54 protein-coding genes, 1 tRNA gene and 1 riboswitch (2 of these 56 running past the window's edge) are annotated in these 56,208 nt (G+C 57.7%); of the genes, 36 read left to right on the top strand and 19 right to left on the bottom strand.

Annotation, left to right across the window (positions count from 1 at the left end):
• A protein-coding gene (gene aceF, locus QWI16_RS10945; RefSeq protein ID WP_302713076.1) for a pyruvate dehydrogenase complex dihydrolipoyllysine-residue acetyltransferase crosses the window boundary here: on the top strand, positions 1-566 show its 3' end. Its footprint begins 1,351 nt before the window's first position; 566 of the gene's 1,917 nt are visible here — the last part of the coding sequence; the start codon falls outside the window, past its left edge; it ends in the stop codon at positions 564-566.
• 92 nt (positions 567-658) lie between these two features.
• Entirely contained in the window at positions 659-1,870 is a 1,212-nt protein-coding gene (locus tag QWI16_RS10940) for a sugar efflux transporter (RefSeq protein ID WP_302713075.1), read from the top strand.
• A gap of 74 nt (positions 1,871-1,944) precedes the next feature.
• On the opposite strand, the gene QWI16_RS10935 is transcribed toward QWI16_RS10940, so the two are convergent.
• From QWI16_RS10935 to QWI16_RS10925, 3 genes are read right to left on the bottom strand one after another with little or no spacing between them, the layout of a single operon-like run.
• The gene (locus QWI16_RS10935; protein ID WP_302713073.1) at positions 1,945-2,655 is read right to left on the bottom strand and encodes a hypothetical protein; all 711 of its coding nucleotides are present in this window, start codon (positions 2,653-2,655) and stop codon (positions 1,945-1,947) included.
• Between the two features lie 12 nt (positions 2,656-2,667).
• The gene (locus QWI16_RS10930; protein WP_302713071.1) at positions 2,668-3,090 is read right to left on the bottom strand and encodes a DNA polymerase III subunit chi; all 423 of its coding nucleotides are present in this window, start codon (positions 3,088-3,090) and stop codon (positions 2,668-2,670) included.
• Positions 3,087-4,565, bottom strand: coding sequence for a leucyl aminopeptidase (locus QWI16_RS10925; RefSeq protein WP_302713069.1), 1,479 nt, complete (start codon positions 4,563-4,565; stop codon positions 3,087-3,089). The genes QWI16_RS10930 and QWI16_RS10925 overlap by 4 nt, the downstream gene beginning before the upstream one ends.
• Positions 4,566-4,769: 204 nt before the next feature.
• On the opposite strand from QWI16_RS10925, the gene lptF reads away from it, so the two are divergent.
• Together lptF and lptG are read left to right on the top strand one after the other, a co-directional pair.
• Positions 4,770-5,852, top strand: coding sequence for an LPS export ABC transporter permease LptF (lptF, locus tag QWI16_RS10920; protein WP_302713067.1), 1,083 nt, complete (start codon positions 4,770-4,772; stop codon positions 5,850-5,852).
• Positions 5,849-6,907, top strand: coding sequence for an LPS export ABC transporter permease LptG (gene lptG / locus QWI16_RS10915; protein ID WP_302713065.1), 1,059 nt, complete (start codon positions 5,849-5,851; stop codon positions 6,905-6,907). The genes lptF and lptG overlap by 4 nt, the downstream gene beginning before the upstream one ends.
• 5 nt (positions 6,908-6,912) lie before the next feature.
• Here lptG and QWI16_RS10910 read toward each other — a convergent pair whose 3' ends face one another.
• The 6 genes from QWI16_RS10910 to QWI16_RS10885 all read right to left on the bottom strand — a co-directional run bounded on the left by QWI16_RS10910 (position 6,913) and on the right by QWI16_RS10885 (position 11,609).
• On the bottom strand, positions 6,913-7,386 hold the full coding sequence (locus QWI16_RS10910; protein WP_302713063.1) for an RDD family protein: 474 nt from the start codon (positions 7,384-7,386) through the stop codon (positions 6,913-6,915).
• 70 nt (positions 7,387-7,456) lie between these two features.
• Positions 7,457-8,350, bottom strand: coding sequence for an adenylate/guanylate cyclase domain-containing protein (locus QWI16_RS10905; RefSeq protein ID WP_302713062.1), 894 nt, complete (start codon positions 8,348-8,350; stop codon positions 7,457-7,459).
• A gap of 45 nt (positions 8,351-8,395) precedes the next feature.
• Positions 8,396-9,151: a PhzF family phenazine biosynthesis protein gene (locus QWI16_RS10900; protein WP_302713061.1), complete on the bottom strand. Its 756-nt coding sequence runs from the start codon at positions 9,149-9,151 to the stop codon at positions 8,396-8,398.
• The gene (gene egtD, locus QWI16_RS10895) at positions 9,141-10,109 is read right to left on the bottom strand and encodes an L-histidine N(alpha)-methyltransferase (RefSeq protein WP_302713059.1); all 969 of its coding nucleotides are present in this window, start codon (positions 10,107-10,109) and stop codon (positions 9,141-9,143) included. The genes QWI16_RS10900 and egtD overlap by 11 nt, the downstream gene beginning before the upstream one ends.
• Before the next feature lie 43 nt (positions 10,110-10,152).
• On the bottom strand, positions 10,153-11,412 hold the full coding sequence (egtB, locus tag QWI16_RS10890; RefSeq protein ID WP_302713058.1) for an ergothioneine biosynthesis protein EgtB: 1,260 nt from the start codon (positions 11,410-11,412) through the stop codon (positions 10,153-10,155).
• A gap of 110 nt (positions 11,413-11,522) precedes the next feature.
• Positions 11,523-11,609, bottom strand: a tRNA-Leu gene (locus QWI16_RS10885).
• A gap of 191 nt (positions 11,610-11,800) precedes the next feature.
• Here QWI16_RS10885 and queA point away from each other — a divergent pair.
• The 5 genes from queA to QWI16_RS10860 all read left to right on the top strand — a co-directional run bounded on the left by queA (position 11,801) and on the right by QWI16_RS10860 (position 19,347).
• Entirely contained in the window at positions 11,801-12,856 is a 1,056-nt protein-coding gene (gene queA / locus QWI16_RS10880) for a tRNA preQ1(34) S-adenosylmethionine ribosyltransferase-isomerase QueA (RefSeq protein ID WP_302713056.1), read from the top strand.
• Positions 12,857-12,888: 32 nt separating this feature from the next.
• The gene (gene tgt, locus QWI16_RS10875; protein ID WP_441294561.1) at positions 12,889-14,004 is read left to right on the top strand and encodes a tRNA guanosine(34) transglycosylase Tgt; all 1,116 of its coding nucleotides are present in this window, start codon (positions 12,889-12,891) and stop codon (positions 14,002-14,004) included.
• Between the two features lie 174 nt (positions 14,005-14,178).
• On the top strand, positions 14,179-16,035 hold the full coding sequence (secD, locus tag QWI16_RS10870; protein WP_302713052.1) for a protein translocase subunit SecD: 1,857 nt from the start codon (positions 14,179-14,181) through the stop codon (positions 16,033-16,035).
• Positions 16,036-16,046: 11 nt separating this feature from the next.
• On the top strand, positions 16,047-17,198 hold the full coding sequence (secF, locus tag QWI16_RS10865; protein ID WP_302713051.1) for a protein translocase subunit SecF: 1,152 nt from the start codon (positions 16,047-16,049) through the stop codon (positions 17,196-17,198).
• Positions 17,199-17,298: 100 nt separating this feature from the next.
• Positions 17,299-19,347 carry a PAS domain-containing protein gene (locus QWI16_RS10860; protein ID WP_302713049.1) on the top strand — a complete coding sequence of 683 codons (2,049 nt, stop codon included), beginning with the start codon at positions 17,299-17,301 and terminating at the stop codon, positions 19,345-19,347.
• A 48-nt stretch (positions 19,348-19,395) separates the two neighbouring features.
• On the opposite strand, the gene QWI16_RS10855 is transcribed toward QWI16_RS10860, so the two are convergent.
• Positions 19,396-20,199, bottom strand: coding sequence for an inositol monophosphatase family protein (locus QWI16_RS10855; RefSeq protein ID WP_302713047.1), 804 nt, complete (start codon positions 20,197-20,199; stop codon positions 19,396-19,398).
• 163 nt (positions 20,200-20,362) lie between these two features.
• On the opposite strand from QWI16_RS10855, the gene trmJ reads away from it, so the two are divergent.
• From trmJ to QWI16_RS10755, 20 genes are all read left to right on the top strand, one after another.
• On the top strand, positions 20,363-21,154 hold the full coding sequence (gene trmJ, locus QWI16_RS10850) for a tRNA (cytosine(32)/uridine(32)-2'-O)-methyltransferase TrmJ (RefSeq protein ID WP_302713046.1): 792 nt from the start codon (positions 20,363-20,365) through the stop codon (positions 21,152-21,154).
• A gap of 115 nt (positions 21,155-21,269) precedes the next feature.
• Complete coding sequence (gene iscR / locus QWI16_RS10845; protein WP_302713045.1) at positions 21,270-21,743, top strand: Fe-S cluster assembly transcriptional regulator IscR; 474 nt, start codon at positions 21,270-21,272, stop codon at positions 21,741-21,743.
• Between the two features lie 16 nt (positions 21,744-21,759).
• Entirely contained in the window at positions 21,760-22,902 is a 1,143-nt protein-coding gene (locus QWI16_RS10840; RefSeq protein WP_302713044.1) for an aminotransferase class V-fold PLP-dependent enzyme, read from the top strand.
• Positions 22,903-23,015: 113 nt separating this feature from the next.
• Complete coding sequence (gene sufB / locus QWI16_RS10835) at positions 23,016-24,452, top strand: Fe-S cluster assembly protein SufB (protein ID WP_302713043.1); 1,437 nt, start codon at positions 23,016-23,018, stop codon at positions 24,450-24,452.
• A gap of 47 nt (positions 24,453-24,499) precedes the next feature.
• Positions 24,500-25,249: a Fe-S cluster assembly ATPase SufC gene (gene sufC, locus QWI16_RS10830; protein ID WP_302713042.1), complete on the top strand. Its 750-nt coding sequence runs from the start codon at positions 24,500-24,502 to the stop codon at positions 25,247-25,249.
• On the top strand, positions 25,249-26,556 hold the full coding sequence (sufD, locus tag QWI16_RS10825) for a Fe-S cluster assembly protein SufD (RefSeq protein ID WP_302713041.1): 1,308 nt from the start codon (positions 25,249-25,251) through the stop codon (positions 26,554-26,556). The genes sufC and sufD overlap by 1 nt, the downstream gene beginning before the upstream one ends.
• Positions 26,519-27,772 carry an aminotransferase class V-fold PLP-dependent enzyme gene (locus tag QWI16_RS10820; protein ID WP_302713040.1) on the top strand — a complete coding sequence of 418 codons (1,254 nt, stop codon included), beginning with the start codon at positions 26,519-26,521 and terminating at the stop codon, positions 27,770-27,772. The genes sufD and QWI16_RS10820 overlap by 38 nt, the downstream gene beginning before the upstream one ends.
• Positions 27,773-27,798: 26 nt before the next feature.
• Positions 27,799-28,164 (top strand): HesB/IscA family protein, encoded by a 366-nt coding sequence (locus QWI16_RS10815; protein WP_302713039.1) that lies wholly within the window; start codon positions 27,799-27,801, stop codon positions 28,162-28,164.
• 8 nt (positions 28,165-28,172) lie between these two features.
• Entirely contained in the window at positions 28,173-28,712 is a 540-nt protein-coding gene (gene sufT / locus QWI16_RS10810) for a putative Fe-S cluster assembly protein SufT (RefSeq protein WP_302713038.1), read from the top strand.
• 9 nt (positions 28,713-28,721) lie between these two features.
• A complete protein-coding gene (locus tag QWI16_RS10805) occupies positions 28,722-29,141 on the top strand; it encodes a SufE family protein (RefSeq protein WP_302713037.1) in 420 nt (139 codons plus the stop codon).
• Between the two features lie 132 nt (positions 29,142-29,273).
• Complete coding sequence (ndk, locus tag QWI16_RS10800; protein ID WP_302713036.1) at positions 29,274-29,699, top strand: nucleoside-diphosphate kinase; 426 nt, start codon at positions 29,274-29,276, stop codon at positions 29,697-29,699.
• 17 nt (positions 29,700-29,716) lie between these two features.
• Complete coding sequence (gene rlmN / locus QWI16_RS10795; protein ID WP_302713034.1) at positions 29,717-30,880, top strand: dual-specificity RNA methyltransferase RlmN; 1,164 nt, start codon at positions 29,717-29,719, stop codon at positions 30,878-30,880.
• 17 nt (positions 30,881-30,897) lie between these two features.
• Positions 30,898-31,686 carry a type IV pilus biogenesis/stability protein PilW gene (gene pilW / locus QWI16_RS10790; protein WP_302713032.1) on the top strand — a complete coding sequence of 263 codons (789 nt, stop codon included), beginning with the start codon at positions 30,898-30,900 and terminating at the stop codon, positions 31,684-31,686.
• Positions 31,687-31,688: 2 nt separating this feature from the next.
• Positions 31,689-32,600, top strand: a complete 912-nt coding sequence (locus tag QWI16_RS10785; protein ID WP_302713030.1) for a RodZ domain-containing protein — start codon at positions 31,689-31,691, stop codon at positions 32,598-32,600.
• A gap of 6 nt (positions 32,601-32,606) precedes the next feature.
• Positions 32,607-33,719, top strand: coding sequence for a flavodoxin-dependent (E)-4-hydroxy-3-methylbut-2-enyl-diphosphate synthase (gene ispG, locus QWI16_RS10780; RefSeq protein ID WP_302713028.1), 1,113 nt, complete (start codon positions 32,607-32,609; stop codon positions 33,717-33,719).
• Positions 33,720-33,775: 56 nt separating this feature from the next.
• The gene (gene hisS, locus QWI16_RS10775; RefSeq protein ID WP_302713026.1) at positions 33,776-35,071 is read left to right on the top strand and encodes a histidine--tRNA ligase; all 1,296 of its coding nucleotides are present in this window, start codon (positions 33,776-33,778) and stop codon (positions 35,069-35,071) included.
• Positions 35,072-35,090: 19 nt separating this feature from the next.
• Complete coding sequence (locus QWI16_RS10770; RefSeq protein WP_302713024.1) at positions 35,091-35,777, top strand: YfgM family protein; 687 nt, start codon at positions 35,091-35,093, stop codon at positions 35,775-35,777.
• Entirely contained in the window at positions 35,774-36,916 is a 1,143-nt protein-coding gene (gene bamB / locus QWI16_RS10765; protein WP_302713022.1) for an outer membrane protein assembly factor BamB, read from the top strand. The genes QWI16_RS10770 and bamB overlap by 4 nt, the downstream gene beginning before the upstream one ends.
• A 51-nt stretch (positions 36,917-36,967) precedes the next feature.
• Positions 36,968-38,347, top strand: coding sequence for a ribosome biogenesis GTPase Der (gene der, locus QWI16_RS10760; protein ID WP_302713020.1), 1,380 nt, complete (start codon positions 36,968-36,970; stop codon positions 38,345-38,347).
• Positions 38,348-38,352: 5 nt separating this feature from the next.
• Entirely contained in the window at positions 38,353-39,252 is a 900-nt protein-coding gene (locus QWI16_RS10755; protein ID WP_302713018.1) for an AEC family transporter, read from the top strand.
• A gap of 21 nt (positions 39,253-39,273) precedes the next feature.
• Here QWI16_RS10755 and QWI16_RS10750 read toward each other — a convergent pair whose 3' ends face one another.
• From QWI16_RS10750 to xseA, 4 genes are all read right to left on the bottom strand, one after another.
• The gene (locus QWI16_RS10750; protein ID WP_302713016.1) at positions 39,274-40,065 is read right to left on the bottom strand and encodes a thiazole synthase; all 792 of its coding nucleotides are present in this window, start codon (positions 40,063-40,065) and stop codon (positions 39,274-39,276) included.
• A 2-nt stretch (positions 40,066-40,067) separates the two neighbouring features.
• Complete coding sequence (gene thiS, locus QWI16_RS10745) at positions 40,068-40,292, bottom strand: sulfur carrier protein ThiS (RefSeq protein WP_302713014.1); 225 nt, start codon at positions 40,290-40,292, stop codon at positions 40,068-40,070.
• A complete protein-coding gene (gene thiO, locus QWI16_RS10740; RefSeq protein ID WP_302713012.1) occupies positions 40,289-41,443 on the bottom strand; it encodes a glycine oxidase ThiO in 1,155 nt (384 codons plus the stop codon). The genes thiS and thiO overlap by 4 nt, the downstream gene beginning before the upstream one ends.
• A gap of 45 nt (positions 41,444-41,488) precedes the next feature.
• Positions 41,489-41,605: riboswitch (TPP riboswitch) on the bottom strand.
• 14 nt (positions 41,606-41,619) lie between these two features.
• A complete protein-coding gene (gene xseA, locus QWI16_RS10735) occupies positions 41,620-42,975 on the bottom strand; it encodes an exodeoxyribonuclease VII large subunit (protein ID WP_302713011.1) in 1,356 nt (451 codons plus the stop codon).
• A 191-nt stretch (positions 42,976-43,166) separates the two neighbouring features.
• Here xseA and guaB point away from each other — a divergent pair, with 191 nt between their 5' ends.
• The 3 genes from guaB to QWI16_RS10720 all read left to right on the top strand — a co-directional run bounded on the left by guaB (position 43,167) and on the right by QWI16_RS10720 (position 46,965).
• Positions 43,167-44,642, top strand: a complete 1,476-nt coding sequence (gene guaB / locus QWI16_RS10730; RefSeq protein ID WP_302713010.1) for an IMP dehydrogenase — start codon at positions 43,167-43,169, stop codon at positions 44,640-44,642.
• Positions 44,643-44,720: 78 nt separating this feature from the next.
• Positions 44,721-46,298 (top strand): glutamine-hydrolyzing GMP synthase, encoded by a 1,578-nt coding sequence (gene guaA, locus QWI16_RS10725; RefSeq protein ID WP_302713008.1) that lies wholly within the window; start codon positions 44,721-44,723, stop codon positions 46,296-46,298.
• Positions 46,299-46,341: 43 nt separating this feature from the next.
• Positions 46,342-46,965, top strand: a complete 624-nt coding sequence (locus QWI16_RS10720) for a YceI family protein (protein ID WP_302713006.1) — start codon at positions 46,342-46,344, stop codon at positions 46,963-46,965.
• Here QWI16_RS10720 and QWI16_RS10715 read toward each other — a convergent pair.
• From QWI16_RS10715 to QWI16_RS10700, 4 genes are all read right to left on the bottom strand, one after another.
• Positions 46,952-47,788, bottom strand: coding sequence for a CvfB family protein (locus tag QWI16_RS10715; RefSeq protein ID WP_302713004.1), 837 nt, complete (start codon positions 47,786-47,788; stop codon positions 46,952-46,954). The two genes, QWI16_RS10720 and QWI16_RS10715, sit on opposite strands and share 14 nt — an antisense overlap.
• 79 nt (positions 47,789-47,867) lie before the next feature.
• Positions 47,868-48,446 carry an outer membrane beta-barrel protein gene (locus QWI16_RS10710; protein WP_302713003.1) on the bottom strand — a complete coding sequence of 193 codons (579 nt, stop codon included), beginning with the start codon at positions 48,444-48,446 and terminating at the stop codon, positions 47,868-47,870.
• A gap of 170 nt (positions 48,447-48,616) precedes the next feature.
• Positions 48,617-49,087 carry an EVE domain-containing protein gene (locus QWI16_RS10705; RefSeq protein WP_302713002.1) on the bottom strand — a complete coding sequence of 157 codons (471 nt, stop codon included), beginning with the start codon at positions 49,085-49,087 and terminating at the stop codon, positions 48,617-48,619.
• Positions 49,084-51,093: a VacB/RNase II family 3'-5' exoribonuclease gene (locus tag QWI16_RS10700; protein ID WP_302713001.1), complete on the bottom strand. Its 2,010-nt coding sequence runs from the start codon at positions 51,091-51,093 to the stop codon at positions 49,084-49,086. The genes QWI16_RS10705 and QWI16_RS10700 overlap by 4 nt, the downstream gene beginning before the upstream one ends.
• A gap of 93 nt (positions 51,094-51,186) precedes the next feature.
• Between QWI16_RS10700 and QWI16_RS10695 the strand changes: the two genes are divergently transcribed.
• From QWI16_RS10695 to QWI16_RS10685, 3 genes are all read left to right on the top strand, one after another.
• Positions 51,187-52,902: a potassium/proton antiporter gene (locus QWI16_RS10695; protein ID WP_302713000.1), complete on the top strand. Its 1,716-nt coding sequence runs from the start codon at positions 51,187-51,189 to the stop codon at positions 52,900-52,902.
• Positions 52,903-53,038: 136 nt separating this feature from the next.
• Positions 53,039-54,685, top strand: a complete 1,647-nt coding sequence (locus QWI16_RS10690) for a methyl-accepting chemotaxis protein (protein WP_302712999.1) — start codon at positions 53,039-53,041, stop codon at positions 54,683-54,685.
• 66 nt (positions 54,686-54,751) lie between these two features.
• Positions 54,752-55,246, top strand: coding sequence for a shikimate kinase (locus QWI16_RS10685; protein WP_441294560.1), 495 nt, complete (start codon positions 54,752-54,754; stop codon positions 55,244-55,246).
• Between the two features lie 33 nt (positions 55,247-55,279).
• Here the strand turns inward: QWI16_RS10685 and QWI16_RS10680 are convergent, their stop codons facing one another.
• A complete protein-coding gene (locus QWI16_RS10680) occupies positions 55,280-55,615 on the bottom strand; it encodes a type 1 pili tip component (RefSeq protein WP_302712996.1) in 336 nt (111 codons plus the stop codon).
• 217 nt (positions 55,616-55,832) lie between these two features.
• Between QWI16_RS10680 and adk the strand changes: the two genes are divergently transcribed.
• Positions 55,833-56,208, top strand: the 5' portion of a protein-coding gene (gene adk, locus QWI16_RS10675) for an adenylate kinase (protein ID WP_302712995.1). Its footprint extends 281 nt past the window's final position; only the first 376 of its 657 coding nucleotides appear in the window; the start codon lies at positions 55,833-55,835; its stop codon lies off the right edge, out of view.

The raw sequence follows: 56,208 nt of genomic DNA, 5'->3' as shown, positions 1-56,208 counted from the left end.
GGAAATCACTTAAAGCCGATTCGGAAAAGCGCGGTACCAAACTGACGCCTCTGCCATTTTTACTGAAGGCCGCCGCTGCTGCCTTGGTGGCTGAACCAAGCTTTAACGTATCGGTGCACCACGACGGCGAGCACATTGTGCAGAAAAAATACGTGCACATTGGCGTTGCCGTGGATACACCCAACGGGCTCGTGGTTCCGGTGATTCGCAATGTCGACAAGAAAGGCCTTTGGGAATTGGCCGATGACTTCAATGAACTGGTGAAAAAGGCGCGTGATGGAAAGCTGACCGCTGCCGATATGCAGGGCGGCTGCTTCACTATCTCAAGCCTTGGCGCTATGGGCGGGAATGGCTTTACCCCCATCGTCAACGCCCCCGAAGTGGCCATTCTGGGCGTATCGCGAGCGCAAATGAAGCCCGTTTGGAACGGCAGCGAGTTTGTGCCACGTAATATGCTGCCCCTGGCTCTGTCTTATGATCACCGGGCCATCAATGGTGCCGATGCCGGTCGTTTCTTTACTTATCTGACGGCAGTGATCGCGGACGTCCGCCGTTTGCTGCTCTGACGGCCAAAGACGGCTAAAGGACCTCATCGGCATGGGCCGGTGAGGTTTTTTTTTGCCCAATCACTTAATCGGTTGCCAAGCGTGCTAAACCAATGCCAGATGATCTACGCGTGACCAATCCTCTGTTTCGGCCGGTGGCACTCGGCATTTACTTTATGTCGTTCGCCACCGGTGTGGTTGGCGCCTTGCTGCTGCCGACCATGAGCATCTTCTTTGCCGATGCGGTGGGTGTCAGCCCATTTTGGGTCGGTATTCCCTACGCGGGGATGGCGCTGGCGAGTATTGTTTACAATCAGGCGGTTGGTGGTTGGTCGGATTCGCTCGCCGATCGCAGACCCTTGGTCGTCGCCCTATGCCTGGTGGGGGTTTTAGCGTGTATGGTCTTTGCGTTTTCGCGCCGGTATTGGGTGACTTGCGCCAGCGCCGTGACGTTACTGAGTTTGGCAATGGTATCGTTTTCCCAGATGCTCGCCTACAGCCTCGAGTATGCGGAGCGGCGCCTTCCCCTTGAGCGTATCGCTCTGTTCAATGCGATTGTGCGGGCGCAGATTGCCTTTGCCTGGGTAGCGGGTCCACCTCTGGGGTTTTTATTGGTCAGCTATTTTGGCTTTACGACACTCTATCTGACGGCTTCGGCGCTCTTTGTCTTGGTCGCGGTGGTTAGCCCTCAGCTGCTGCCGGCTCTCGGAAAAATTCAATCAGCTGATCTGTCGTCCGGCCCTGGTTTTTGGCGCACGGCCACTTGGGTGCAGCAGCGCTCCTTGCTCATCTGTCTGCTGGCCCTGTCGGTGATGTGGGGCGTCAACAACGCCTACTTGATCAGTTTGCCATTGCACTTGACCCGTAATCTCGTCATAGACACCGCTTGGGTGGGCTGGATTATGGGCACGGCGGCAGGCCTTGAGGTGCCTGTGATGTTACTGGCCGGAGTACTGGCCGCGCGGCTCAACCCTCTGTACCTGGTGCGTGCCAGTGGCCTTGCCGGCCTGATGCTCTACGCCGGTATCTACTGGGCCGATGCCTTGTGGCAGTTGTTTGTCTTGCAGCTTGCCAACGCCGTGTTTATCGGCATTTTGGCCGGTTTGGGGGTTTCTGTGGTGCAGCAGATGCTGCCAGGGCGGGCGGGTAGTGCCTCGGCACTTTACACCAACACCACCCATGCCGGTACACTCCTGAGCAGTTTGCTGGTCAGTACCGTAGCTGAAGGTTATGGCTATCACAGTGTTTTTCTTGCCAATATCGCCTTGGTTGCAGTGGCAACGGTTCTGTTTTTCTTTGTGCGTCAGCGTCGGGCTCTGCACTAGCAGCAACTGTGTTCGGATCGGGAGAGCCATAATATGCCCATCGCGATTTAGAACACAGGTGCTGCTAGGCGAGCTCAGGGTTTATCCTTGAGTAGGGCGCGCAATTCTTGTTCGCTCATTACCGCCAGCTTGAGCCGTAGGTTGGTTTCCAGTTGACCCATGACCGTATCGATCAGCTCGTCCACCAATTGCTGTCGGCTGTAGTACGCCGGTATTGATTGCGCTGCAAATTCTCCGGCTCGGTTACCGCGTAAACGGTCGCGAATGTGTTGCGGCAGAAAAGGGTTTTCCGCAGTATTGGTGGTGCTACCGGCATCTGGCTCGCGCTGCTGGCTGCCGGTGTTGGTCTGGTTCGCGGGTTCGCCGCCGGGTGCAGGTGCCTGAAACAGCGGGCGCTGGCCGGGCAGAGGCGAATTTGCCTGAGGTTTGGGTGTCAGCGCCTCAAGCGGTGGCGCCGGTGGTTCGGGCGTGTGCGTCGGTAGACTGCCAAGGTCCAGCTCGTAGTTTTCCTCTTCGTGCCTGAGGGGCGGCTCTGAAGCGGGGGTTGTATCACCAGCCGTTGTCGACGAGCCGCCCGCGAGCGCATCGTAGGCGCTTTGTAGGGACTGCAAATCCTCTTCACTGAAGTGCTCGCGCAGGGCGCTGGCCGCGCTTTGCTGTGGATTGCTGTGATCAAGCTTATCAATGACTTGGTTGAGCAGGGGAATATCGTCGTCGAGCAACCCCTGTATGGACTCCAGCTCGTTCAGCAGTTCACTTTTGGTTTTTTCGCGTTCCCGGTCCATTGTCGATCAGGCCTAGAGTTTATGGTGGTGTACAGGATAGCCGCGCTCTTTGAAAAATGCCCAGTGCTTGCGAGTTTGCTCCAATATCTGAGGCTCCTGGACGACGACCTCTATCAGCCGCTGAAAGCGGCTGAAGTAATCCGGTAGTTGCGGCCCCAGGCTAATGAGCAGGTCGTGCTGCTCGCCACAGTCCTGTTCTACCGCTATGATCACCGGCTCTTGGTGGTCAGGTTCGTTGGCGCGGCGAAAGGGAATGTAGCTCTCTGGCTGCTCGTGCAGCAGGGCGTGCTCGAGCCCCGCTGCGCTTTCATCGCTGTCGCAGGCGATCAAAATCTGACGCCGCTGGCGCAGCGCCTTGGCCACCAGGCGACTGATAAAGCCGAGCCTGTGTTCGGGCTCGGCCGTCGGCAGAATGTAAAAGTCGACGCGCGTCATGAGTTGATCAAATAGTCCACCAGCAGGGAGACCGGGCGCCCCGTTGCGCCTTTCGCCGCACCGGACTTCCAGGCGGTGCCGGCAATGTCCAGGTGAGCCCACTTGACGTCTTTGGTGTAGCGTGCCAAAAAGCACGCCGCTGTAACGCTGCCCGCTTCGCGCCCACCAATGTTTGCCATGTCGGCAAAATTACTGTCGAGCTGCTTTTGATAATCGTCCCACAGCGGCATTTGCCAAGCCCGGTCACCGGTTGCCTCACCGGCACGCAGCAGGGCGTCGGCCAGTGACTGATCGTTGGCATAGAGACCGTGAGCGTGGCTGCCGAGGGCGATCACGCAGGCACCTGTGAGCGTGGCTATATCGACAATGGCCGCAGGCTTGTAGCGCTGCACATAAGTCAGGGCGTCGCAGAGTACCAGGCGGCCCTCAGCGTCGGTATTGAGGATTTCCACCGTTTGCCCGGACATGGTGGTCACTATGTCGCCCGGTTTGCTGGCGCGGCCCGAGGGCATGTTTTCCGCAGCGGCTACCACGGCGACCAGATTGATTTTTGGCTTGAGTGCCAGGAGGGTTTTCATGGTGCCGAAGACACTGGCAGCGCCGCACATGTCGAACTTCATTTCGTCCATTGACTGACCGGGTTTAAGACTGATACCGCCGGTGTCGAAGGTGATGCCCTTGCCCACCAGCGCCAGCGGCGCTTTTGTTTTGGCCGCGCCGCGGTACTCCATGATGATCATCTGCCCGGGCTCGTCGCTACCGGCGGAAACCGACAAAAAGGCGCCCATGCCCAGCTCTTTCATTTGCTTTTCACTCAGCACTTTGACCTGCAGGTGGCTATGGCCGCGCGCGAGCGAGCGCGCTTCGCTGGCGAGATAGCTGGGCGTGCACACATTGCCCGGCAGGTTGCTCAGCTCGCGCGCGTAATTGACCCCGTCGGCCACGGCTTGTCCCTCGCCGAGGCCACGTTTAAGGGCACTTAGCTGAGCGCTGCTGCCGAGCAGGGTAACTTTGCTCAGCGTCGGGTGCTTGGGCTTTTGGCTCTTGAATTGGTCGAATTGCCAGAGGGCGGTGACCAGTTGCTGGGCGATGTGGCGGGCGAGCCAGTCAGTCTTTTGCCCTTCCACCTGAAGATCATCCACCGCGATGGCAATGTGGCGCAGCGGCTTACACATCGCCGGCAGAGCGCTGACAGCAGCCGTAATGTCCTCCACCTTTGCGCCGGATTTGTCGGCTTTCCCCAGGCCCAGAAGAATCAGGCGCTCAGCTTGCTGGCCCAGACTGTGATGCAGTGTCAGCGTTGCGCCTCTCGCTCCGGTAAACTTCTCCCGGTTGATGAGTTTTGTCAGGGCACCATTGCCGGCCTTGTCGATCGCAGACGCGGCCGCGCTCAGGCGCTTGCCCTCATAGACGCCGACGACCAAAGCCTCGGACTTGAATGTGACTGCGTTGCTCGATTTGGCTTGAAATTGCATGACGACCCTCAATTGAATGTGTATGCCCGCAGGCGGAGTATTCCGATTTGTACCATTTACGCGATGGCGAGACAAACACCCCTGGGTGCGGGATAATGCTCGCCTGCGCGGAGTCCAATCAACCGCTAGAGTTTACCACGGTGCCGGATGGTGCCACATTGTTGAGTTCGGGTGGCCGCGAGGCCGTGCCCTGAGGTGTTTGCTTTGATCGTCTATCGTTATCTGTCCCGGGAGATTTTGCTGACCATGCTCGCGGTGAGCAGCACACTTCTGCTGATCATCATGAGCGGTCGCTTTGTCAAATACCTGGCCGAGGCCGCCGCCGGTAAGATAGCCGTGGATGTGCTCTTTGCGATTATGTTGTACCGCTTGCCGGGGTTTTTAGAGCTGGTGATTCCGCTCGGTTTTCTTATTGCTATTCTGCTCGCCTATGGCCGCATGCACATGGACAGTGAGATGGTCGTGCTCTCGGCCTGCGGCATGAGTCAGCGTCAGTTGCTTTCGATTACCGCTGTGCCGGCTGTGGTAGTAGCTTTGGTGGTGGGCGCCATGAGCCTGTGGGTGAGCCCCTGGGGGGCGGCGCAAACCGAAAAGCTCTTTGCCGAGCAGCGCTCGCGCAGTGAATTCACCATGCTCCGGCCGGGCAATTTCCAGCGCTTGAATGGTCAGCAGGTGACCTATGTCGAGAGTCTCAGTCACGACCGCCTGCAACTAAATCATTTATTTCTTGCTCAGGTGGATCACAGAGGCACAACCGTTGCCGTCGCCCGTCGGGGCAATCAAATCATCCACCCGGAGTATGGGCAGAGGTATCTGCAATTGCATCAGGGCACGCGTTATCAGGGCCGCCCGGGCACGGCGGAATACCAGGTCACGGAATTTGACCTGCTGGCCCAGCACCTGCCCGAGCCCGAAGTTTCTTCAGCCTACGATCTCGAGGCTGACGGCAGGGATACGCTGTCTCTGTTGGCCGATGCCTCGCCCGAAAGTCGCGCGGCCTTGCAGTGGCGACTCTCTATGCCCATTTTGGTGTTGGTGGTGGCGTTTATGGCCGTGCCTTTGAGCCGAACCAATCCGCGCCAGGGGCGCTACCTGAAAATGTTGCCGGCGATTTTGCTCTATTTGCTCTATGTCGCCAGCCTCAGTAGTATTCGCAGCGCCATGGAGGCCGGTGAGTTTCCGGTTCTACCGGGGCTTTGGGCAGTGCATCTGCTTTTCGCGGCAATTGCCTGGGTGGTCTACGTAGGGCCCGGAAAACTCCTTACTGGATTCAGAGGTGCCCGATGACTTTGCTCAATCGCTATATCGCCCGCCAGGTTTTTCTGGCCGTTGCCATGGTGCTGGGATTGGTGCTGTGCCTGGATTTTATCGGCAAGGTGATTGACCAGCTTGAGAGCTTGCGGGCGGATTACAACTTCTATGAGATGTTGGTGTACATCGCCTGGAGCCTGCCGCGCAGTGTCTATGAATACCTTCCCTATGCGGTGCTGGTGGGCTGTCTGATTGCTCTGGGCAGCCTCGCCAGTGCCAGTGAGCTGGTCATTGTGCGCGCCGCCGGGGTGTCGGTTGGGCGCATTGTCTGGATGGTCATTAAACCGGTGATGCTGTTTATTGTGCTCGGTGTTGCACTGGGGGAGTTTGTCATCCCCTACGCCGACCAAACCGCAGAGAGCCGGCGGGCTCTGGCTCTGGGGTACTCGTCAACAGATCAGGCGCGCCGAGGCGTCTGGCACCGTGAGGCCGATGAGTTTATTCTCTTCAACGTGATTCAGCCTGACGGTGAACTCTTTGGTGTGAGTCGCTATCGCTTTGATGGCGAGCGGCTGTTGGAGGCGAGCTTTACCCGCCGTGCGAGCTATCGTGACGGCTACTGGCAGGAGGAGTCAGTGGCTGTGACCGAATTTGGTGCCGAGCAGATCAGCACCTCTGAGCGAGAGACACGCCGCTGGGACACCGAGTTAACCCCTGCGCTGCTGAATATTGTGGCGGTGGAGCCGCAGACGCTGTCGATCTCGAGCCTCAGACGCTACACCCATTATCTTGAAGATCAGAGCCTGCAAAACACCGAATACGCTCTGGCGTTTTGGCAAAAGCTTTTCCAGCCTCTGGCAACCGCCAGCTTGGTGCTCATTGCGATCTCCTTTGTATTTGGCCCCCTGCGGGAGGTGAGCATGGGCCAGAGGATTTTCACAGGAGTGGTTTTTGGAATTGGCTTTCGCCTGGTGCAGAGTCTGCTCGGCCCCTCGAGTATCGTCTTTGGCTTTTCGCCTCTGATCGCCGTGCTACTGCCCATTGCCCTGTGTTTTGCCCTGGGCGTCTTTTTGCTGCGCCGGGCGGGGTAGGGGCTCTAATGCCCTTTGGGCAGCTGCCAAACGCGGGTGCCCGAGAGCCGGTCGTGCAAGGTCAGGTGCTCCGGATCAAACCACAGCCAAAGATACCCCAGGCCAAGCAGCGCCATTGAGGCAGTCGCGAGCACGCAGCGCAAGGCACCGCGGGCAATGGATGGATGCTCGCCCTGGGTATCGGTAATTTTCAAGCGCCAGGCTTTCATTCCGAGGGTCTGGCCAAACCGGCGCCAGAACAGACAGTAAAAGGCGATGAGCACCATCAGCCAGCCGATAAAACCGAGCGGTCCGAGGCTGGCCTTTTCCCCTTCCGCCAAGACTTCACCCAGTACGCCGACTTTGATGGCAAGCACCAAGGCTCCATAGGCAACGCTGACAGCGAACAGCAAGAAAAAGTCGTACACCCACGCCGCCAGGCGTTTACCCAGCCCGGCACTGGGGTAGGGGACAGGGGGGGTATTCTGGGTTTGATTCATGCGCGGCTCCCGTATCAACTGGCGCGCATTATAAAGGAAATACTCTGCTCGGGTCTGATTGCACCGGGTCCTAGGTGGATTTGACAGTGAAGCTCAGGGTGACGGTGTCGGGGCGGCCGGGCTTTTGTCCGAGGCACAAAGTGCCGCTGCCGGTCAGCGGGGCTTCTTCCCGGCGAATATAAAGCGCTTCATCCTGGCTGACCGTTACGTAGGTGCCGTTAGTACTGTGATCGATGAGCACGAATTTGCCGCGGCGAAACACAATTTCACAGTGCTCGCGAGAGACTTTATCGCTGTCGATGGCCCAGTGAACCGCCTCGGCATCGCGGCCGAAAGTCAGTGGCAGATCTTCCGGGCCCAACTCCTGGGAGCGCTGCGCGCCTTCAATGTAGAGTCGATGAGCTTGCAGCCGCTGGTGCAGCTCGGCCACTTCCATGACGGCGGTGGCATTGTGGGGTTGGGTGGGCGTTTCCCAGCAAAGCCGGTAGACCAGCCGTGGGTGATTGGCGCCTTTAAGGGTGACGCGGTCAAAAGCCTCGCACTGATGAGCGAGAAAGCCCGGCAGCAGATCGCGCATAACATCGGTAATCACAATTTGTCGGGCGCGGGCAATGTGCGACACGGCGGCCGCGTCATTCACCACATCGCCGAACACATCGCCGTGTTCATCCATCAGCAGCTCGCCGCAGGACATGCCAATGCGCAGGGCAAGCTCTCCCTCGGCGCGGCGCTGCAGATCCACAGCTGCTTGGCAAGCCTGGTGAGGTTCGTCAAACCGAGCCATGATTTCATCGCCCAGAGTTTTCACCACCGTCCCCTGATGCTGGGTGATAATGGCGCGGGTTCCCTCCAAAGTGGTATCGATACTCTGTTTTGCCTGGGTGTTGCCCTGTTCCTTGTACAGCCGGGAGCTGCCGGACACATCGGCAAACATGACCGCTTGAGAAAGGCGTTTGGGTTGCATCGCAAATTCCGTTCTGGGTTCTGCGCCCGAGTATAACACGGCGGCTCAGGCGACCTCGCGGCACTGCCCTCGAACCTGCACGCGTCCCGCCGGAAGTCTGTTCGTCTGTATAACGCCGCCTGCCTTGGATCGCTGGCTGATCATTAGGCGGCTCCCCCCGAAGGTGTCAAACCAATAGCGGGCGAGCTGGACGGCTGCTGAACCCGTGGCATTGTCTTCACCGGCACCGTATTGAGGCGCAAAGTAGCGCAGCAAGGAGCGCTCGCCGGAGCCGGCAACGGCGATCAGGGCGCGGCGAGTAAAACGCGCGAAAAGCCCAAGCCTAGGCGCCAGTTCGAGCAGCTGCGCCTCGCTGGAGAAATGCAAAAGGCTGTAGTCGGCGTTTGCGCCGATATCGCGCCCCGCCTGAAAGCGCGCTTTCACCAGGTGTTGCCACAATCCCGGGCGTGTCAGCGGCCGCTGCGCCAGAGGGATGTCGATGTAGTAGGGGCCAAAGGCGTCGCAGCCGAGCTCGACGACACCGGCCTCGGTTTCAATCGGCGTGTGGAAATGTTTTCTAAAGTGGTGTTGGTAGAGGTAGTTGGCGACGGCTAAGGTGCCCGAACCGCAGCGCTTTATATGGGTGCCTCGGCTGACAAAACTGACTTGGGGCGCGGCTGCAGCGTTCAGCTTTACAAAAACGACGTTGCCCGCCTCGCTGTTGAGCGAGGCGGGATTTAGCCGGGTAAGGCAAATGGTGTGTTCATTGCCTGCTGCGTGTGAGTCGTAAAAGCTGATATAGCGGACTGGCTCAGTCGACATGACGCAAAAGACTGATGGAAAACAAATCCTCCTTGCCGAGCCATAAGCGCTTTGTTTCCCAGCCCGCTTGTTTGGCCAACGCCGAAAACTCAGCTGGGCGATATTTGTAGGAGTTTTCGGTATGGATACTCTCGCCGCGCTCAAAGAAAAACCGATGACCTGCCACTTCTACCGTTTGCGCTTTTAAGCTGCGTAAATGCATTTCAACGCGGCCTTTCTCTTCATTGTAAAAGGCGTGGTGAGCGAATTGCTCAGGGATGAATTTGCCGTCCAACTCGCGGTTGATTCGAGTCAGGATATTTTTATTGAAACGAGCCGTTACCCCTCGGGCGTCATTGTAAGCGCGGTGCAATATAGGCTCTGGTTTTTTGGTGTCGACACCAATCAGTAAGTAGCTGCTAGGGCCAAGGGTTTTACCGGCGTTGCGCAAAAACTCACGGGCTTCGTCCCGATTCAGGTTGCCGATGGTGGAACCGGGAAAAAAGCCAAGGCGTGTTCGTTCGGTGTCGATTAGCGTCAATGGTTTGGTGAAGTCGTGCACGCAGGGGTTGATGGTCAGCTCGCGGTACTGGCTTTCCAGCACGCGGCAGGATTCCACAAGATGTTCGCGGCAGATGTCGATGGCCGTGAAACTGCGCACTTTTTTTAAGGCGCGCAGTAAGATGCCGACCTTGCGCAGAGAGCCCGCCCCAAACTCGACGATTTCCAGTCCGCCTGGCGGATTGAATTGGCGCGTCAGATCGTGGGCGACCTGCGGCAGCAGCTCTAGCTCGGTATGGTAAGGGTAGTATTCGCTGAGACCGCAAATCTCATCAAAATACTGTGAGCCCTTGCTGTCGTAGAAGTACTTGGGAGAGAGTGTTTTCGGTTCGGCCTGTAGGCCATGCAATACATCGGCGAGAAACTCTCCGTGTTCCTGTAAGGGCTCAACGGCCCTCAATGCCTGTGCCTGACTCATGGTCTCTCCTTGCTGCCTGTGGGCATGGGTGAATAGTTATTTATCAGCGCGCCGGTCTCACACCGGAGAACTGCCAGCGTTGATGTGGGTAAAAAAAGTTGCGGTAGCTTGGGCGCATCTGATCCCTGGCTGTGGCGCAAGAGCCGCCGCGCAACACAAATTGGTTTGCCATGAACTTGCCATTGTACTCACCGAGTGCACCCTGGGCCGGTGTGAAGCCGGGGTAGGCGCAATAGGCGCTTGAGGTCCACTCCCAGACGTCGCCATAGAATTGCTGTAGCCCCTTACCGCTGGCCGCTTTGGGGTGCCAGTGTCCGCTCTCGGCATAGTGTCCTTGAGACGGCGCAGAGGCGCGAGCTGCGCCATATTCCCACTCAAACTCTGTGGGAAGGCGCCAACCGGCCCAGCGGCAAAAGGCGTCGGCCTCATAAAAGCTGATGTGACATACCGGGGCGTGTGGATTAACAGGGCGGTAGCCCCAAAAGGTCAGCTCGTGCCACTCACCATCAAGGTGGTGCCAGTAAAGTGGCGCCTGCCAAGCGTTTTGTTGGCACAGGTCCCAGCCATCGCTCAGCCAGTGCCCGCTTTGGTGGTAACCTCCATCGGCCATAAACGCCAGCCACTCGCCGTTGCTAATCGGGCTATTGCGCAGCTCAAAACGCTCCAGAAAGACCCGATGTCTGGGTCTTTCGCAGTCGTAACTGAAGCCCGCTTCGTCGGCACCTACAGTCGTTAGCGTTTCGGAGAAGGTGCTGAACTTGCGGTCCGCTTGACTGCCCGGTGGGTCGGGAGGCAGGCGCGGCTGCATCACGGTATTTTGTGCCAGAGCGTGCTTGATATCGGTCAGGATCAGCTCCTGATGCTGCATTTCGTGGTGCAACCCAATAATCAGTCGCTCGCTGAGCTCCGGGTCCTCTTCAAGAGGCAAGTCAACTGCCAAGCGGCCGATGGCCCGATCCACGTGGGTCCGGTAATCGAGTACCTGTTGGTGCGAGGGTCTGGAGAGCAGGCCGCGAATCGGGCGCGGATGCCGCTCGCCAACGCTCTCGTAATAGGAGTTAAACAGGAAGTTAAAATTCGGATCGAAGCAGCGATAGTGATTGACCCAGCGGGACAAAATAAACTGCTCGAAAAACCAGGTGGTGTGTGCCAGATGCCATTTGGTGGGGCTGGCGTCGGGCATGGATTGCAGCATCATATCTTCGACGCTCAAGCCCTGTGTGAGCTCAAGGGTGCGGTTTCGCACCTGATGGTACTGTTCCGACAATGTGGCCGTGCAGGTGGCAGGGCTGATATCGAGCACAGGCTAGTCTCTCTGGTTGCTCAGGTGAGCCTCCAGCATAGGCCAGATATACGACGATTTAAAGACGTGTTTTGGGCGGTGTGTCGAAAACTGAGGCGGAGATTGCACGATGGTACCAGAGGCCGGACTCGAACCGGCACGGGTTTTACCCCATCGGATTTTGAATCCGACGTGTCTACCAATTTCACCACTCTGGCAGCAATCTCACGAGGCGCAGGGACGTTAAGCCTGAAATCCGCACCTTAAAAAGGTCTTCGCGGCTGCGAAGAGGGCGTGATTATAGCAGCGAGTTTGGTCCCGTCAACCAGCTTTTTTACCTGAGGCTGGCACCTCGGGCGCTTTTGGGCTAACCTTGCGCGCCTTGTTTTTCGGTGATACCAGAGCTTGTATGCAGCGACAGCAATTTCACTACGATTTGCCTGAGCAGTTAATCGCGCACCAGCCCGCGAATGAACGCCGCAGCAGCCGGCTGCTGCACCTCGACGGCGCCAGCGGCCAAATGGCGCACAAGGGCTTCGCGGATCTTCTCGAGTTGCTGCGCCCCGGCGATCTGATGGTGTTTAATGACACTCGCGTTATTCCAGCGCGGCTCTTTGGCCGCAAAGCCAGCGGCGGACAGGTTGAGATATTGGTCGAGCGCATAACCGGTGAGCGCTGCGTGCTGGCTCATACTCGCGCCAGTCGTTCCCCCAAGCCCGGCAGCGAGCTGATTTTGGCAGATGAGTCCCGGTTGCAGGTCATTGGCCGCAAAGGCGCGCTCTTTGAAATCGACTTCCCCGAGCCGGTGCTTGAGCTGCTGGAGCGTCTGGGGCATATGCCTTTGCCTCCCTATATTGAACGTGACGATAGCGCCCTTGATCGCGAGCGCTATCAGACTGTTTACGGACAAAAGGCCGGCGCTGTGGCCGCACCGACCGCCGGCTTGCATTTCGACGAGGCCATGCTGGCACAGATTGATGCCGCCGGTATTGAGCGAGCTTTTGTCACCTTGCACGTGGGCGCCGGCACTTTTCAGCCCGTTAAGGTGGACAATATTCTCGAGCACCCCATGCATTCAGAAAGAGTGGATGTGGGGGAGGACGTCTGCCGTAAGATCGCTGAAACCCGAGCCCGCGGTGGGCGGGTGATTGCGGTGGGGACCACCAGTGTGCGCAGCCTGGAAAGCGCTGCCATGGCGAGCGGCGGTGAGATAGCGCCGTTTCAGGGTGAAACGGATATCTTTATCTACCCAGGCTACCGCTTTGCGGTGGTGGATGCCCTGATTACCAATTTCCACCTGCCCGAGTCCACCTTGCTGATGCTTGTGTCGGCTTTTGCTGGCTACCGCTTCACCATGGCGGCTTACGGCGAGGCCGTGGCCCAGCAGTATCGTTTTTTCAGCTATGGCGATGCCATGTTTATCGACCGCAACCCTTCGCCGGACGCACCGCCGGCCATTGACTGAGCCAGGTATTCCCTATGACCCGCCAGTGCCATATGAGCTTCTCCCTGTCTGCCACCGTTGGCCGCGCGCGTCGCGGTGAACTCAGCTTCCCGCGCGGCAAGGTTCAGACCCCGGCGTTTATGCCCGTGGGAACCTATGGCACGGTAAAAGGAATGGCGCCGCGGGACATTAAGGAGACCGGTGCGCAGATCATACTCGGCAACACCTTCCATCTGATGCTGCGCCCGGGAACCGAAGTGGTGAAAGCCCACGGCGATCTGCACGATTTTATGCGTTGGGACGGTCCCATACTGACCGACTCCGGCGGCTTTCAGGTGTTCAGCCTGGGCAAGCTACGCAAAATTACCGAGGAGGGCGTCTCGTTTCGCTCGCCGATTGATGGCAGCAAGGTGTTTATGGACCCGGAGCTGTCCATGCAGGTGCAGCGCGACCTGGGCTCGGACATCGTCATGATCTTTGACGAATGTACGCCTTATCCGGCAACGCCCGCTGAGGCGCGCGCCTCCATGGAGCTGTCGCTGCGCTGGGCGGCCAGATCAAAGACTGCGCACGGGCCGAGCGCCGCGGCGCTTTTCGGGATTGTGCAGGGCGGAATGTACGAAAACTTGCGCTCAGAATCGCTGCAGGGGCTGGTGGATATTGGCTTTGATGGCTACGCCATCGGTGGCCTGTCGGTCGGTGAGCCTAAAGAGGATATGCTGCGAGTATTGGAGCACCTGACCCCAGAGATGCCTGCTGAGCGGCCCCGCTACTTGATGGGTGTGGGCAAGCCCGCTGATATTGTCGAGGCGGTACGCCGCGGGGTTGATATGTTTGACTGCGTCATGCCCACCCGCAACGCCCGCAACGGACACCTTTTTACCAGTGAAGGCGTTATCAAGATCCGCAATGCCCGCCATCGGCACGATACTGGCCCGCTGGATGCGCGTTGCGACTGTTACACCTGCACTCATTTCAGCCGCAGCTACCTGCACCACCTGGATAAGTGCGGTGAAATCCTCGGTGCACAGCTCAATACCATTCATAACCTGCGTTACTACCAAACGCTTATGGCCGGCTTGCGAGAGGCTCTGGAAGAGGACACGCTTGATCAGTTTCTGAGCGATTTTTACGGCTCCCAGGGACTTGAAGTGCCACCGGCACCCTAAGTTCCGGGCCGCTTCATTGTTGTTCCAGCGAGTTTCGGTATAATCCTGCCCCAGCATTTGCCGCGGCGGGCTTGAGAAGCCTGCGTTTGGTCCCATATAGGCTCGGGACACATGAAATCATAATACGCCTGATGCCTCCCTTTGGTTGTTTCAGCGCCCTTGACGGACACTCGTATGTTAAACCGCTATCCTCTCTGGAAGTATTTGCTGATTGTCGTAGTGGCAGTTCTCGGCTTTATCTACTCCATACCGAATCTCTACCCACCCGATGACGTTATCCAGATCTCCGGTAGCTCCAGTACCCTGACCATTGATGAAAGTGTCCTCAATCGCGCACGCGAGTCTCTGGACGAAGCGGGTATCGACTATTTCGCCGGCGAATACAGCGATACGTCGGCGCTGCTGCGCTTCAACAATGGTGAAGATCAGCTGCAGGGTAAAAAAGTGGTGCAGGAGGCCCTGGGTGCCGATTATGTGGTGGCGCTGAACCAGGCGCCGACCACCCCCGAGTGGCTGATGGCCATCGGCGGTTCACCCATGAAGCTGGGGCTTGACCTGCGCGGCGGGGTGCATTTTCTGTTGGAGGTGGACGTTGATTCGGCCATCGCTAAGCGCCAGGAGACCAGCGCTGAAGAGATGAAAGACGCCTTGCGCGAGGCGCGTATTCGCTATCTGGATTTTGAAGTCAAAGGCCCGGTGATTCACGGGTTGTTCCGCTCGGAAGACTTGCGCGATGAAGCGGTCAGCGCCCTGCGCGGCGATTACCGCGACATGCTCTTCAGCACCGATACTCCCGCAACCGAAGGTCGCTTTCGTTTTACCGCCACCCTGAGTGAGGCCGCGCAGCGGCAGATGGAGCAGGACGCGTTGGCGCAAAACCTGACCACGCTGCGCAAGCGGGTCAACGAGCTTGGTGTGTCGGAGCCTATTGTGCAGAGCCAGGGGCGCGACCGGATTATTGTTCAGTTGCCCGGCGTGCAGGATACCGCCGAGGCCAAACGCGTGATTGGTAAAACCGCCAACCTGGAGTTTCGCCTGGAGGCAGAGCCCAACGCCCTCGGAGCCACCACCGAGGAGTTTGAGTATCGCGGTTATCCGGCGGTGCTCGAGCGCAAGATCATCCTCACCGGCGATCATGTGACCAACGCCAATGCCTCGCTGGACCCGGAAACCAGTATGCCGCAGGTGAACATCACCCTCGACAGCCTGGGCGGCACCAAAATGAATCACGCCACTCGGTCCAATATCGGCCGGCGCATGGGTGTGCTCTTTATCGAGTACAAAACCCGCATGAACACCGAGGTCGATGACAACGGTGAACAGGTGCAGGTGCCCGAGCAGTACGTGGAGCGCTCGGTCATTAACCTCGCGACCGTTCAGGGCGCCCTCGGGGTGCAGTTTCGCATCACCGGTCTGGACTCGCCGCGCGCCGCTTCCGAGCTGGCATTGATGCTGCGCTCCGGCGCTCTGGCGGCACCCATGTACTTTGTCGAGGAGCGCACCATTGGCCCATCTCTAGGTGCGGAAAATATCCAGCTCGGCATCAAGTCGCTGCAGTGGGGCCTGGGCTTGGTGCTGCTGTTTATGCTGGTCTACTACAAGGTGTTTGGGGTCTTTGCCAACATCGCCCTGGCGGTCAACGTGTTGTTACTGGTGTCCGTGATGTCCTTGCTCGGCGCGACTCTGACCTTGCCGGGTATCGCCGGTATTGTTCTCACCGTGGGTATGGCGGTGGATGCCAACGTGCTGATTTTTGCCCGCATCCGGGAGGAGCTAAAGCTTGGGGCCAGTCCGCAGTCTGCAATTTCCTCGGGCTATGACCGGGCTTATGTGTCTATTCTCGATGCGAACATCACCACCTTGATTGTCGCGGTGATCCTTTACGCCATTGGCTCAGGGCCCGTTAAAGGTTTCGCTGTCACCTTGTCTATCGGTATTCTCACGTCCATGTTTACCGCGATCATGGGGACCCGGGCGCTCACCAATCTGGTGTACGGGCGTCGTAAAAACCTGAAAAAACTCTGGATTTGAGGGGCTTGGCCATGTCTTCTGAAAAAGTACTGAATTTTATGGGGGCTCGCCTCCCGGCCACGGCTCTGTCTGTCATTATGCTGGTGGTCGCGATCGGCGCTCTGGCAATGAATGGGCTCAAACTCGGTCTGGATTTTACCGGTGGAGCGCAAGTAGAGGTGAGTTTCTCAGAGCCGGCAGATATCCCGGAGATACGCGGCATTCTAAACAACCAGGGGCTGACCAACCCGGTGGCCGTGTTGTTTGGTTCGGATACCGAAGTGCTGATTCGCACCCAGGGCGCTATGTCCGATGGCGGTGAGCAGGCGCTGCGCTCGCGCCTGCAGCCTTTGGGCGCCAGTTTGGAGGCGGTTAACCGGGCGCCGCGTGACAGCGGCACTTTTACTCAAGAGCTGGTGTTTTCCGGTGCCGATAGGTCCGCACTAAAAGCCGGCGATGTATTGCCCGAGCGTTTCTTTGGCAGCGTGGAATACAACACCTCTGGCGATAACGTCTCCGCCCTGGTCGAGAACTCGCTGGACACGGCTTACACCGCTGAGCTTTTGGAAGTGCTGGAAGCCGAAACCGGCAGTCAAGTGGAGTTGCGCCGCAGCGAATACGTGGGCCCTCAAATCGGCGCCGAGCTGCGCGATGAAGGTGGCCTGGGAATGCTGGTGGCGCTGGCAGTGGTCATGCTTTACGTGGCGGCGCGCTTTCAGTTCAAGTTCTCGGTGGGCGCTGTGTTGGCATTGATTCACGATGTGATTATTGTCGTGGGCTTTTTTGCGCTCTTTCGGATTGATTTTGATCTAACGGTGCTCGCCGCTGTGCTGGCGGTGATTGGCTACTCGCTCAACGATACTATTGTGGTGTATGACCGTATTCGGGAGAATTTTCGCCGGATGCGCAAGGGCAGCCCGGCCGAGGTGATTAACACTTCACTGACGCAGACCCTCGAGCGTACCTGCATCACCTCTTTAACGACCTTACTGGTGCTCATCATGCTGTTCGTGTTCGGTGGCGAGTTGATCAGTGGTTTTGCCATCGCCCTGATTGTCGGGGTCATGGTTGGTACCTATTCCTCGATTTATGTTTCTGCCAATACCCTGATGTGGATGCACATCAGCAAAGAGGACTTGATGCCACCCGAGAAAGAGGGCGCCGAGGTCGACGAGATGCCGTAACCGTTCTCAAGAGCCCGCTGTCACAGCGGGCTTTTTTTTTGCCGCTCAACAAGGGTATGCTTGAAACACGATCTTCAACACACCGGGCGACGCCGCGCACATGAGTGATCAGGTACCGACAATAAGTACAACCCAGGATCTCGATGGACTGTCTTACAGCGAACTGCGCGCGGTTGTGGAGCGCTACCGGCGAATTTTCTGCGGCAGTGGCTATGGTTTCTGGGAGTGGGATTTAACCACCAGCTACATCGACTGGTCGGGCGGTTTCTGGGAACAGCTTGGGTATTCCGACGAAGACCGCCAGCATTTCACCGACTCGCGGGAGCTTCCCAACTACATTCACCCCGATGATGTGGAAGACATGTTTGAGGCAGTACGCGAACACCTGCGTACTGCCGAGCCGCTCAATACCTGTTACCGGATCCGCACAAAGGCCGGTGGTTACATCTGGACCCAGGTGCGTGCCGATTCCATTCGCGATGAGGCGGGCAGGGCGCTCTATATCTCCGGCGTCAATTTCGATATCACCGAGCTGAAGGACACCGAGGCGGCGCTGCGCGACAGCGAGGCGCGGCAGGCCCGCATTATCCAGGCATCCAAAGACGGGATTTGGGAGTGGTATGCCGAGCGCAACGGCTTTCACTTCTCCGCGCGCTGCTGGGAGCACCTGGGCTACTCCGATGAAGACGATATCGTCAATCAGGGCCAAGACCGGATGCGCGAGTGGCGCAATCACATTCATAAAGATGATCTGGCCAAGTTCGACAAAACCCTGAAGGAACACCTGGCCGGGCGCGGCGCATTTGATGTCGAGTACCGGGTGCATGCCAAAAATGGCGAGATCCGCTGGATTCGGGCCCGCGGTAAAGCCAGCTTCGATTACGATGGCCGCCCTCTGCGGATGTCGGGCACCAATATGGATATCACGGACATCAAGCGGGCCGAGGAGCGTGTTGTCCGGGCGAAGGAGCAGGCCGAAAAAGCCAATCGCGCAAAAAGCGAATTTTTATCCAGTATGAGCCACGAGCTGCGCACCCCCCTCAATGCCATACTTGGCTACGCCCAGCTTTTTGAATATGACGATAATCTGCAGGATGTACAAAAGGACAATATTCGCGAAATTCGCGCCGCCGGCGAGCATTTGCTGAAATTGATCAACGATGTCCTGGATCTGGCAAAGATTGAGTCCGGTGCCTTGCAGGCAGCGCTGCAACCGGTGCTGGTGACCCGGCTGCTGGCCGATTGTTTTACCCTGGTGCAACCTCAGGCGGATGCGCGCGGAATATATCTGCACAGCGATTACAGTGGTCTTGAAAACGCCTGTGTCAACGCCGACCCTGTGCGCCTCAAGCAGGCGCTTTTGAATTTGATGAGCAACGCCATCAAGTACAACAAAGTGGGCGGCGAGGTAAAGGTCAGCCTTGAGGTGACCGAGGATTATATGCTGCGGATTAACGTCAGGGATACCGGCACTGGCATAGAGCGCTCGCGTCGCGACGAAGTGTTTCAGCCTTTCAACCGACTGCACGCCGAGATGAGCAAGGTGGAAGGTTCAGGCGTCGGTCTTGTGATCACCAAGCAGTTGGTGGAAATGATGGATGGTCGCATCGACTTTGCCAGCACGCCCGGCAAGGGCACTTGCTTTTGGTTGGACCTGGTGCAAACCGGGCAGGCCGAGGACACGCGCACGGCAAGCAGCGTCGTTCAGAGCGTGACCGCCGATGAGGAGCTCAGGGTGCAAGGGCGCCACCGGATACTCTACATCGAGGACAACCCCACCAATATTCGCCTGATGGAGCACTTTTTCCGGCGCCACGATAATTTCGTCATGGAGGTGTCCGAGGAGCCATACCTCGGGATATTTCGCGCGCGTCAGAGCCGCCCCGATGTGATCATTCTGGATATCAACCTGCCGGGTCTCGATGGCTACGAAGTGCTGAACGTGCTGCGTGGTGATCCTGCAACGCGGGATATCCCCGTGATCGGCTTATCGGCCAATGTCATGTCCATCGATGTGCAAAAAGGCCGGGATGCGGGCTTTTACGAGTATCTCACCAAGCCGTTGCAAATACATCAGCTGGTGCAAGTGCTTAATCGTTTGCTGAATGAACCACCGGGTCCGGTGTTGGAGCGGGCCCGGCAGGCCTGAGCCAATTGTGGCTCAGGTTGGGGGGATTCGGGTGCCCGGCGCCGGGCCTTAACGGATGTGACCCATGTGCTTTTTCACAATTTGCAGTACCGGCTTAAAGACCTTGGGGTTACCGCAGACCACATGGCCGGTTTCGAGATGGCTGTGGCCACCATTAAAGTCGCTGGCCAGTCCGCCCGCCTCTTTAACCAATAGCAGACCCGCTGCAATGTCCCACTGGTTGAGGTTCATTTCCCAAAAGGCGTCAAATCGGCCCGCAGCCACATAGGCCAGATCGAGAGCGGCAGAGCCCGGGCGGCGTATACCGGCGGTTTGACCGGCGATTTCCTGCAGCGCGGCCAGGTAGGCAGAGATGTTGTCCAGAGCATAGCCGCTGAAGGGGATGCCGGTGCCTATGACAGCGCCGGCCAGGCCCTTGCGGCTGCTGACCCTGATGCGGCGACCATTGAGGGCGGCGCCCCGGCCCCGGCTGGCGGTAAATTCTTCGCGCTTGATGGGGTCGTAGACCACGGCGTGTTCGAGCTGCCCTTTCATTCGGCAAGCAATGGAAACCGCGAAATGCGGAATGCCGTGAATAAAGTTGGTGGTGCCGTCCAGCGGATCGATAATCCACTCCACCTCCGCATTGCTGCCGGGCTGTGATCCGCCTTCCTCACCGAGGATGCTGTGATCGGGGTAGGCCTTTTTAAGGTGGTAGATGATTTCCTTTTCGGCAGCTTTATCAATTTCCGTCACGTAATCGTTGCGGCCTTTTTCCTCAATGGCGAGTAAGTCGACGCGCTCGGCAGCGCGCTCAATCAGTTCACCGGCCTTGCGCGCAGCGCGCAGGGCAATATTCAGCATGGGTTCCATGGGGCACCATTTATAGAAACGCTTAAAGAACAGTAGCCGTTAAGGCCAGGCGCGGAATTATAGCAATGCGCAGCCTATTGACCAACGAAAAATGCCCCAGTGCAGCATTTTTGCTAGAATGCCGCGCTTTCGGCGCCGGCGGCGCATTGACTGAGGCGATTTGATGAGCGAGAACCGACTGGACAATCTGCGTATCGTGCTGGTGAATACCTCTCATCCCGGTAACATTGGCGGCGCTGCCCGAGCCATCAAAAATATGGGGCTGTCGCGCTTGTACCTGGTGGCTCCCAAAGAATTTCCCGCTGAGAAGGCGGTGTGGCGAGCGGCAGGGGCCCTGGATGTGCTCGACAATGCCGTGGTGGTGGAAACCCTGGATGAGGCCATTGCCGGCTGTGGACTCGTGGTTGGCACCAGTGCGCGGGAGCGACGTATTCCCTGGCCTCTGGTGAATCCGCGGGAGTGTGGCGAAAAGGCTATTGCCGAAGCCGGTACCCACGAAGTCGCAATTTTGTTTGGCCGGGAGGATCGCGGCCTCACCAATGAAGAGCTGCACCGCTGCCACTACCACGTGCACATTCCCGCCAACGAAGAGTACAGCTCGCTCAACCTGGCCGCCGCCGTGCAAGTGATTGCCTACGAGCTGCGGATGGCCTGGCTGACCCACGAGCAGGGCAAGGCCCCCACCTTTGACGACTGGGATGTGCCGCCTGCCAAAGTCGAGGCCATGGAGCGTTACTACGAGCACCTGCAAGAGACTCTCGAGAAGCTGGGTTTTCTCGAGCCGGACAACCCCCGCCAGACCATGACGCGCTTGCGCCGACTCTACGGCCGTATCCGCATGGATGAAATGGAGCTGTCCATTTTGCGCGGGGTCTTAACCGCGACCCAAAATTACGTCTACCACACGGGCAAAAAGCTCGAGGAGTTGGGCGAGTCGGGTGAAGATGAGCGCTGACCAGGTTGGCGAGCCCGGCGCGCGCGGGCTGGCACTTGGAATCTGACGAATAGTTGAGTAAAATAGTCAGTTATTCGGCAGCCCTTTTCGCTGCAGCACTCAATGCCAGAAAGCCATGAGATTGACCACCAAAGGCCGCTACGCGGTGACAGCTATGCTCGATCTCGCTCTGCACTCCGATGCGGGGCCGGTGAGCCTTGCGGATATTTCAGAGCGCCAGGGAATCTCGCTGTCCTATCTTGAGCAACTGTTCTCCAAATTGCGCCGTGAAGCTCTGGTCAAAAGCGTGCGGGGTCCGGGTGGCGGCTACTGCCTGGCGGCATCGGCAGAGCAGATCTCTGTCGCCCAGGTGGTGGATGCGGTGAGCGAGTCGCTCGATGCCACCAAGTGCCATGGGAGAGGTGACTGCCAGGACGGAGAAATTTGTATTACTCATCACCTGTGGCAGGATCTGAGCGGCCAAATTCACGACTTTTTAAGCGGTATCACTCTGGCGGATCTGGTAGCGCGTCGCGATATTCAGGCCGTCTGTCAACGCCAGGACAACCGCCACGACCGGCAACAGATTGTCTGTAGCGACATAAGCTGAGCCGGAGCAAAGCAGTATGCAACCGATTTATCTGGATTATGCCGCCACCACGCCGGCCGCACCTGAAGTCGCTGCGGCTATGGCGGAGTGTTTGACGCTCGATGGTAATTTCGCCAACCCGGCGTCGCGCTCTCACCTGTACGGCTGGCAGGCCGAGGAGGCGGTGGAGCAGGCGCGCGGGCAATTGGCGGCTTTGCTCAATGCCGATGCCCGGGAGATTGTCTGGACCAGCGGGGCGACCGAGTCCAACAACCTGGCCCTCAAAGGCATATGCCGCCCCGGGGATCACTTGTTGGTGCCCAGTATTGAGCACAAGGCGGTTCTGGACCCGGCCCAGGCGCTTGCCGAGCAGGGCGTCAACCTCGAGCTTGTGCAGCCCGACACCTATGGCCAGATTGACCCGGCGCGGGTCGCGTCCATGATGAGGCCTGAGACTCGTTTGGTGAGCGTCATGCTCGTCAACAATGAGCTCGGCACCATCAATCCCATCGCCGAGATTGCCAGGTTTTGTCGAGAGCGTGGTTGTCTATTGCACGTGGATGCCGCCCAGGCGGTGGGCAAGATCGCCGTAGACGTCAAAGCGCTGGATGTGGATTTACTCTCCGTATCAGCCCACAAGCTCTATGGTCCCAAGGGCATTGGCGCGCTCTACGTCAGGCGCAGCGCCGATGTGCAGCTCGAGGCGCAGATTCACGGCGGTGGTCACGAGCGCGGTATGCGCTCTGGCACCTTGCCCACCCACCAGTGCGTGGGTTTTGGCGTGGCCGCCGAGCTCGCCGGTGCGGAGCTTGAAACTGAGGCCCGGCGGATTGCCGAGCTGCGCGACGCGCTCTGGCAGGGTATTGGCACGCTGCCGGGTGTGCGGCTTAACGGCCATCCGAGCGCACGAGTTGCCGGTCATTTAAACGTCGCTTTTGACGGCATCGATGGCGAAATGCTGTTGTTGTCCCTGCGCCAGCTGGCGGTGTCGTCCGGATCGGCGTGTACATCGGCGAGTATGTCGCCGAGCTATGTGCTCAAGGCGATTGGTCTGAGCGATGCTCAGGCGCTGTCGTCCATACGCTTTAGCGTCGGCCGCTACACCAGCGTGCAGGATATTGACCGGGCGATTGCCCATATCCGCGATGTGGTGGGAAAGCTGCAAGTTAAGGCCGGATAGTGGCCCAAGAATGAGACGACCGCCAGGTCGCAGAGAGTGCAGCGAAAGGCTGCAAGTGATTAGCACGGCAGGCGAGGCCTGCCCACTTCACGTCGGTGAAGAAGAGGTGAAAGATGTCTGAACAGGTTGAACACCTAATCAGGAAAGAGTACGCCGCCGGTTTTCACACGGCGATTGATACCGAAACCCTGCCGCCGGGCCTGAACGAGGAGGTGGTGCGGTTTATTTCGGCCAAAAAAAACGAGCCTGAGTGGCTGCTTGAGTGGCGCCTGCAGGCGTTCCGCGCTTGGCAGGAAATGGATGAGCCCGATTGGGCCCAGGTGAAGTATCCAAAAGTCGATTATCAATCGATTTCCTACTTTTCGTCGCCCAAAAGCATGGCCGACCGTCCGAAAAGTCTGGATGAGGTTGATCCCAAGCTGCTCGAAACCTATGAAAAGCTGGGGATTCCACTGCACGAGCAGGAAATGCTGGCCGGTGTCGCCATGGATGTGGTGTTCGACTCGGTCAGTGTCGTCACCACTTTTCGCGAAAAACTGGAAGAGGCCGGTGTGCTGTTTTGCTCCATCAGCGAAGCCGTGGCCAAGTACCCGGAATTGGTAAAGCAGCACCTGGGGTCCGTGGTCCCGCAAAAAGACAATTACTTTGCGGCTCTGAATTCGGCCGTGTTTTCCGACGGTTCGTTTGTCTACATTCCCAAGGGCGTGCGATGCCCTATGGAGCTGTCGACCTATTTCCGCATTAACGAGCAGAATACCGGCCAGTTCGAGCGCACCCTGATCGTCGCCGAAGAAGGCGCCTACGTCAGCTACCTTGAGGGTTGCACCGCGCCCATGCGCGATGAAAATCAATTGCACGCGGCGGTGGTTGAGCTGGTGGCCAAAGACAATGCCGAAATCAAATATTCCACTGTGCAGAATTGGTACCCCGGCGATGAAGAGGGCAAGGGCGGTATATACAACTTTGTCACCAAGCGCGGCGTTTGCCATAACAGCGCCAAGATCAGCTGGACCCAAGTGGAAACCGGCTCGGCCGTAACTTGGAAATACCCGAGCTGCGTACTGCGCGGAGACAACAGTGTCGGTGAATTTTACTCGGTTGCGTTGACCAACAACTACCAGCAAGCCGACACCGGCACCAAGATGATTCATATTGGAAAAAACACCCGCTCGACCATTATCTCCAAGGGGATTTCGGCCGGCCGCAGTCAGAACAGTTATCGCGGTTTGGTGCGCATGAACCCCGGTGCGGAGGGCGCGCGTAATTACACGCAATGTGACTCGCTGTTGATCGGTGATCGCTGTGGCGCGCACACCTTTCCGTATATAGAGAGTAAAAACCCCTCGGCGGTGATCGAGCACGAGGCAACGACATCGAAAGTCAGTGACGATCAGATGTTTCTCTGCCAGCAGCGCGGTCTGGACGCAGAGAAAGCGGTATCCATGATTGTGAATGGGTTTTGCCGCGAGGTCTTCAAGGAGCTCCCCATGGAGTTTGCCGTCGAGGCCGGGAAATTGTTGGAAGTGAGCCTTGAAGGCTCCGTCGGGTAACACACATTGACAGGGGCAGGCGCCTCAAACACGAGACACAATTGACTATGTTGACCATTGAAAATCTCTGCGCCCGCGTGGAAGACAAAGACATTTTGAAAGGCCTCAACCTAGAGGTGAAACCGGGTGAAGTGCATGCCATCATGGGTCCCAATGGCGCCGGTAAAAGCACCCTCGGCAGCGTACTGGCCGGGCGTGAAAGTTTCACCGTGACCGAAGGCGAGGTCCGCTTTGATGGCAAGGATCTGCTCGAGCTGGATGTGGAAGAGCGTGCTCGCGAAGGATTGTTTCTCGCATTCCAGTACCCGGTAGAAATTCCCGGTGTCAGTAATATGGAATTTTTAAAAGCCTCCGTGGATGCCGTGCGCAAGCATCAGGGCAAGCCGGATTTGTCCAGTGTCGAGTTTATGAAGCTCGCCCGGGAAACCAGCAAACGCGTCAAGCTGGACCAGGCGTTTTTAAAGCGCGGCGTGAATGAGGGCTTCTCCGGCGGCGAGAAAAAGCGCAATGAAATCTTGCAGATGATGCTGCTTGAACCGCGCTTGTGCATTTTGGATGAAACCGACTCCGGGCTGGATATCGATGCGTTGCAAACCGTTGCCGACGGCGTGAACGCCATGCGCAGCGAAGAGCGCAGCTTCATCGTGGTCACCCACTATCAGCGGCTGCTCGATTATATCGTCCCAGATGTCGTGCATGTTTTGGCCGATGGCAAGATTGTGAAGTCCGGCGACAAGTCTCTGGCCAAGGAGCTCGAGGCGAAAGGCTACCGCTGGCTTGAAAGCGAGGTGGCCTGATGGGAGATCTACAAACTCACGCGCTCGAGCTGGCCGCTCGCCAGCAGGCGCCTGAGTGGGCGGGCGATTTGCGCCGCCGCGGGGCGCAGCGCTTTGCCAGTGCCAGCTGGCCCAATCGGCGCACCGAGCGTTGGAAATACACACCGCTGGTCGCCATTGCGAAAAAGCAACTGGCGCTGCCCGTTGACGATGTAATGGCTTTGCCCGAGGGTGAGCTGATTGATGTAGACGCCTACAAAATAGCGTTTGTTAACGGTGTATTTTCGCCGCAGCACTCTGACGCTCTGCCCGAGGGCGTTGTCACCTTGGCCGACGCTGAGGGTAGCGAGATTGAGCTGCTGCAGGCCCACCTGGGCCGTCAGGCCGACAGTCAGGAGCATTTGTTTGCCGCACTGGCTGAGGCAACCCTCGGGCAGGGGTTGTTGGTGCACATCGCTGCCGGCAAGGTTCTGGATAAGCCTCTGTACGTGGTTCACTACAGCTGTGGAGAGCAGCCGCTGCTGGCCAGCACGCGCATACTGGTCCTTGCAGAGGCGAGCGCCGAGCTCGAGCTGATCGAGCACTTCCTCTGTGACACCCAAGAGCAGGCGAACCTAGTCACCGCGCAGACGGAAATGGTGCTTGGGGACAATGCGCGCGTTAAACATTATCGCCTCAACCTGGAGGGCGAGGGCGTCACTCATATGGGGGGCGTGTTTGCCGAGCTTGGGCGCGATGCGCTGTTTGATGGTTTTGCGATAGCCACTGGCGGTGAACTGATTCGCAACGACTATGTGCTGTCCCACTGCGGATCTGGCGCTCACGTGGAGCTGCAAGGTGTTTACCTGCCGCGCGGCCGGCAAGTAGTGGATTATCACACCAATATTCAGCATCGCGTACCGCATTGCACCAGTAATGAGGTTTTCCGCGGCATTGTGGGCGACCGTGCCAAGGCGGTGTTTAACGGCCGTATTCATATTTTTGAGCAGGCGCAGAAAACCCTGGCACAGTTGTCCAACAAAAATTTGCTGACGTCCAATAAGGCGGAGGTAGACACCAAGCCCGAGCTGGAAATCTACGCCGATGATGTGAAGTGCGCCCACGGCGCGACTGTGGCTCAATTGGACGAAACCTCGCTCTACTATTTACAAACTCGCGGTATCAGCAAAGAACAGGCGCTGGTAATGATGAGTTTTGGTTTTATCAATGAGCTGATCCAGGCCATTAAAAATCCCGCTGTGGCTGAATATCTTCTGCCCCGGTTGGCTTCACAATTTGGCCGCCAGCCGGATGACTTGCTGGTGTTGGAGGCCGATACGCTTGACTGATTTTGACGTCGCCGCCATCAGGGCTCAGTTTCCGATACTCCGGCAGGAGGTCAACGGCCACCCTCTGGTTTATCTGGACAATGCGGCCACCACGCAGAAGCCCGAGTCGGTGATCAATGCCATTGCCGACTACTACCGTTTCGACAACTCGAACGTGCATCGAGGTGCTCATGCGCTGAGCGATCGGGCTACGGAAAAGTTTGAAGCGGCTCGTCAGAAGCTTGCCGAGTTTGTCAACGCCAGCTCCCGCGAGCAAATCTTATGGACACGCGGCACGACAGAGGGCGTCAACCTGGTAGCAGCCAGTTGGGGTGCGTCAAGCTTACAAGCGGGTGACCGGGTTTTGGTCTCTGCCATGGAGCACCACTCCAATATCGTGCCCTGGCAAATGGTGGCCGCGCGCGTCGGCGCCACTGTCGAGCCTATTCCGGTAGATGCGCTCGGATGTATTGATGTTGAGGCGCTGGCGGCAATGCTCGATGAGCGGGTCAAAATGGTGGCCGTGGGCCATGTGTCCAATGCTCTCGGCAGCATCAACCCGATCCAGGCGATTACTACCATGGTCCACGATGTGGGCGCGCGGGTGTTCATAGACGCCGCGCAGTCGGTCGCTCACTGGCCGCTGGACGTTCAGGCGCTAGATTGCGATTTCCTCGCCTTTTCTGCCCACAAAATGTTTGGCCCTACCGGCATGGGCGTGCTCTATGGTAAGCGCGAACTACTTGAGGCAATGCCGCCCTATCAGGGCGGGGGCGAGATGATCGAATCGGTGAGCTTCGCCGGCACGCTCTACAATAAACTGCCTTATAAGTTTGAAGCGGGAACTCCGAACATCGCCGGCGCCATTGGCTTGGGTGCAGCGGTGGATTTTTTGCAGGGGCTGGACCGCCAGGCGGCGGATGCCCACGAGAAGGCGTTACTGGCCGAGGCCGAGGCCGCACTGCAAAGCTTGGGTGGTTTTCGGTTGGTGGGCAGAGCTCGAGAGAAAGTTGCGGTAATGAGCTTTGTCAGCGACTTTGCTCACCCGCAGGATATCGGCATGATTCTCGATCAGCAGGGGATTGCGGTGCGCACCGGGAATCACTGCGCCCAGCCGATTATGGATCAATACGGCCTACCGGGAACGGTGCGCGCCAGCTTCAGTCTCTATAATACGGCCGATGACATCAGCCGGCTGATGGCGGGGCTTGAAAAAGCCAAGATGTTTCTCGCCTGAGTTATCAAGTTTGTTAGAGGTTTGCTATGAGTGTCGAGAGTTTTGATCCCACGGCCGGTGCTTTGGTGGAGGTAACGCCAGAAGCACTGAGTCACTTTAAAAAGCAGTTGGCCGCTGATACGGCGGGCGCCCAAGCCGTGCGCTTGTCGGTGAAAGAGAGCGGCTGCACCGGGTTTATGTATGTCTTGGATCTGGTGGCCGAGCCGGCCCAGGGGGATGAAATATTACCGCTTGAAGGTAATGTGTCTCTCTATGTGGACCGGCAGAGCATTCCTGTTGTGCGCGGCACCAAAATTGACTTTGTCACCGAGGGTGTCAATCGTCAGTTGGCCTTTTTGAACCCCAATGCACGCGACTACTGCGGTTGCGGTGAAAGTTTTAACATCGGTTAGGAACTGCTATGGCCGCACAACGCGAGATGGTCGTTACCCGGGAGGACTGCCCGGCAAGGCGCGTGCCCGACGGTACCCCGGTGACCATTCCCAAAGATACCTTTGTCACTATCACCCAGGCGCTGGGCGGGAATTACACCCTGAGTTATCAGGGGCAGATGGTGCGTGTGGACGGCCTGGACGCTGCCGCCATCGGCAAAGAGCCGGAGTTGCTCGATTTTACGGCCCCTGCCGACGGCCGCATCAGCGAGGCGCAGGTGTGGGATGCACTGAAAACGGTGTTTGATCCAGAGATCCCGGTGGATCTTGTTAACCTCGGCCTTATCTATGCGCTGGATATCGACCAGGCACGTGGGCACGTGGGTATTACCATGACGCTGACCGCGCCCGGCTGCGGCATGGGCCCGGTCTTGGTCGGTGATGTGGAATACCGTGTCGGTCGGGTCCCCAATGTCCGCGAGGTGGAGGTCGATCTGGTGTTTGATCCGCCCTGGCACCGCGACATGATGAGTGAAGAGGCCCAGCTTGAAACCGGTATGTTTTTTTAAGGCAGACGAATGACCCAGTTCGGCACAGACGTCACCAGCGACGATATCATCGAAACCCTAGGCTTTTTTGATGGCTGGGAAGAGCGCTATAAGTACATCATAGACTTGGGCAAGGAGTTGCCGCCCATGGACGCGGCCGGGAAAACGGAGCAAAACCTCGTGCGCGGCTGTCAAAGCCAAGTATGGCTGGTCACCCGCGAAGAAGGTGGCAAGCTGTATTTTACCGCGGACAGCGACGCTTTTATCGTCAAGGGGCTGCTGGCGGTGGTCTTGGCCGCTTACAATGGCAAAAGCCCGGCCGAGGTATCTGCGTTTGATATCGACGGCTATTTTGAGGCGCTCAATCTGCTTAAGCACTTGAGTTCCACCCGCGGCAATGGGCTCAAGGCGATGGTGCAGCGCATCCAGGCTGAGGCTTCGGCCCGATGAGCGGCTGAGGCGATTTCGGCCCGTTTTGAGGGCGTATTTGCGTATAAAATTACCCAAAACCCGCGTATAATCCGCGGGTTTTGGGTATTTGTGGGGGGCAGCCCCCGTTAGATCAGGAAAATGGAGTGCCAGATGGCCGTAGAACAGACTTTATCCATCATTAAACCCGACGCTGTGGGTAACCACCATATCGGCGCTATTATTCAGCGTTTTGAAGAATCGGGCCTTAAAATCGCGGCGCTGAAAATGCTGCAGCTGAGCCGTGAGCAAGCCGAGGGCTTTTACGCCGAGCACAGCGAGCGCCCATTTTTTACCTCTTTGGTGGAGTTTATGATTTCCGGGCCCGTCTGTGTCCAGGTTTTGCAAGGTGAAAGCGCCGTGGCGCGCAATCGCGAGCTGATGGGCGCTACCAACCCGGAAGAGGCGGCGCCGGGTACCATTCGCGCCGATTTCGCCACCGCAGTCAGTGCCAATGCCGTGCACGGCTCGGACTCTCAGGCATCGGCGCGCCGGGAAATCGATTACTTTTTTGCGGCAGACGAGATTTACACGCGCTGAGCGCGAAGGTGTTGGTCATGACAGAAGTGGCGTTGGAGTCAAATACGGCGGCAGGGCAGGGCAAGGTTAACTTGCTCGGTCTGCCCGAGTCCAAGCTGATCGCCTTTTTTGAAACCATGGGTGAGAAGCGTTTTCGCGCCGCCCAGGTGCTGAAATGGATACATCAGCTGGGTGTCGATAACTTCGACGAGATGACCAACATCAGCAAGGCGCTGCGGGAAAAGCTCAAGGCCAACTGCGAGATTCGCGCCCCGGAAGTGCTTCGTCAACTGGATTCAGCCGATGGCACGCGCAAGTTCCTGATCCGGGTCACTGGCGGCAGTGTCGTCGAAACGGTGTTTATTCCCGACGGCGAGCGCGGCACTCTCTGCGTGTCCTCGCAGGTGGGTTGTTCGCTCGACTGCAGTTTTTGTGCAACGGGCAAGCAGGGTTTCAATCGCGATCTGACCGCAGCGGAGATTATCGGCCAGGTCTGGATCGCCGCGCAATCCTTTGGCCAGCTACGTCCCAACGGGCCGCGCAAGGTCACCAATGTGGTGATGATGGGCATGGGCGAGCCGTTGATGAACTTCGACAATGTGGTCGATGCCATGAATCTCATGATGCACGACAATGCCTACGGCATCTCCAAGCGCCGGGTGACCTTGAGCACCTCTGGCGTGGTGCCGCAGCTCGACCGCCTGAGTCAATACACCGATGCCTGCCTCGCCATCTCGCTGCACGCGCCCAACGACGAGCTGCGCAACGAGCTGGTGCCCATCAATAAAAAATACCCGATTGCGATGCTGCTGGCCTCTGCCAAGCGCTATATCGAATCTCTGCCGGACACGCATCGCAAAATCACCATCGAGTACACCTTGATCGACCAGGTGAACGATCGTCCCGAGCATGCGCATCAGCTGGCGGAGTTACTGCGCGACGTGCCGGTAAAAATCAATCTGATCCCTTTCAACCCGTTTAACCTGTCCAACTACAAGCGTGTTAGCAACAACGCCATGCGCCGTTTTCAGGATATTCTGATGACAGAGGGCTATATCACCACCGTGCGTACCACGCGGGGTGACGATATCGATGCCGCTTGCGGGCAGCTGGCCGGTGAGGTGAATGATATTACCCGCCGCTCCGAGCGATACCGCGCACAGTTTTCCAGGGCGGAGCCAGTTACTATTGTCAATCAATAACAACAAGAGGCCGAGCAGTGTTGACGATCCGAACATTAAAGCGCATTTGCCAATCCATTATTGCATTGACCGCCACCCTGGTGCTGGCCGGATGTGTCAGCACGGTGCCGCCCTCCAAATACCAGGTCGATGAAGAGCGGGCGCTGGATAGCCACGTACAGCTCGCGCTCAAATACATTGAGGCGCAAAACCGAGAGTCGGCGCGTCATCATTTGCGCAAGGCCTTTGAGATTGACCGCAAATCGGTAGAGGCCACTTTTGCTATGGCCATGCTCTATCAGCTTGAGGGAGAACCCAAGATGGCTGAGGAGTACTTTAAACGGACTTTGAAACTCGATCGAGATTACACTCGTGCGCGCAACAACTACGGAGCTTTTCTCTTTGGCCGCGAGCGCTACAAGGAAGCCTACGAGCAGTTTGAAATTGCCTCGGAGGACCTCGACTATGACAACCGGGCCCAGGCAATGGTTAACCTTGGCCGCACCGCCATTAAACTCGACAAGCCCGAGCGAGCAGAGGCCGTCTTTGAACACGCCAACCGTCTAAACGCGGCTATGCCGACGGTTAAGTACGAGCTGGCCGCCCTCAACTTTGCGCAGAACGATTACGCCGAGGCAAAGAAATATCTGGCAGCCTACGAGCAAATTGCCCGGCCCGTTCCGCAAACCTTGTTGCTGGGCATTAAAGTTGAGCGCATTTTCGGCAACAAGGACAAAGAAGCAAGCTATGCGCTGCTGCTGAAAAATCAATACCCGTATTCCGCCGAGTATCTGGAGTACAAACAGATGTTGGAGAATCAGGACTAGTCATGTCTGAGCAAGAACCACACGCTGAGCTCGATCCGGGCGCTGTACTCAAAGCAGAGCGTGAGCGCCAGGGAAAAACCTGCGAACAGGTGGCGAGCGAACTGAATATTCAGTTGAACAAACTCCAGGCTCTGGAGGCGGGCGACTATGATCGGCTGTTTTCGGCGGTGTTTACCCGCGGCTACATTCGCAGCTACGCCAAGCTTCTGAAAATAGACAGCCAGCCGCTGGTACGCCGCTTCGATGAAATGAGCACCACCGAAGAGCAGCCTTTGCCCATCGGTGAGTCGCTCAATGTCAAAATGAACCGCCCGCGCTCGGCTTGGCCGGGCAGGCTTCTGTTGATTGTGGTCATCGTGATGCTTTGGGTCTTGGCCTACTGGTATTTCGGCGGCGCGGCGCAAGAGGCTTCTTTAAATTCCAGCGAGGCTGATTCTGCTCAAGAAGTCAGTGTATCGGCGCTGCAAACCGACACAAACAGTGAGCCAGAAATTGCTGTGCCTGCCGATTATGAACTCGCCATAAATCTGCCCGAATCAGGTACTGTCATTGATGAGGCGAACACCGCGGGTGAGCTTGAAGCTGCCCCGCTCGATGAGGTCGACGTAGTGCCCGCTGAGGTTGTTGAATCGGCGCCGGTGAATACCGACGAGATGACCGCCGTCACATCCGATACCTTGGTGTTGTCTTTTGCGCAGGATTGCTGGCTTGAAGTCGAGGACAGTGCAGGGAATATGCTGGCCGCCGATTTGCAGCGAGCCGGTTCGAGTATCGAGCTTCAAGGTCTTGCCCCTTTTAGCATCAAACTGGGCAATACGGCCGGTGTAAGCGTCAGTCTGAATGGTCAAACGGTCAGTATTCCCAATGCCGATTCCGGCAATGTGGTCAGGTTCAGCGCAGGTCTTACCGAGTAGGTCGTTATGCATCACGAATCACCCATCAAACGGCGTAAGTCGCGGCAAATTATGGTTGGCAAGGTACCCGTGGGTGGCGATGCGCCCATCGCTGTGCAGAGCATGACCAACACAGAAACCTGCGATGTGGCTGCCACGGTAGGCCAGATCCAGCGCCTGGAGGCAGCAGGTGCCGATATCGTTCGTGTCTCTGTGCCTACTATGGAGGCGGCCGAGGCGTTTGGCGAAATTCGTCGGCAAGTCAATGTGCCCCTGGTGGCCGATATTCATTTTGATTATCGCATTGCGCTACGGGTGGCGGACCTTGGGGTCGATTGCCTGCGCATTAACCCCGGTAATATCGGTCGGGAGAAACGCATTCGGGCCGTGGTGGATAAGGCGCGCGATCTCGGCATTCCGATTCGCATTGGGGTAAACGCCGGCTCCTTGGAAAAAGACCTGCAAAAAAAATACGGGGAGCCGACGCCCGAGGCACTGGTCGAGTCGGCGATGCGTCATGTGGCGATTCTCGAGGGGCTGGGGTTTGAGGACTTTAAAGTCAGCGTCAAGGCCTCCGATGTATTTATGGCGGTAGGTGCCTACAGGCTGCTGGCCGACAAAATTGATCAGCCTCTGCACCTGGGTATTACCGAGGCCGGTGGCTTGCGCTCAGGTACGGTTAAGTCGGCGGTGGGGCTCGGGGCGCTGTTGCTCGATGGCATTGGCGACACCATTCGCATCTCGCTTGCGGCCGATCCGGTAGAAGAGGTCAAGGTGGGCTGGGACTTGCTCAAGAGCCTCAAGCTTCGAAGCAAGGGCGTCAACTTTATCGCCTGTCCGAGCTGCTCGCGCCAGAACTTTGATGTGATCAAAACCATGAACGAGCTGGAGTTGCGGGTGGAAGACATTACCACGCCGCTGGATGTGGCCGTTATTGGTTGTGTGGTGAATGGTCCTGGTGAGGCAAAAGAGGCCGATTTGGGGCTTGCCGGCGGTACGCCCAGCAATCTCGTCTACGTCGACGGTCAGCCAGACAGTAAACTCACCAACGGCTCTCTGGTGGATGATCTGGAGCGTTTAATCCGGCGCAAGGCGGCGGAGAAAGAGCTGGCGGAAAAAGACATTATTGCCCGCGGCTAAGTACCCGCGAGTGACGATTTATTCTCAGTGTGTTTAGTTATCAGTAAGGTATCAGATTGAAAAAAATTCAGGCGATTCGCGGAATGAACGACCTGCTGCCCGCAGATACCGCAATCTGGCAGTATATGGAAGCCTGCGTCAAGCGGGCACTGGCCGGTTTTGGCTACAGTGAAATTCGCTTTCCGATTATGGAGCAGACCGACCTTTTCAAACGTTCTATCGGAGAGGTTACCGATATTGTTGAAAAGGAAATGTACACCTTTGAAGATCGCAACGGTGAGAGTGTTACTCTGCGACCAGAGGGCACAGCGAGCTGTGTGCGCGCCTGCGAAGAGCACGGTCTTTTGTACAATCAAACGCAGCGCTTGTGGTACATGGGGCCGATGTTCCGCTATGAACGTCCGCAAAAAGGTCGCTATCGGCAGTTTCATCAGGTGGGCATCGAAACCTTTGGTCTCGAGGGGCCGGACATTGATGCCGAACTCCTATTGCTCGGTTATCACTTGTTCCGCCAGCTGGGGCTGGATCACTGCGTAAGCCTGCAAATCAACTCCCTAGGGAGCGATGCGGCGCGCGCCGCCTTTCGCGAAGCACTGGTGAAGTATCTCAGTGCACACGAAGCGCAGCTGGATGAGGACAGCAAGCGGCGCTTGCACACCAATCCCCTGCGTATTCTCGACAGCAAAAGCCCCGACACCCAGGCGCTGCTCGATGGCGGCCCGAGCCTGGCCGATTATCTCGATGAGTCCTCACACGAGCATTTCACACGCCTTACGCAACTGTTGGACGCCGCCGGTGTCCCATACAGCGTTAACCCCCGGCTGGTGCGTGGGTTGGATTACTACAGCCGCACGGCCTTTGAATGGGTGACCGATCGCCTGGGGGCACAGAGCGCCGTCTGCGCCGGTGGACGCTACGACAATCTGGTGGCCCAGTTGGGCGGTCGGCCGACACCCGCGGTGGGGTTTGCCATCGGGCTTGAGCGTTTAGTGCTTCTGGTGCAAAGTGAAGGGCGCCTGCCGGAGGGTCTGGACGCATCGGTAGACGTCTACCTGGCCGCTGTGGGGGATGTGCAGGCCGAGGCTTTGAAGCTCGCGGCAAGTTTGCGCGAGCAGTTGCCTCAGTTGCGTCTGGGAATGCACTGCGGCGGCGGCAGCTTCAAAAGCCAGCTGAAAAAAGCCGACAAGAGTGGTGCTCAAGTGGCGTTGATTCTCGGTGAAGATGAGGCGGCCGAAGGCAAGGTGGCGGTTAAATATTTGCGTGAGGATCGGCCTCAGCAGAGTCTCAACCAAAATGACGTTGCGCAGCTGCTGACGAGTGTGGCAAGCGGCGCGCAGCAAGAAGCTAAATAATGACGGGTAGGAGTAAAGAGTGAGCGATCATCTGACCGAAGAAGAACAATTAGAAAACCTCAAAAGACTGTGGAAAGAATACGGCACCACCGTTATTGCCAGTGTTGTGGTGGCCACCGCTGGCTACTTTGGCTGGAATTACTGGCAGGACGCCGAGCAGCAGCGTCTGGAAAATGCCTCCAATCGCTACGAAGAGCTGGTAACGGCCGTGGGCAGCGCCAACGCGCCGCAGGCGGATGATGCCGAGGCCTCCAAAGCGACCGTGAGCCATTTGTCAGAGCAGATTAAAAGCACGGCCAGCGACAGTGCCTACGCGGTTCAGGGCGCTTTCTTTGCGGCGAAAAAAGCCGTTGAAAGCGGCGATTTGACCGCTGCCGAGGGCGAGCTGCAATGGGTTCTGGCCAACGCCGACAGCGAGGCCATGAAAGAGGTGGCACGCATTCGCCTGGCCCGCGTTCTGGCCGCGAAAGGTGATTTTTCCGCAGCGCTTAATCAGGTGAGCTCGGAGCCCGCCGCAGGTTTTGCCGCAGAGCAAGCAGAGGTGCGCGGGGATATTCTGCGTCAAAACGGTGACAGCGCCGCTGCCTTGACCGCCTATGAAAAAGCTCTGGAGAGTCTCACGGGTGACCAGCAGCAAAGACGTATGGTGCTGCAAATGAAAATTGACAATACCAAGCCCGCTTCATCTGAGGAGCCCTCGGCATGAGATTGATCCTGACGCTGACACTGGCTATCGCGCTGAGCGGTTGTTCGTTGTTCAGTAAAAAAGATGGCACTGAACCCATGGAGCTGGTGGATTTTGAGCCGACGGCCAAAATTGACCGGATCTGGCAGCGCGATACGGGCGCGGGCCAGGGCGAAGGTTATACCCGGCTAACGCCAGCGTTTGATGATGAGCTTCTCTATGTTGTCGACTACGAAGGCAAGCTGAGCGCCATCAATCGTCTGTCAGGCAAAGTTGTCTGGCGTCGCGATCTCGACGAAACCATTGCCGGTGGTGTGGGCCTGGGTGCTGACCAGTTGTTGCTCGGCACTGATGAGGGTGAGCTTCTGGCCCTGAGCCAGGACGACGGCACAGAGCTTTGGCGCACCCAGCTTTCGAGCGAGATTATGTCGGTGCCCGCGGGTGACAGTGCCGTGGTGGCCGCGCAGACGCTGGACGGGCGCTTGACGGTGGTCAACGCCAGCAGCGGTGAAGTGTTGTGGTTTTACGACAATCCGCCGCCGAAGTTGACCCTGCGCGGTCGCCCGACGCCGGCGATTACCGGTTCGGCCATCTATGCGGGCTTTGCCAGCGGCCGGTTGATGGCCTTTAATCCGCAAAACGGTCTTATCCTCTGGGAGCAGCGCGTCGCTATGCCCAGAGGTCGTTCGGACCTGGAAAAGATGGTCGACATCCAGGCTTCCCCGCTGTTGCAGGACGGAATTTTGTATCTGAACGGCTACCAGGGCCGTCTAATGGCGGTCACCCGCGCCAATGGCCGGCCGCTGTGGTCGATTGATTCGTCCAGTTACCAAGAGCTCTGGCTCGACAACGGCGAGCTGTTTGTCTCTGCCGCAGACAGTAAAGTGACGGCCTATAACGCCGCGGCTGGTACCGAGCTTTGGAGTAACGAGCAGATGTTGCGCCGTCAGGTCACGGGCGCCGCCAGCGTGGGTGACTATGTGGCAGTGGCGGACGAAGACGGCTATCTTCATTTTATGAACCGCAGTGACGGTAGCTTCGCCGCCCGGACCCGGGTGGACGGCTCCGGTGTCAGAGCACCGCTGTGGAGCGATGGCGAGCGACTCTATGTGCTGGCCAATGATGGCACACTCGCCGCCTATACCCTATCCGGCCGCTAATGGCCCTCCGGCTGCCCCAAGCGGGCAGCCTTTTTATCAAGACTGAACACTATGATCCCTGTTATTGCCCTGGTCGGACGCCCCAATGTCGGTAAGTCCACTATGTTTAATCGCCTGACACGCTCACGCGATGCCATTGTCGCTAACTATGCGGGGCTAACGCGCGATCGCAAATACGGCGAGGGTAAAATCGGTGACCAGCGTTTTATGCTGGTGGACACCGGCGGTATCAGTGGCGAGGAAGAGGGCATAGACACCCTGATGGCGCAACAGTCGCTGCAGGCGATTGATGAGGCCGATGTGGTGCTGTTTATGGTTTCCAGTCGCGATGGTCTGACGGCCGCCGACCACATCATCGCCAAGCAGCTGCGCCAGCGCGGCAAAAAAACCTATCTGGTCGCCAACAAAGTCGACGGCATGGACCCGGATATGGCAGTCATGCCGTTTTATGAGCTGGGTCTTGGCGAGGTATTCGCCACCACTGCCACCCACGGCCGGGGTGTCAAATCCATGATGGAAAGTGTATTGGCCGAGTTGCCCGCGAGCGAGGAAGATCCCGCTGAACCCGAGGCGACGGGGATTAAAATGGCCATCGTTGGCCGGCCCAATGTGGGCAAGTCGACGCTCGTTAATCGCATGCTCGGTGAAGACCGCGTGGTGGTGTACGACTTGCCCGGCACCACCCGCGACAGCGTGTATATTCATTACGAGCGCTTTGATAAACCCTACACCATTATCGACACAGCGGGAATTCGTCGCCGCAAAAACGTGTCTCTGACGGTCGAAAAATTCTCTATCGTTAAAACCCTGCAGGCCATTGATGACGCCAACGTGGTGATACTGGTGATCGATGCCAGTGAGGGCGTGGTCGAGCAGGATTTGCATTTGATGGGTACGATTATCGACGCCGGCAGGGCTCTGGTGGTAGCGCTCAACAAATGGGACGGGCTCGACGAGGGACACAAGCAGTACGTTAAAAACGAAATTGACCGCCGCTTGCGATTTATTGATTTTGCCAATATTCATTATATTTCGGCGCTGCACGGCACTGGGGTGGGCAACCTCTACAAGTCGATTGAGCAGGCGTATCAAAGCGCCACCGATAAACTCTCGACGAGCTTTCTGACACAGGTTTTGCAGGACGCCGTTGCCGAGCACCAGCCGCCCATGATCAACGGTCGGCGCATCAAACTGCGTTACGCCCACGCCGGTGGCAGCAACCCGCCGATTATTGTGATTCATGGCAATCAAACGGCAAAAGTGCCCGCGCATTACGTGCGCTACTTGGAAAAAACCTTCCGCCGCGCACTCAATTTACGTGGTACACCCGTACGCATTGAATTCAAATCCAGCGACAACCCCTTCGCCGAGCGCAAAAAGCCCAAGGCGCCCGTGCGCAGTCAGCGCCGCGCGCCGCGTAAAGGCAGCTAGACCTTGTGAGTCCGTTTGTGCTTATCGCCCTGTGCTTGCTGGCAGGGCTGGCCTTACAGTTTGCTCGCGTTGCCGGCGAGCGAACCGCGTCGCGTTTAAACGCCTATGTCATCAATGTTGCCCTGCCGAGTTTAATTCTTTACGAGTTGCCCAAACTCAGTTTTGATGCAACCGTTTTGCTGCCGGTGGTTGTGAGCTGGTCGGTCATGGCGGCTACCGCCCTCGGTGTTCTGCTGGCGTCGCGCCTGTGGTCTTTGTCGCGCGGTGTGACAGGGTGTCTTTTGCTGATGCTGCCGCTCGGTAACACCGGTTTTGTCGGCATCCCGCTGATTCAGGCACTGGTGGGTGACGCTGGTATCGGCTATGCCATTCTCTACGACCAGTTCGGCACCTTTCTCGCGCTCAATACGCTGGGGATTGCCATAGCGGTGGGCTTCAGTGGTGGCCAAAGCTCCGCCGGTTATATTGTCGGCCGAATTCTACGCTTTCCTCCTTTTATCAGCTTGTTGTTGGCTTTTGCGCTCCTGTGGTGGGAGTACCCGCCTTGGTTGTCACAAGTGCTCGCGTGGCTTGCCTGGACTCTGGTACCGGTGGTGATGGTGGCCGTGGGTATCTCCTGGCACCTGAAGCTGGATCCGGCGGATTTAACGATTTTTGCCGCAGCCCTGGCGACCCTGCTGGTGTTCAAGCCCGTCGCTGCGCTTTTGGTCTCTACCGTGATGGGCGGCGAGGGCATTGCTCACCGGGTGGTGGTGCTCGAAGCCGGCATGCCCGCCATGATTTCCGCGGGCGTGCTCGCCATGCGTTACGCACTGGCGCCTCGCCTTGCCGCCTCGCTGGTGGGTTACAGTTTGCTCGCTGGTATTCCCACTTTGTTTGTCTGGCGCTGGGTTCTTGGCGGCTGATCTCTTACTTAAGCAGCCAGTCTATTTGTTCTGATGCCAGAACGGCTGACCAATGGTCGGTGTACTGGGGCTTGCCGTTTGCCGGGCTTGCATCAAACCGGCACGATACGCCTGCCTGCCCGCCACAAGAGCATTGGCAAAGCTCGCCGCCATAAGCACTGGGTTTTGCGCTTTGGCGACGGCGGTATTCAGCAGTACCGCGTCAAACCCCATTTCCATGGCCTCGCACGCCTGCGATGGAGCGCCAATGCCAGCGTCGATAATCACAGGGCAGTCAAAGCGCTCACGCAAGGTTTTCAAGGCGTAGCGATTGAGCAGGCCGCGGCCTGTGCCTATGGGCGCGCCCCAGGGCATCAAGACTTCACAGCCGGCCTCGCGCAGGCGCTGACAGAGGATTAAATCGTCGGTGCAATAAGGCAGAACCTTAAAGCCCTGGCCGATGAGTTCCCGGCTGGCTTCCACCAGGGCGAAAGGGTCGGGCTGTAAATTATAATCATCGCCAATGACCTCCAGCTTGATCCACTCCGTGGAGAACAGCTCGCGGGACATTTGCGCGAGATTGACCGCCTCCTTGACCGATTTGCAACCGGCGGTGTTGGGCAGGAGGCGGCATCCGGTTTGCTGAATCAGTTGCCAGAATCTCTCGCCATCGCCAGCGGCCGGGTTTTGCCGGCGCAACCCGAGCGTAATGATTTCGCAGCGTGCGGCGGCAACCGCATCGCACATTTGCTGCGGCGATTCATACAATGCAGTGCCCAGTAGGAAGCGGCTTGAAAAGGTTTCGCCGTAGAGCGTTAAGTGGTCTTCTTTCATGTTTAGCCTCCGCCGACCGGTGTGACCACATCGACCATATCGCCACTGCCGAGCAAACAATCGTCATAGGCTGAGCGCGGGATAAATTCGCCGTTGACCGCAGCGGCAAACTGCTCACCGATGCGCTGTTCATCAATCCAAAGCGCGAGGGCGCTGCTGAGGTTGGTGTTGTGCGGCAGCTGCACGGGTTCGGCGTTTAAAAAGACTTCGATGGTACGTTTACTCATACACTCGCTCTTGACAGGGAAAGAGCCTGTTTGGGCTCGATAAAATAGCGCTTATGGGGCGACTCGCTTTCACCGGTGATTTGAGCCAGCGCGCAATCCACGAGCGCCGGCGCCAGCAAATAGCCGTGGCGAAACAAGCCGTTGAGCCGCAGCAGGCCCGGTTCGCACTGAAGCTGCGGGAAGTTACTGGCGAAGGCGGGACGCAGATTGACGCCGGCCTCGAGAATACGGGCCTCAGCAAATGCCGGCGACAGCGTATAAACGGCACTGGACAGTTCCAATGACGACTGCAGGGTGATTGGCGCGAGGTCTTCGCTCTCGATTTGGGTGGCCCCAATCACGTAGCGGTTGCCGGGTTTAGGTACCACATACAGCTGATAGCGCGGGTGCATCAGGCGCACCGGTCTGCTCAGACTCACCTCGGTGGTTTCCAGATGTAGGGTTTCGCCTCGCACGCCGCGCAGGTTGTGCAGGCAATGGCGTGCGCCCGCACCACGGCAGTCGATAACAAGGCAAAAGGGCCGGGCAGTTTGACTCTGGGTATCCAGAATTTGCTTTGCCCGCGGCACCACTTGGGTGTTGTAAATTCTTTCAACGTCCAGCGCCGCAAGGCGCGCATCCAACCGCGCGAGTATCTGGCGGTTGTCCAGGTGCGCTTCCGGCGAGAGGAAAATGCCGCGTCTTAGCTGTGGGTTAAGGTCTGGTTCGAGCGATTGTATGTCGCCGCCGTCGAGTGGTTCTATACGTGCGTGGGGCTGACCGCGCAGGGTCCGGCTGTCGAGCATAAACTGATCCAGCTCGGATTCATCCTGCGGGTGCGCCACGAGCAAGCTGCCCTTGTTGTGGATACAGTGCTTTGCGCCTTCGCCTAGTTGTTCGAGCCATTGATGCCAGCGTTCGATTCCGTGCAGCCCGAGGGTGTAGACACAGGGCTCGGCGGCGGCCGCTTCGCTGATGGGGGCGAGCATGCCGGCGGCCGTATGGGCGGCACTGAGATTGCGCTCAGCTGAGCCGGCCTCGAATATCGTGACCCGGTAGCCGCGCTCGGCGAGTTGCCAGGCCATGAGCGTCCCGAGCAAGCCGCCACCTGCGATGCCGATGCGGGCACCCGGGTACGGAGGGTCTTGGGTCTGAGGGTTTTGTTGTGTCACAACTGCCTCGCGTCGTCGAGGCTGGGAGGAGGGCGGACGAGTGCGCTCATCCGTTTACTTGTTCCCTCCGCAGGTACCAGCCTGTTCAGGTTCCACGGGTTCGGCCGTACCGATCTCAGCCTCCGAGCTGCAGTTGCAGCCGAGGCGCCCCGACAAGTGCGATCAATATAAAGCGATTACTCCGCGGTTGCAATCACCCGGCAGGTGAGCTGACCCTTTGCGAGGCGCGCCGAGATGTCTTCCCCCGCCGCGACCTGATTTGCGGCGGTAATCACTGCACCCTCTTGGTTGCGGACCACAGAAAAGCCCCGGTCGAGAGTCGCCAGGGGGCTGACACTGTCGAGCACGCGCGCTTTTTCATGGAGTAATTGCCGGTGGCGCGCGAGGCACTGCTCAATGCTCCGACGCAGCGCCTTGTGCGAACGCTGCAGCAGCTGCTCGGCGCGCGTTACCAAGGCCTGTGGATGCTGGTGTTGCTGGCGCACACTGAGTTCCCTTAGGCGGCGCTCTTGCCGTTCCAGCTGCCAGTGCATGGTGCTGCGCAGGCGCAGTTCCAGCTGGTCGAGCTGCTGCGCTTGGTGGCGCAGTTTTTCGCCGGGGTGGCGCAGGCGCCGGCTTAGGGCTTCTAGGCGCGTCTTTTCCCGCGTGATCAGCCTGTCCAGTGAGCGAGCCAGTTGGCGTTCGCGCTCTTGTAGCCCGGCGAGCTGCTCCCGGACATCGGGTACGGCGATTTCCGCGGCGGCGGAGGGTGTCGGCGCGCGCAGATCGGCAGCAAAATCGGCAATGGTGAAGTCCACTTCGTGACCCACGGCGCTGATGACAGGCAGGGGGCAGGCGCTGATCGCGCGCGCCAGGGCCTCGTCGTTGAAGGCCCATAAGTCCTCAATCGAGCCCCCACCGCGGGTGAGGATCAGCAAGTCAAACAGCTCGGCCTGAACCGCCAGCTGCAGGGCGGAGACAATCGCTGGCGCCGCCTGTTCACCCTGAACCGCCACAGGAATAACCGTGACTTTTTGCGCCGGGTAGCGGCGCTGTATGACAGAAAGCACATCGCGAATAGCCGCCCCCGTGGGTGAGGTGATAATGGCAATATGCTCGGGGCGCTCGGGCAGGGCTTTCTTCCGCTCGGTGGCGAACAGCCCCTCGGCGGCGAGCTTATTTTTCAGGGCCTCAAAGGCGCGCTGCAGGGCGCCAAGGCCCGCTTCCTCCATATGCTCGGCGACCAGCTGATAGTCCCCGCGGCCTTCGTAGATGCTTACGCGCGCCCGCAGAAGGACTTGCTGGCCCTGCGTGGGGCTAAATTTAACCGTTTGGTTGCGGCCCCGGAACATGGCGCAGCGCACTTGGGCAGTGTCGTCTTTAAGAGTGAAATACCAGTGCCCGGAGCTGGGCCGGGACAAGTTGGAGATTTCTCCCTCCACCCACACCAATGGCAGGTGGGTTTCGAGCAGCTGCCGGCTGAGCCGGTTGAGGTGAGAAACGCTGAGAATATCGCGGCCCTGTCCAGGCGCGCCACTGTAGTCGGTTGTCATGCAGCTATTGTATCAGAGCGCCGCCTCAAACACTTGCCCGCCGCGTGTTGCCTGCCATTTTCTAAGGTTACAAAAATAAAACAATATCAGTCAGTTACGGGCGCCAGCGGGCGAAAATTTGGTTTACCGGGAGCGCTGCAATAGGTTATAATTCCGCGCTTATTTTTCCCAAGCGCAAAGGTTGGATGGCTATGTTGCGAATCGCTGAAGAAGCACTCACGTTTGACGATGTTTTGCTGGTGCCCGGATTTTCCGAGGTCACGCCTAAGGATGTGTCCCTCAAAACACGGCTGACCCGCGGTATCGCACTGAATATCCCGCTGATTTCGGCGGCCATGGACACAGTGACCGAAGCCCGCCTGGCCATTGCCATCGCCCAGGAGGGCGGTATTGGCATTATCCATAAGAGTATGCCCATCGAACAGCAGGCCCAGCAGGTGCGCGCTGTGAAGAAATACGAAGCGGGCATGGTCAAAGACCCCATTACCATTGAGGCCAGCGCCAGCATCAATGATTTGCTGACGCTGACCAAATCCAACAACATCTCCGGTGTGCCCGTGCTGGAAAACGGTGAGCTGGTGGGTATTGTCACTCGCCGCGATGTGCGCTTTGAGTCCAATCTGGAAGCGCCCATCTCCAGCATCATGACGCCCAAGAAAAAGTTGGTAACCACCCTTGAAGGTACCGGCGCCGACGATATTCGGGCGCTGTTGCACAAGCACCGAATTGAAAAAGTGCTGGTGGTGAATGATCAGTTTGAGCTGCGCGGCATGATCACGGTTAAAGACATCAACAAAGCCGAGCAATACCCCAACGCCAGTAAAGATCCCGAAGGTCGTCTGCTGGTGGGCGCCAGTGTCGGCACCAGCGCCGATACCGATGACCGGGTAAAAGCCCTGGTGGATGCCGGTGTGGACGTGCTGGTGGTGGATACCGCTCACGGCCACTCCAAAAATGTCATCGACAGGGTGCGCGCCATTAAGCAGCAGTACCCAGAGGTGCAGGTGATTGGCGGCAATATCGCCACGGCGGAGGCGGCCAAAGCGCTCGCCGAGGCTGGCGCCGATGCGGTCAAGGTCGGTATTGGCCCGGGCTCGATTTGCACCACGCGTATTGTCAGCGGGGTGGGCGTGCCGCAGGTGTCGGCCATTGCCAATGTGGTAGAGGCTCTGAAAGACACGGGCGTGCCGGTGATCGCCGATGGCGGTGTGCGTTTTAGCGGTGATTTGGCCAAGGCCATTGTCGCCGGTGCCCACGCGGTTATGATGGGTTCCATGTTCGCTGGTACCGAAGAGGCGCCCGGTGAGGTCGAGCTCTATCAGGGCCGCACCTACAAAGCCTATCGCGGTATGGGTTCGCTCGGCGCCATGGCGCAGACCCAGGGCTCGTCTGACCGCTACTTCCAGGATGCCAGCGAGGGTGCAGAAAAGTTGGTGCCTGAGGGCATCGAAGGGCGTGTTCCCTACAAGGGTCCACTGCATGTGATCGTCCACCAGATGATGGGCGGTCTACGCTCGGCGATGGGCTATACTGGCAGCAAGGATATCGAGCAAATGCGCACCCAGCCCCGGTTTGTGCGGGTGACATCAGCGGGAATGGGCGAGAGCCACGTGCACGATGTGCAGATCACTAAAGAGGCGCCCAACTACCCAATCAGCGGCCGCTGATTTAAACGCTCTTGACACCTACAACCCCTGTGGTGAACACAGGGGTTTTTCATTTTCACATTTGCCACTGGAACATCCATGACTCAGGACATTCATGCTCAGCGTATTTTGATTCTCGACTTCGGCTCTCAGTACACGCAACTGATAGCCCGCCGTGTGCGCGAGGTAGGGGTTTACTCCATTATTCGCGCCTACGACATGACCGAGGAAGAAATCCGCGAGTTTGATCCCAACGGCATTATTCTCGCCGGCGGTCCCGAGTCGGTGACCGCAGAAAACTCACCCCGTGCGCCCGAAGTGGTGTTCAAGCTTGGTGTGCCTGTGCTGGGTATTTGCTACGGCATGCAGACCATGGCCGAGCAAATGGGCGGCAAGGTGCAGGGGTCAGCCATTCAGGAGTTTGGATACGCGCAAATTTCCGTCGAAGACGCCGGCCCTTTGCTGGACGACATCAAAGACCACGTAGACGCCGACGGCAAAGCGCTGCTCGATGTGTGGATGAGTCACGGCGACAAGGTTGTGACCCTGCCGGAAGGCTTCACCGTAATGGCCTCGACGCCGTCTTGTCCCATTGCCGCCATGCACTGTGAAGAAAAGGAGTTTTACGGCCTGCAGTTTCATCCCGAGGTGACGCACACCCTGCAGGGCAAGCGCATCTTCGAGCACTTTGTTCTCAAGCTCTGCGGTTGCGAGCCACTCTGGACGCCCGCCAACATTGTCGAGGATGCCATCGTCAAAATTCGCGAGCAAGTGGGCACGGATAAAGTGTTGCTCGGGCTCTCGGGCGGCGTTGATTCTTCGGTAGTGGCGGCTCTGCTTCACAAAGCCGTCGGTGACCAGCTCACTTGTGTGTTCGTCGACAATGGCTTGCTGCGCAAAGCCGAAGGCGATCAGGTGATGGATATGTTTGCCAAGAACATGGGCGTACGTGTCATCCGAGCTGATCGTGAAGCGCTGTTTTTAGGCCGCCTGCAAGGCGAGGCCGATCCCGAGCGCAAACGCAAAATCATCGGCAATACCTTTATCGAGGTCTTTGACGAAGAGGCCGCCAAGATTAAGGACGTGAACTGGCTGGCACAGGGCACCATCTACCCGGATGTGATTGAATCCGCCGCTGCGAAAACCGGTAAGGCCCATGTGATTAAATCGCACCACAATGTCGGTGGCCTGCCCGAGGACATGAAGCTTGAGCTGGTAGAACCTTTGCGTGAACTCTTTAAAGATGAAGTGCGGGCTATCGGCCTTGAACTCGGCCTGCCCTACGATATGGTGTATCGCCATCCGTTCCCTGGGCCTGGTCTTGGGGTGCGCATACTCGGCGAAGTGAAAAAAGAATACGCCGATATTTTGCGTGAGGCAGACGCTATCTTTATCGAAGAGCTACACAACGCCGACTGGTACCACAAAACCAGCCAGGCCTTTGCGGTTTTCCTGCCGGTGAAGTCCGTGGGTGTTGTAGGTGACGGGCGCCGATACGAGTGGGTCATCGCCTTGCGTGCGGTAGAGACCATCGACTTTATGACCGCCCGCTGGGCGCACCTGCCCTACGAGCTGCTGGAGAAAGTCTCCAACCGCATTATCAATGAAATCTCTGGCGTGTCGCGGGTCACCTACGACGTGTCCAGTAAACCACCGGCGACGATTGAGTGGGAGTGATTGGGCTCTTGGTGCTTGCCTTTGGTGGCAGTGGAGCTGAGAAGTGCAGTTTCTTAAAATAACCTACTGTTTGTCCATTGTCACAGTTTTACTGTCCTTGACGGCGTGCGGCGCTTTGCTCAGTGGCGAGGTGGAGCGCGAGTTAATTGAGCTAAAGCCCGGCGCCTATCGGTTGGACCCGCACCATACGACGGTATTGTTCAAAGTGGGTCATCTGGCTGTGTCGGATTTTGTCGGCCGGTTTAATCAGGCGAGTGCCGAGCTTGATTACAACGCCTCCGACCCGGCTGACAGTCAGTTGCGCGCGTCGGTGAACCTGGCATCACTGGATGTGAACCGTCCGGATTTTGCCGATACCCTGAAAAGTTGCGACTGGCTGTGCACTGGGCGCTATCCACAGGCGGTGTTTGAGTCGCAGGGGCGCGCAAGGCGCGATGGCAACTCGCTGGTGTTTCCGGGTTTTTTGGATTTTCGTGGGGTGCGCAAAGCGGTTGAGCTTCATGTGCAGATCAATGGCGCCACCACTAACCGGTTAACCGGCAACTATACCTTGGGTTTTGAGGCACATCTTCTGTTCAACCGTTCCGATTTTGGCATGGGCCAGTTTATTCCCGCAGTGGGTGATGCTGTACGTATTGAAGTTTACGCGGAGTTTATTCGTCGTTAAGACGAATGTCGTCTGGGGTAATGACAATCAGCCGCTGCTTGTAGAGCGCGCTCAGGGCTTTTTTGTAGGCCGCTTTACTGGTGTTAAACGTTCGGTATATTTCATCGGGAGCGGCGCGGTCGTTGAGCAGTGATCGTCCGCCACTGGCGGCCAGGTGATCCAGTATGTGTTGCTGTAATCGGTCCCGTCCTTTGCCTCCGCCTGCCTGTAAACTCAAATCGATTTTTCCGTCGGGCCGAATCGCCTTGATATAGCCGGTGGTGCGTTCGCCGTACTGCAAGGGGCGGAAGGCATCATCGCGGAAAATCAGACCGAGGTACTGGTGATTGATGACGGCTTTATAGCCCATATCGCTTTTACCGCAGATTAACAAATCCACACTTTGGTTGGGCTTGAAGTGGCGCGCCTGCTCCTGCAGGTGTCTGCTCAGCCGTGACGAGGCGACAATACGGTTGGTGTAAGCGTCCAGATAGAGGGTCACGACATAGGAGCCCCCGAGCTCAAAGCGTTTGTGCTGCTCGTTAAAGGGCACCAAAAGGTGCTTGGGAAGCCCCCAGTCCAAAAACGCGCCGGCGTCGTTTATGTCTACCACAGGAAGGTGGGCGCATTCGCCCACGGTGGCGCGCGGTTTCAGGGTTGTCGCCACCGGTATATCGTTGCTGTCCAGATGGAGAAACACATCGACTTGGGTTCCGAGTGTCATGTCTTCGGTGAGGTAGCGTTTTGGTAGGAGGACAGTGCCAAGATCGTCGAGGTCCAGGTACGCGCCAAAATCAACAAGTTTAACGATGGGCGCTGTAGTGTAGTGTCCGATCTGGGCCATGGTGGATCCTCGCTGAGTGAGGCCCGATTATAACAGACCCCGGAGCGGCTTCGCCGTCCGGGGGATTGCAGGCACGGCCTTAAAAGTTCAGCCTTGCACCGACTTCGATGGCATTGCCCTCATCGGAAAAACTGGTGTCCAGGGTCGCTGCCAGGCTGGGGACAAACCAGTAGTTCGCCCCGAGATTCAGTGAGGTGGTGTCATCAAAGGCGGTGTGGTGCGCGAGCTCGGCTTTGCCCTCAAGGCGCTGCAGGAGCCAACCTCTGGCGCCGGCCGCCGCGACTAGGCCGGTATCGCTGCTGCCGTTGTCGGGATCGGTGCGTTCAACACTCAAGGTGCCGTACAAATCCCATTGGCTATTGAGCGGTGTGTGATAACCGCCGCCAGCGGCGAGGGTGCTAGAGCCGCAGCCCTTGTTGCCACTCACATCGGTAACCTCCGCCACGGCAAACCAGGGGCCGTTAATGGTCATGCTACCGTAGGCACTCAGGCCGTCCTGATTGCAGTCGTAGTCGTCGAGATCCTGCTCAACATACTCGACCCCTGCGTAGTCATAACTGACGGCACTATTGGGCGCAGCCTGAGTGTGGGCGCCAGCGAACAGAAACAGGGCTGCTGCCAGAGGGGCGGTGCGCTTGGTGAATGTGTGGTCTTTCATCGTTTGCTCCTTCACAAAGGGTTTGCCGGTACAGAGCAAAGGCCGGGCCAGCTGTGGCAAATTGCCGATAAGCTGTGCAGTCAGTCACAGATGCCCGTCGAGAAATAAACAAAGTGTTTAGGGATTAATCAGTGTCGCGGAGCGCGTGTAACAAAAATTACAAACGATTGTTATTTTGGCGGCCGGTCGGCCAGTTCGAGAATACGAAAAAAGTGTGATTTCTCCACCGGTTGAATGGACAGCCGCGACTGCTTGCGCAGCACCATGGTGTCAAATTCGGGAAGCTGCTTGATGGTGTCGAGCAAAACGGGATGATTAAAAGTGCGTGTGAGTGTTACGTCTACGCAAAACCAGCGGGGGTTATCCGGACTGGCCTTGGGGTCAAAGTAGTCGCTGTCGGGGTTAAACTGCTGCGGGTCGGGGTAGGCGGCTTTTGCCACCCTCATCGTGCCCACCACGCCTATGGCTTTACAGCGGCTGTGGTAAAAAAGAACCTCATCGCCCTTTGCCACTTGATCACGCAACAGGTTGCGCGCCTGAAAATTGCGTATGCCGTCCCAGCGGGCCGTCTGTTGCTTCTCCGCGGCCAGATGCGCAATGGAATAGCAATCGGGCTCCGATTTGAACAGCCAGTAGTTCATGGCGCGTCTGGCTGATCGGATTGCTCAAAGGCTTTAAGGCGCTCAGCGGTTTCTTTGTCGACCAGCTCAAGGCTGATGCGACGCGCGTTAATATCCACCTCTTTGACTTTAACCGTGACAGGCTCGTCCAGGTAGAACTCGGCTGTGTCGGTGATGAGGCTCAGGCGCCGGCTGTCAAACTTGGGTTTTGGTTGGCCCTTTTCGGCGAGTTGCACAAAGCCATCGGTCCCTATGTCGTCCAGCCTCACGGTAATGCCGCGCGCGCTAACGCCGGTGATAGTGCCGAAGTGAACCGTACCGATGTGTTCGCTCATGTATTGACATAACAGCCACTGCTCAAGCATGCGGGCCGCCTGCCGACCGCGGGTAAGTTTTTCCTGCAAGTCTTCCGTCAGTTCATTGCTGAGGCCAGAGACCGTTTTGCCAGCAAGGATGCGTTTTAGGGCGTAGTGGTTGTACAGATCCTGATAGCGTCGAATTGGTGAGGTGATGGTCGCGTAGGCGGGAAAGCCCAGACCGAAATGTCCCGCCGGCTCACGAGTCAGGCTGCCTGCCTGCTGCATGCGCTGCAACAGCGAGAGAAGACGTGAAGTCGCCCGGCTGGCGTCCTGCCGCAGCTGTTTGAACAGCGTCTGAAAGTCGGCAAGCGTGGTGTAATCCAGTTCGCTGTAATCGGCGGAAAGTTCACCTGCAAGCTGGCGGACGTCGTCCAGTCGCTCGGGGCGAAAACCAATATGACCGGAGAAAATGGCTGAACCCGGGTGCTGGCTGAACAAATCACCGGCACACACGTTGGTGGCCAGCATGGCCTCTTCAACCATTTTTTGCGCCGTATTGCGCAGGCGCTTTTCAACGCGCTCGATTTTCTTCTGGTCGTTGAGCCAGTATTGGTAATCGGCGCGGTCTTCCATAACCAGCGCGTTTTCCTGTCGCTGGCTGAGCCTTGCCTGTGCACAGTCATTGAGCGCTTTAAGGCTGTCGACAATAGCCTCTGGCAGGCGGCTGGCCAAGCCTTCAGCGTCTTCGCCTTCAAGCAGCTCTGTCACGGCTTGGTAGCTGAGCTTGTGCTTAGAGGTGATCTTGGCGACGCAAAACCGGTAGTCGCTGATGGCCCCCTGAGTGTCGATTTCCATGGTGCAGACAATGGCGGGGCGCTCGGCGTCGGCCACCAGAGAGAAGGTTTCGTGCGACAGCTCAGTGGGCAACATGGTAATTGGGTGGCCCAGCAGGTAGAGCGTGCTGGCCCGCTCCCGGGCGGTTTGTTCAAGGGGGCTGCCGGGCGCTATCAGGCTGCCGGGGTCGGCAATGGCCGTCATCAGGCGCCAGCCGCCATCGGTTTTTTCGGCGAAGATGGCGTCGTCCATGTCCCGGGTGAACTCCGAGTCGATAGTGACAAAGGCTATATCGGTCAGATCTTCGCGGGCCTCAGTGGGGGCTTGCTCCGGTGACAAGGCTTTGCTCTGCTCAAGTGCTTCCTCGGCCCAGGTGGTGGGCAGCTGGTATTTGGCCGCCACGTAGCGGCCTTCAATGCCCGACTCATCGGGGCGGCCGATGCGATTGATCACACGAATCTGGGCCTTGCCCTCGTGCTTGAAGGGATGGCGGATTAATTCGCACTCCACCAGATCCCCCTCGGTGCAGTTGGTGCGCTCTTGAGGAGGGATAAACAGCCAACGATTAAAGGGCGGGAGGTCGGGCTCGACGAAGTGGGCAGGGCCCTTCCTTACGTAGCGTCCGACAAAGCGCTTGGTCTCGCTTTGCAGCAGTTTTTCCAGGCGGGCCTCGAGCTGCTTTTTGTCGTTTTCGCTCACGCTGATTTGTACGCGGTCACCCGGTAATACCCGGAGCATTTGATCCGGGTCGAGAAAGGCATCGCGCCCGTCGTCCAGGCGTACAAAACCAAAACGCTTGGCTGTGGCCCTGACCACGCCCTCGGCGTACTCTTTTTGTGAAACGATGTTGGACTTTAACTGGGACAGCTGCGACAGCGCATCTTTACTGAGCATGAATCAATAACTTGTTTTGGGCAATTTGGTGTGATGACGCTAATGATAACAGGAAATACAGGCAGCCGCGGGTCGCTGTAGTATTATTGGCGTATGGATGTGCTAAATCAGTTAATTTTGCTCGGTGCTGTTTTATTTTTAATCAGCATCCTGGCCAGTGCGCTCTCACCCCGGGTGGGCATGCCGCTATTGTTGGTTTTTCTGTTGGTGGGCATGCTCGGTGGTGAGGACGGGTTAGGCGGTATCGCCTACAATGATGTTCAGTCGGCGTTGTTTCTCGGCACCTTGGCGCTGGCGGTCATACTCTTTGACGGCGGCTTGCGCACGGATATTCACAATTTTCGGGTGGGGCTCAAGCCCGCTCTGGTGCTCGCTTCGCTGGGCGTGGTAGTTACCGCGGGTGTCTGCGGCGCTTTTGCCGCCTGGTTGCTGGATCTTCCCTGGACCCAGGGTCTGCTGATCGGGGCGATTGTCGGCTCCACGGATGCGGCAGCGGTATTCTCTGTGCTCAACATGCAGGGGCTGGCACTCAAGGCCCGGGTAGGGGCAACCCTGGAGATTGAGTCGGGCCTGAACGACCCGATGGCGATCTTCCTCACCATTACCGTGGTGGAGTTTATCCGCATGGGGGAGTCCGGCTTTGATGCCACCATGCTGCTCGGCTTTACCTGGCAAATGGGCGTGGGGGCTCTGGTCGGTGTCGCCGGCGGCAGGGTGCTCGCCTGGGGAGTTACGCGGCTGGCATTGAGTCCGGGGCTCTATCCGCTGTTGGCGCTTTTTGGCGGCATCTCGATTTTTGGCTTGGCGGCCGTTCTGCATTCCAGTGGTTTTCTCGCCGTGTACCTCGCCGGCCTTATGGTGGGCAATCGGGTGTCCCGTGGCCTCTACAATATTCAGCGTTTTCACGACGGCATCGCCTGGCTTGCTCAGATCAGCCTGTTCCTGATGCTGGGGCTGCTGGTGTCCCCCTCTGAGCTGGTGACCTACGCCTCCAGTGCGTTGCTGGTTGGACTGTTTCTGATTTTTGTCGCTCGTCCGCTCGCGGTGGGGATATCGCTGATGCCGTTCCAGTTTTCCTGGCGCGAGCGGCTGTTTATCTCCTGGGTGGGTTTGCGCGGGGCCGTCCCTATTGTGCTGGCTATGTTCCCCTGGCTGGCGGGGTTGGAGCACTGGCCTTTTTTCTTCAATATTGCGTTTTTTATCGTCATTGTCTCGCTGGTCCTGCAGGGGTGGACAGTGGCACCTCTGGCGCGTTGGCTAAAAGTCGATGTGCCCGCGAGTACCACCCGGGTGCAGCGGGTGGAGTTGGGTGTGCCGGGGCAGGCGGGCTACGAATTTGTTGGCTATAAGCTGCTGGCCGATTCGCCCGCGCTCAGATCCGGCGGGGTGCATTTGCCGAGCTCTTCCGAGGCGCGCTTGCTTTGCGTTATGCGCGAGGGGGAGCCCGTTGCCGATCCGGCATTAACGCCTCTGGAGGCGGGCGATCATGTCTACCTGTTGGCCAAGGCCGATGCGCTGTCGGCGCTCGACAAACTCTTGGTGGGCGAGCGCGAACCTGATCGACTCTCTGCTCAGGCATTCTTTGGTGAGTTTGTGTTCTCGCCGCGTGCCAAGCTTATGGATTTGGGCCTTCTGTATGGCTTTGACGTGCCTGAGGAAATGGCCAACTGGAGTATCGGCCGCTACATCTACCGACGCTACAAGCAGCCGGTGGTGGGCGATCGGGTCAGCCTGGGGAAGGTGGAGTTTATTGTGCTGGAAATGGCCGATGCCAAGGTGACCAAGGTCAGTTTAAAACTCAATCGTTAGGCCGGTGGGCCAGTCCTGTCTCTCTCGGCCTAAAGCTTTTTATCGCGGCGGCCGATAAGCCGCTTAGCCGCGGCACTTGCGTGGCGCAATCTGTACTACACTAAACGTACCGCAAGCCTTTGTGAGAGGCCACATCATGTTCAGCTGGTATAATAATATGGGCTTTCGCTGGAAGCTCACCCTGCCATTGTTGCTACTTGTCGCGCTGTTTTTGTACTCCAGCGTCTATTCAATTGTCTCGGCCCGCAAGTTGGCCGAGCACGCGAGTACCATTGCTGAAATCAATTTGCAGGAGCTGCAATTGATCTTGCAAGCGGATAGGGATCTATACCAGGCCCTGACCGCTGAACGCACGGTGTTTATCAGTGGAGTCAGTGGTGCCAGTGTGGATAGCTTGGTGGCAGAGCACCGCGAGAATGCCGAGCAGGCCCGCGAACGCTTTTTACAGTCACTGAGTTTGTCCAATACCAGCACTGAGGCGGAGCGCTCGGAGTTTCTACGGCTCTACGAGGCCTGGTACCGTTACAGCCGTAACCTACTCGACAAGGCGCGTCTTGGTGACCCCAATGCCATCGACGAGGTCGAGCGCGAGGGTTTTGAACGCAGCTACCAATTGTTTGATGCCGTGCGCACCCACTTGGATGTTGTGGGCGAGCGCCGTCTGGTGCATGTTGAAGAGTTTACGCAACAGATTCGGGCGGACGAGCAATCCATAGCGGCGAAGCTCGTGGCGATTGCTGTGGTGTGCACATTGGTTGCCCTCGCCGCCGCGATCTTCTTACCGATTATGGTGATCAGGCCATTAAAAGCCATTGGCGATCGGATTCAGAACATCGCTGAGGGCGATGGGGACTTAACCATTCGCGTCGATGTTCACAGTGATGACGAACTTGGGGAGCTATCCGGGCACGTCAATCGCTTTATGGAAAAGCTTCAACACTTAATCATGCAGATTCGCAACAATACTGAAGAGGTGGCTCAGGCGGCCAACATGATGCTCGATGTGTCGGCCAACAGTCAGAAGGCCGCCGATGAACAGTGCCATGCCATTACCATGGTGGTGGCGGCGGTTAATGAGCTGACTGTGGCGATCCAGGAGGTGGCGCAAAATACTAATGAAACGGCTGAGAGTGCCAAGCAGGCCAGCAGCGTGACCGAAGCGGGTCAGTCGCGGATCCGTGCAGCGGTCAGTCGTGTGCAGGAATTGTCCAGTCGTATCAACGAAACCTCCAAGGTCATGGCACAGCTGGAAGAGGAGGCGAAAAACGTAACCTCCGTGATCGATGTGATTCGCGGCGTGGCCGAGCAGACCAATCTACTGGCCTTGAACGCGGCCATTGAGGCGGCCAGGGCCGGGGAGCAAGGTCGGGGTTTTGCTGTGGTGGCCGATGAAGTGCGCACGTTGGCAAGTCGAACACAGGAGTCCACGGAAGACATTCAGCAAATGCTCGTCAAGCTGCAAGGTGGCGTGCAAAGTGCGGTGGAATCCATGAATCATTCCAATAACATGACCGGTGAGGCGGTCCAGGCGGCGAATGATGGCGGCGAATCTCTGGCCAGCATCAGCGACGCCGTCGGCTCGATCACGAATATGGCGATACAGATTGCCACCGCGGCGGAGGAGCAGAGCTCGGTGACGGCTGAAATCGATAAAAACCTGGTGGAAATCAATCAGCTGGCGATGAATACCTCCGATGACGCCAGCAAAACCGCGGAAGCCAGCCGCGAGCTCAGTAACCTATCGCAGAATTTGCGCAATTTGGTGGGTAGCTTTAGAGTGTAGCCATTGTGAATTGGCGATGGGGAGTAGCTCGTGGTCGCAAACGGCGATAGCATTATTTTGATTGGAATGCCCGGGGCGGGTAAAAGTACCGCAGGCGTGCTTTTGGCAAAAGAGCTGGCCCGCCAGTTTGTCGACACGGATCTGTTGATCCAGACCCACACGGGTAAAACCCTGCAGGACATTATCTACGACGCTGATTACCTCCATTTGCGTGAGCTGGAAGAGGCCACCTTGCTTCAGCTTGAGTGCACCAACCATGTGATCGCCACGGGCGGCAGTGTGATATACAGCGATGCGGTTATGAAATTGCTGCGTTCGCTGGGGCAAATTGTCTATCTCGCTTTGCCGGAGTCGGAACTGGTAACACGTATCCATAATATGGACAGTCGCGGTATCGCTAAGCCGAAGGAGCAGAGTTTTTCCGAGCTCTATGCGGAGCGTGTGCCTCTATACCAGCGCTACGCTGATATCACTATTGATTGCAGTGGGAAGACCCCGTCTGAGGTTGTCAGCGAAATTATCTTCGAGGAAGGCGAGCAGTACGCCGAAATCGATGCCTGAGCTGGCGAGTGCTTGGCAGCCTATTACCGCCGGTTAGTTTTTTTCCTTGAGTTCGGCCAGTTTTTGTTGGCTCAGGCTCAAAAAGCGCGAGGTTGGGCCGGCATCCTCATAGATTTCATCGCCAAATTCGTCGTGCGCGACAACTTCGCTGCCCTTGATATAGGGCATGGACTCTTCGAGCTCGTGAAGTGCGGAGGACAACAGATCGGCGACCAGCTGTTCCAGCGACTTTTTCGGGTACATTTGCGCCAGTGCTTCAAGCTTGGCGGCATCTTCCAGAGGCAGGCGTACCGGGTAGGGGGTGCTGGTTAGGCGGCCGCTTGCGGTTTTCTCCCAGTAGGCTAATAATTCACCGGGTTTCATATCCATGCTGTATACCTCACCTTGGGTCGTGGCTGATGGCTCCTCAGTCAATATAGTCTAAAAGAATATATAAAACAATGGGTTATGTTTCGCGATGGGCACTGTCTTGTGATTCCGGGGTCAGCCGTGTATCGTATCGCCTTTTTTCTATACAGCGCATTAAGAGCGCCAGTCGGCTCTCCTGACCGGGGAACCGGAAATAATACGTGAGGAGTCACAGTCAATGAAAGTCATCTTATTGGGGGCACCGGGTGCAGGGAAGGGCACTCAGGCAAAAATGATTATGGATAAGTTCGGCATTCCCCAAATATCCACAGGCGACATGCTCCGTGCCGCGGTGAAAGCGGGGACCCCTCTTGGTGTTCAGGCAAAAGACATTATGGCCGCTGGTGGTCTGGTGCCGGATGATTTGATTATCGCGCTGGTCAAAGAGCGTATCGCTGCAGATGACTGTGTCAAAGGCTTTTTGTTCGATGGTTTTCCTCGCACCATCCCTCAGGCCGAAGCGCTGCTCGAAGCCGGTATTGATATCGACCATGTGATTGAAATCGAAGTCGAAGACGAAGAAATCGTTAACCGCCTGAGCGGACGTCGTGTGC

The organism is Gilvimarinus algae (genome assembly GCF_030518215.1).
Taxonomy (GTDB): domain Bacteria; phylum Pseudomonadota; class Gammaproteobacteria; order Pseudomonadales; family Cellvibrionaceae; genus Gilvimarinus; species Gilvimarinus algae.
The sequence above is the reverse complement of the archived record's forward strand: the minus strand, read 5'-3'. Positions and strand labels throughout refer to the sequence as shown.

What these genes read in the sequence shown, in the direction of transcription:
- QWI16_RS10785 (WP_302713030.1), top strand. Translation starts at nt 31,689, where the DNA reads ATGTCTGAGCAAGAACCACACGCTGAGCTCGATCCGGGCGCTGTACTC.
- bamB (WP_302713022.1), top strand. Translation starts at nt 35,774, where the DNA reads ATGAGATTGATCCTGACGCTGACACTGGCTATCGCGCTGAGCGGTTGT.
- QWI16_RS10925 (WP_302713069.1), bottom strand. Translation starts at nt 4,565, where the DNA reads ATGCAATTTCAAGCCAAATCGAGCAACGCAGTCACATTCAAGTCCGAG.
- trmJ (WP_302713046.1), top strand. Translation starts at nt 20,363, where the DNA reads ATGAGCGAGAACCGACTGGACAATCTGCGTATCGTGCTGGTGAATACC.
- sufD (WP_302713041.1), top strand. Translation starts at nt 25,249, where the DNA reads ATGGGAGATCTACAAACTCACGCGCTCGAGCTGGCCGCTCGCCAGCAG.
- QWI16_RS10680 (WP_302712996.1), bottom strand. Translation starts at nt 55,615, where the DNA reads ATGGATATGAAACCCGGTGAATTATTAGCCTACTGGGAGAAAACCGCA.
- QWI16_RS10840 (WP_302713044.1), top strand. Translation starts at nt 21,760, where the DNA reads ATGCAACCGATTTATCTGGATTATGCCGCCACCACGCCGGCCGCACCT.
- QWI16_RS10860 (WP_302713049.1), top strand. Translation starts at nt 17,299, where the DNA reads ATGAGTGATCAGGTACCGACAATAAGTACAACCCAGGATCTCGATGGA.
- QWI16_RS10700 (WP_302713001.1), bottom strand. Translation starts at nt 51,093, where the DNA reads ATGCTCAGTAAAGATGCGCTGTCGCAGCTGTCCCAGTTAAAGTCCAAC.
- ispG (WP_302713028.1), top strand. Translation starts at nt 32,607, where the DNA reads ATGCATCACGAATCACCCATCAAACGGCGTAAGTCGCGGCAAATTATG.
- queA (WP_302713056.1), top strand. Translation starts at nt 11,801, where the DNA reads ATGCAGCGACAGCAATTTCACTACGATTTGCCTGAGCAGTTAATCGCG.
- QWI16_RS10685 (WP_441294560.1), top strand. Translation starts at nt 54,752, where the DNA reads ATGCCCGGGGCGGGTAAAAGTACCGCAGGCGTGCTTTTGGCAAAAGAG.
- secF (WP_302713051.1), top strand. Translation starts at nt 16,047, where the DNA reads ATGTCTTCTGAAAAAGTACTGAATTTTATGGGGGCTCGCCTCCCGGCC.
- QWI16_RS10710 (WP_302713003.1), bottom strand. Translation starts at nt 48,446, where the DNA reads ATGAAAGACCACACATTCACCAAGCGCACCGCCCCTCTGGCAGCAGCC.
- sufB (WP_302713043.1), top strand. Translation starts at nt 23,016, where the DNA reads ATGTCTGAACAGGTTGAACACCTAATCAGGAAAGAGTACGCCGCCGGT.
- iscR (WP_302713045.1), top strand. Translation starts at nt 21,270, where the DNA reads ATGAGATTGACCACCAAAGGCCGCTACGCGGTGACAGCTATGCTCGAT.
- QWI16_RS10750 (WP_302713016.1), bottom strand. Translation starts at nt 40,065, where the DNA reads ATGAAAGAAGACCACTTAACGCTCTACGGCGAAACCTTTTCAAGCCGC.
- QWI16_RS10940 (WP_302713075.1), top strand. Translation starts at nt 659, where the DNA reads ATGCCAGATGATCTACGCGTGACCAATCCTCTGTTTCGGCCGGTGGCA.
- QWI16_RS10930 (WP_302713071.1), bottom strand. Translation starts at nt 3,090, where the DNA reads ATGACGCGCGTCGACTTTTACATTCTGCCGACGGCCGAGCCCGAACAC.
- QWI16_RS10690 (WP_302712999.1), top strand. Translation starts at nt 53,039, where the DNA reads ATGTTCAGCTGGTATAATAATATGGGCTTTCGCTGGAAGCTCACCCTG.
- tgt (WP_441294561.1), top strand. Translation starts at nt 12,889, where the DNA reads ATGAGCTTCTCCCTGTCTGCCACCGTTGGCCGCGCGCGTCGCGGTGAA.
- lptG (WP_302713065.1), top strand. Translation starts at nt 5,849, where the DNA reads ATGACTTTGCTCAATCGCTATATCGCCCGCCAGGTTTTTCTGGCCGTT.
- QWI16_RS10935 (WP_302713073.1), bottom strand. Translation starts at nt 2,655, where the DNA reads ATGGACCGGGAACGCGAAAAAACCAAAAGTGAACTGCTGAACGAGCTG.
- ndk (WP_302713036.1), top strand. Translation starts at nt 29,274, where the DNA reads ATGGCCGTAGAACAGACTTTATCCATCATTAAACCCGACGCTGTGGGT.
- thiS (WP_302713014.1), bottom strand. Translation starts at nt 40,292, where the DNA reads ATGAGTAAACGTACCATCGAAGTCTTTTTAAACGCCGAACCCGTGCAG.
- QWI16_RS10815 (WP_302713039.1), top strand. Translation starts at nt 27,799, where the DNA reads ATGAGTGTCGAGAGTTTTGATCCCACGGCCGGTGCTTTGGTGGAGGTA.
- sufT (WP_302713038.1), top strand. Translation starts at nt 28,173, where the DNA reads ATGGCCGCACAACGCGAGATGGTCGTTACCCGGGAGGACTGCCCGGCA.
- QWI16_RS10820 (WP_302713040.1), top strand. Translation starts at nt 26,519, where the DNA reads ATGACTTGCTGGTGTTGGAGGCCGATACGCTTGACTGATTTTGACGTC.
- QWI16_RS10715 (WP_302713004.1), bottom strand. Translation starts at nt 47,788, where the DNA reads ATGGCCCAGATCGGACACTACACTACAGCGCCCATCGTTAAACTTGTT.
- QWI16_RS10695 (WP_302713000.1), top strand. Translation starts at nt 51,187, where the DNA reads ATGGATGTGCTAAATCAGTTAATTTTGCTCGGTGCTGTTTTATTTTTA.
- egtD (WP_302713059.1), bottom strand. Translation starts at nt 10,109, where the DNA reads ATGAGTCAGGCACAGGCATTGAGGGCCGTTGAGCCCTTACAGGAACAC.
- xseA (WP_302713011.1), bottom strand. Translation starts at nt 42,975, where the DNA reads ATGACAACCGACTACAGTGGCGCGCCTGGACAGGGCCGCGATATTCTC.
- sufC (WP_302713042.1), top strand. Translation starts at nt 24,500, where the DNA reads ATGTTGACCATTGAAAATCTCTGCGCCCGCGTGGAAGACAAAGACATT.
- der (WP_302713020.1), top strand. Translation starts at nt 36,968, where the DNA reads ATGATCCCTGTTATTGCCCTGGTCGGACGCCCCAATGTCGGTAAGTCC.
- QWI16_RS10905 (WP_302713062.1), bottom strand. Translation starts at nt 8,350, where the DNA reads ATGCAACCCAAACGCCTTTCTCAAGCGGTCATGTTTGCCGATGTGTCC.
- QWI16_RS10910 (WP_302713063.1), bottom strand. Translation starts at nt 7,386, where the DNA reads ATGAATCAAACCCAGAATACCCCCCCTGTCCCCTACCCCAGTGCCGGG.
- rlmN (WP_302713034.1), top strand. Translation starts at nt 29,717, where the DNA reads ATGACAGAAGTGGCGTTGGAGTCAAATACGGCGGCAGGGCAGGGCAAG.
- guaB (WP_302713010.1), top strand. Translation starts at nt 43,167, where the DNA reads ATGTTGCGAATCGCTGAAGAAGCACTCACGTTTGACGATGTTTTGCTG.
- QWI16_RS10705 (WP_302713002.1), bottom strand. Translation starts at nt 49,087, where the DNA reads ATGAACTACTGGCTGTTCAAATCGGAGCCCGATTGCTATTCCATTGCG.
- QWI16_RS10900 (WP_302713061.1), bottom strand. Translation starts at nt 9,151, where the DNA reads ATGTCGACTGAGCCAGTCCGCTATATCAGCTTTTACGACTCACACGCA.
- QWI16_RS10855 (WP_302713047.1), bottom strand. Translation starts at nt 20,199, where the DNA reads ATGGAACCCATGCTGAATATTGCCCTGCGCGCTGCGCGCAAGGCCGGT.
- guaA (WP_302713008.1), top strand. Translation starts at nt 44,721, where the DNA reads ATGACTCAGGACATTCATGCTCAGCGTATTTTGATTCTCGACTTCGGC.
- QWI16_RS10805 (WP_302713037.1), top strand. Translation starts at nt 28,722, where the DNA reads ATGACCCAGTTCGGCACAGACGTCACCAGCGACGATATCATCGAAACC.
- secD (WP_302713052.1), top strand. Translation starts at nt 14,179, where the DNA reads ATGTTAAACCGCTATCCTCTCTGGAAGTATTTGCTGATTGTCGTAGTG.